Here is a 56,517-nt window from a genome sequence, read left to right as displayed (position 1 = left end):
GCTTACCGCGCCGCCGCAGAACAGTACGCCCAGCTGATGTGGGACACGAACCGCGACCCGGCGACCGGACTGTTCCACTTCCAGCCGTCGGGCGGCGGCGACTACGACCCGACCCGACCCGCAGCGACACTCGACCAGTCCGGCATGATCCAGATCTTCGCGATCCTCGCCTGGGACCGCGGCGACCTCGGGAACGTCAGCTAAGCGCGCCCAGGGTGGGCACCGGGGCGAGGCGTTGCGCGGCGGAACCGCGTTTCGTCTCGCTCCGCTCGTTCGACGACCCCGGCGGGCGACATCGCTCGCTCGACGACCCGGGTGGTCGCGCCGCTCAGCGCGCGGTCGGCGGCACCGCCGAGATGAGGCCGAGGGCCACGCTGATCCGGTCGGCGGATTCCACGACGTCCTCCTGCAGCCGATCGAGTCCGTAGTCGCGCATCATCGTGAGGCGGCCGGACAGCGAGATCGCGCCGACAGCCTGTCCGGTCGCGTCGCGGATGGGCGCGGCGACGCACAGCCGCCCCAGTGCCAGCTCCTGGTCCTCGGTCGCGTACCCGTCGCGGCTGACCCTGTCGAGCTCGGCGTCGAGCGCGTCATGATCGCCGATCGTGTTCACCGTGTACTTCGGCAGATCATCGCCGAGCAGGTCGCGACGCTCCTGCGCGGTGAGGCCGAGCAACAGGCACTTGCCCAGCGCGGAGGCATGCAGGGGCTGCCCGAGTCCGACCATGGTGTGCGACTTGCGCGCGAGCTCTCCCTCGGCGTGCGAGAGATACACGGCCCTGTCGCCGACGCGCACGGCGACGTTCGCGCTGAACCCCGTGCGCTGGGCGAGCTCCTGCACGGGGGTGCGGCTCTCGCGGTGGATCGGGTACTGGTTGAGTCCGCGGCTCGCGAGCGACATGACCTCGGCGCCGATCGCGTAGCCGTTGTCGACCTTCGACACGTAGCCGAGCTCTTCGAGGGTCGTCAGCATGCGGGCGATCGTCGACGCGCCGAGACCGGTCGCACGCGAGATGTCGGAGGCGCGGGGAGGCCCGCCGGTCGCACTCGCGATCGCCTCGAGCACCGCCGCCGCCCGACCGACTCCCTGCTGCACCTCTGCCGCCATGCCCCCAGTCTCCCCTACGACCGCGCCTCACCAGGGCAGTGCGACATCGCGCCCGCTCGGCTCGCCGTACACGCGCACGCTGCTCAGCGTCACGTACGCGTAGCCGTTCGTACGGCTCACGCGCACCCGCACGGCCTCGATCTCGTGCCGCGCGAAGTCGTGGATGCGGTGCCGGTGCCTGTTGTCGGTCACCGCGGCGACCGTGAGCCACGCGCCGTCGACCTGCACCTGCACCTCGTAGTCGGCGACGAGCTCGGGGATCACGGTGAACGCGGTGCGGTGGTGGTGCAGGTTGATGAGGTCCTCGTCCACGTCGTCGTTCCACACGAGACGGACGGATGCCGCGGCGACCGGCTCCGGCCAGCGCAGCTCGATCCACTCCGGCGCGGCGGCGAGCGCCTCGGCATCCACCCGCTCCGACGACCACATGCGCGGCCCACCGTAGGGCCGGTTGCTGCCGTCGACGACCTTGTCCGCCGACCACGCGCGGGTCTCGCCGAGCGCGCGGAGCGAGACGCTGCGGCGGCGCAGCATGCGGGCGTTCCAGTCGGTGACGAGCTGGTGGTCGGCGTCGGGGATGTGGTCGTCGAACGCGGCGTCGTCGGCGCGCTTCGCGCCCATCGCCAGCACGCCGTAGGGTCGCTCGTCCGTGAGCACGAGGGAGACGTGCGGGTCGGCGCGCACGACGACGACCGCGTTGGCCGGCGTCTGCGGGTTCCAGGCGAGAGGGGCGGTGACGGAGTCCGCACCCGCGGCGACCGGAACCTCGACCTGGGCGATCTGCTCGACGGGCACGGCGTTCTGCGGCTTGCCCGTGGTCCAGAGTTCGATGCGGAGCGTGGTGTCGGACCCGACGACGACGTCGAGCTCGACGCCCTCGATCCGCGGGTCGACCGGGATCATCACGGCGATGTCGCGATCGAGCGGCAGCGTGTCGGCCGTGCGGTGCGCGCGGGTCGACACCTCGGCGAGCGCGCTCGACGCCGTGACCGTCGCCGCCGACGCGAGGTCGTCGGCGTCGGTCGCGGAGACGCCGAACACCGGCGCATCCTCGCGGAGGAGCGCCGCCTGCAGCGCACCCCGGTGCGACCCGGCGAGGTCGCGGGGTGTGAGCCCGTCGCGGGCGAGCAGTGCGGCGGCCGTGCCGACGGCCTGCCCCTGCGTGGCGCAGGTGGCCATGACGCGGGTGGAGCCGAACGCGATGTGCGACGCCGAGATGTTGCGGCCGGCGAAGAGGAGGTTGGAGACGTCGCGCGAGTAGAGGCTGCGGAACGGGATCTGGTAGATGCCGTCGCTGTACCGCTGCAGCGCCCCCGCCTTCTCGGCGTACACGCCCTCGACGGGGTGGAGGTCGATCGACCAGCCGCCGAACGCGACGGCGTCGTCGAACGACGTCTGCTCCAGCACGTCGTGCTGCGTCATCGTGTAGTCGCCGATGAACCGCCGGTACTCGCGCTTGCCGGGGATCGCTCCGACCCACTCCAGGGTGAGCCGGTCGGCGTCGAACTCGCCGGAGTTCTTGATGTAGTCCCAGATGCCGTAGACGATCGACCACAGCTCGTCGCGGATCTGCTCGTTCGATGAGACGGTGTCGAGGTGCCCTCCCCACTCGATCCACCAGTAGTCGCAGCCGTTGTCGCCGGTGCGGATGATGCGGTTGCGCACGATGGGCGTCTCGCGGATGTCCTTGGCGATCAGCGGGGGCACGAAGCGCTCGGGCCTGCCGGCATCCTTCGTGTAGAAGAAGAGGGAGCTGCCGAGCAGCTCGCTGTCTGCGTGGTCGGGTGCCCAGGGCTCGTCGAACTCGGCCTTCGACTCGCGGCCCACGCGGTAGCCGGCACCGGCGAGGTGGCCGATCAACCCGTCGCCAGAGCAGTCGAGGAAGACGGGGGCCTCGAACACCGTCTCGATCTCGCTGCCCATGGTCCAGCCGACCACGGCGGCGATGCGCGGCGCCTCGTCGGGCGACGTCTCGTGCATCCGCACCTCGCGGACGTCGGTGTTGAGGTGCAGCGAGATGTTCGGCTCCGACCGCACGGCGTCGAGCAGCACCTGGTCCCAGTAGTAGGGGTTGCCCTCGGGGTTGCGGTACTGGTTCTCGAGCACGAGCTCGCCGACGATCCCCGTCTCGCGGGCGAATCGCTGCGTGCCGTGGGCCGTGGCGCCGACGACCCACACCCGCACCTCGCTCGAGGAGTTGCCTCCGAGCACCGGCCGGTTCTGGATGAGCGCGACGCGCGAACCCATCCGCGCTGCGGCGATGGCCGCGCACGTCCCGGCGAGCCCCCCGCCGACGACCACCACGTCCACCTGGCTCTCCGCCTTGATCATCGGACCTCCTCGTCGCTGTCCAGACTACCTGGATTACCGTTCAGAGGTTGCAGATTACCACTCAGCGGTAGTAGCTTCTCATCAGACGCTACGATTGTGGTGTCCCCACCACCTCTACTCAAGGACGCGTAATGGGTATCACTGACACCGCCGACGGCGTCGGCACCGCGGTTCTCACCGACGACGAGCGCCGCCGGCGCATGCGCAAGGTCATCACGGCCGCCGGCGTCGGCCACTTCGTCGAATGGTTCGACTTCGGCCTCTACGGCACCCTCGCCACGGTCATCGCGCTGCACTTCTTCCAGACCGGTGACCCGCAGGCGGCGCTGCTGTCGTCATTCGGGGTCTTCGCCGCCGGATTCATCATGCGGCCCATCGGCGGCCTGTTCTTCGGCTCCATGGGCGACCGCATCGGCCGCCGCACCACGCTCGGCCTCGTGATCATGGTCACCTCCGGGGCGACGTTCGTCATGGGCATCCTGCCCACCTACGACGCGATCGGTCTCGTCGCGCCCCTCCTGCTCGTGATCGTGCGTCTCGTGCAGGGTTTCGCCGCCGGTGGCGAGAGCAGCGGCGCGACCACCCTGCTCGCCGAGTACGCACCGAGCAACCGCCGCGGCTTCGTGTCGAGCTTCGTCGACGTCTTCGGCTTCGCGGCCTTCGTCGCGGGATCCGGTCTCGTGCTCCTCTTCACCGCCACTCTCGGCTCCGACGCCCTGAACGGCTGGGGCTGGCGGGCCATGTTCGCCCTCGCACTGCCGCTCGGCGCGGCCGGGCTCTACCTGCGCCTCAAGCTCGAGGACACCCCGGAGTTCCAGAAGATCAAGGAGAAGGGCGAGGTCACCGCCAAGCCGCTGCGCACCTCGATCTCGCGCTGGTGGAAGGCCCTGCTCTTCTGCGTCGGCTTCGTCGTGCTCAAGGCCGTCGGCCACTGGATCCTGCAGACCTTCATGCCCTCGTACCTGCAGACCGACCTCAAGTTCGACCAGCAGACGGCCTACGCCGTGACGACCATCGGCCTCGCGGCCATCATGATCCTCGTGCCGCTGTTCGGCCTGCTCAGCGACCGCATCGGCCGCAAGCCCGTCATGATCATCGGCGCGTCCGGCTTCATCGTCCTCACCTACCCCACGCTCATGCTCATGGGTTCGGGGGCGTTCTTCGCCGCCGTGGTCGCGATGATCATTCTCGGCGTCTTCATGGCCGCGTACGACGGGGCGATGAGCGCCGCGATGGCCGAGCTGTTCCCCACGAACATCCGCTACGGCTCGATGGCGATCGCGTACAACATCTCGGTCGCCGCGTTCGGCGGCATCACGCCGTGGTTCTCGCAGAGCCTCATCTCGTGGACGGGCAACACCTACGCCCCCGCGTTCTACGTGATGGGCGCCGCGGTCATCACGCTCGTCGTCGTGATCGGGGCCCGCGAGACCGCGAAGAGCCCGCTGATCGAGAAGGGCTGAGCGCATGCGCATCGTCGTCACCGGAGCCTCCGGACGCGTCGGATCGACCGTGGCCGCGCAGCTCGTCTCGCGCGGCCACGAGGTGATCGGCCTCGACCGGGTCGCCCCGGTCGAGCCGATCCCCGGCGTGGAGCACATCGTGACCGACCTCACGGCGCTCGCACCCCGCGATCCACGACTGACGGATGCCGAGGCCGTGGCGCACCTCGGAGCCTTCATGTCGTGGAACGACGCCGACGCCGAGGCCGTCTACGAGGCCAACGTCACCGGAACGGTCGCGCTCGTGCGTGCGCTGACCGGGTCGTCGGTGCGGCGCTTCGTGCTCGCGAGCACCGGCGAGGTGTACCCCGAGAACGCGCCGCAGTACCAGCCCGTCGACGAGCAGCATCCGCGTCTCCCCCGCACCTGGTACGGACTCAGCAAGGTGCTGGCGGAGGAGACGGTCGCGTTCGCCGGCCGCACCCTGGACTGGGACACGGTGGTGCTGCGGTTCTCGCACACGCAGCATCCTGCCGAGCTGCTCGACCCGACGTCGTTCTTCTCCGGTCCGCGCTTCTTCGCGAAGGCGCGGTTCGCGAAAGAGGATGCCGCGGGCAACGCATTCGTCGCCGACCAGCTCCGCGGGTTCGCCGACGACGACGCCGACACCGTGATCGTCGCTCGGCGGGCGGACGGCAGCCCGACCACCATGGGGATCATGGCCGCGCCCGACCTCGCGCGCGGGGTGGTGCTGGCGCTCGAAGGCGACACCTCCGGCCACGAGGTCATCGGGCTCGGCCCCGACTCCTCGACCGACCTCGGCTCGTTCGCCACCCGTCTGGCAGAGGCCGCCGGGTTGCCGACGACGCCGCTGACTCTGCCCGACACGGCGCCGTCGTACACGACCAGCAACGGCAGGGCCAGGGAGCTGCTCGGGTTCCGGCCCGAGTACGACGAGGCGCGCATGATCGACGCCGCCGTGCAGGCGCGACGCGAGCGGGCGGACGCGTCCCGGCGGTAGGCCTTCTGCGGAGGGGACCACGTGTCGTCTCACTCCGCTCGCTCAACGACCCGACAGTCGCTCCGCTCGCTCCGCGAGCCGGCGCGGCGGGTCAGCGCGGTGCGCGGACGGCATCCCCCATCGCGGCGAGCGCCTCGGCGAGGATCGACCGCGGCGTCGCGAACACCACGCGCACGAAGCGCTCGTACCCGTGACCAAGCAGCGCGCCGTCGGTGAGCACGACGCCGGCCTGTTCGCGGAAGAACCGGGCCGGCGAGCCCGGGATGCCGAGCGCGCCCGTGTCGATCCAGCCGATGTAGGTGGCCTCGGGCTCGCGGTAGACCGCGCCGGGCAGATGCTCGGCGACGAGCTCGCCGAGCGTGCGCCGCGAGTCGGAGAGGTAGGCGAGCACTCCGTCGAGCCACGGCCGCCCCGCCCGGTACGCCGCGGTCGACGCCACGACTCCGAGCGTCGACGCCCCGTGCTGCACGGAGAACCCGAACCGGCGGTACTGCTCCTGGTCGATGTCGTTCGAGAGCACGAGCTGGGCGGCCTTGAGTCCGGGGATGTTCCACGCCTTCGACGCGCTCGTGCCGGTCACGGTGTGCGCGGCCGTCGCCTCAGACAGCGACGCGTACGGGGTGAACGGGCGCGCGTCGAAGCGGAGCGGCGCGTGGATCTCGTCGGCGAACACCCGGCCGCCGTGCCGCTCGACGATCTCGGCGATCGCCTCGAGCTCGGCACGGTCGACGACGGTGCCGGTCGGGTTGTGCGGGTTGCACAGCACGAGCGTGCGCGCGCCGGCGGCGAAGGCCTCGTCGATGCGGTCGAGGTCGTGGTGCCAGCGCCCGTCGACCTCGACGCCCGGCACCTCGATCACGGAGTGCCCGATCGACGGCAGGTAGGTGAGGAACGGCATATACGCGGGAGTCGGCACGATCACCGGCGACCCGGCGGGCGCGTACTCCTCCACGGCGACGCGGAGCGCGGCCATGACGTCGGACACCGGATGCACGCGCTCGGGGTCGACGGTCCAGCCGTACTCGGTGCGCATCCAGTCGGCGGTGGCCGACCCGAGGTCGGCGGCGAGCGGCGGCGACAGGTATCCGAGGGTCTCCTCGTCGATCGCCTGGTGCAGCGCCGCGGCGATCTCGGGGGCGATGCCGAAGTCCATCTCCGCGACCCAGGCGCCGATGCTGCCCGGATGCAGACTCCACTTGCGGCTCTCAGGACGGTCGAGGTCGAACCGGGTCCTGGTGTCGAAGGGATGCGGGGCGCTGCGCCCGGAGTCGGTCATGTCGTTCGGCTCTCAGCCCACCGGCCGACATCGCCGGGCGGCGCTCGCGATGCGGATGACGGACACGGGGACTCCTTCGACGGGAGCCTCCAGCCTACGGACGCACTCGATCGGCATGCACATCATGTGTCGACACGTGACGGCATCCTCGCGTCAGCTCGCCGACACGACGCCCATCGCCGCACGCACGAGGGCGGCGTTGTCGAAGGCGGGGCGACCGTCGGGGAGGACGAGCGTGTCCTCGAGTCCGATGCGGGTGTCGAGTCCGAGCTCGACGGCGAGCGCGAGCGCCGGCCAGGCCGACCTCTCCTCGCCGTGCAGCAGGATCGGGACTTCGGCGTCCTCCGCGCGCACGTGCGCGATGAGCCCTTCCGCGTGCGAGCGCACGACGTCGGCGGCCTCGTCGGGCAGCTCGATCAGCGCGCGCAGACATTCCCCGCGAACGGGAGAGTCGCGCCAGGCCTCGAATCCGGCGCCGTCCCAGATGTCGGCCTCGACGCCGACGCCTCGACGCCGCAGAGCCACGGCGACCTCGTCGGCTCCGGCCTCGTGCCAGTTCACCGAGGCGTGGTCGGGCAGCTCGGTCCACGCCTCGATCGCCGCGAGGCGGCGTTCGACGTCGGGCTCGGTCCACGCGCCGGTGGTCACACCGATCGGGACGCCCGGGCACGCCGCGCGCAACGCGCGCACCCATTCCGCGACATGGTCGGGAGCCACGGAGTCGTGGCCGGCGCCATCCTTCGGGTGCACGTGGACGTCACGCGCGCCGGCCGCGACGGCCCGCGCCGCATCCGCGGCGGCGAGCGTCGCGTCAGCCGTCAGACGCGGGTGCTGGGCGAGCTCGCGTGCGCCGTTGAGGCACGCCTGCACCAGCATCCGTCGCGCGTCGACGGACCCCGTGTCGCCCGGCGCGGCCATCAGTTCATGAGCTCCCTCGGGTGGAACTGGTGCAGCCCGCCGGTGTCGGACGGCCCCTCCTCGGTGCGGATGTTGTGCGCGACCTGCCGTGCCGTCGCTGCTCCTCGGCCGACCCGCACGGCCTCCTCCTGGGTCTCGAAGCTGTTCCCCAGGGTGCGTGACTCTCCCTCGATCCGGTTGAACCAGATGCCGTCGCGCTGGAACGTCTCGATGTCTCCTGCAGCCATGGGGGATGTCCTCTCCGTCCCCTCTTTTCTACGCGAGGGCTCGGACACGGCAGGAGGGGCTTGACAGGATCGGCGCTCCTCGGCGATGGGACGGATGTGGTCGCATACAGACATCCCGCGCCGCGTCAAGGGCGGTGACGGCCTTTTCTCCACGCCGTACGGTCATGTCATGCCCGACCCGAACACCGCTGCGCGGAGCGCCCGATGAGCCTCGAGGTGATGTCGCCCACCGAGGCGCTGCTCGACGGCCGCTACGTGCTCAAGGAGCGGGTCGGTCGCGGCGGCATGGCGACCGTCTACCGGGCCGAGGACACGCACCTCGAGCGCATCGTGGCGATCAAGATGATCCACGAGGACGACGGCGCTGCCTCGTCCGCCGAGCGGGCCCACAACGAGAAGGCGCTGCTCGCCGCGGTCGACCACCGCGCCCTGGTGACGCTCTACGACGCGCAGCTGATCCCCGGTCGGCCGCGCTACCTCGTGATGGAGTTCGTCGAGGGACCCACCCTCGCCCGCCGCATGAGCACCGGGCCGATGCGTCCGCGCCAGGTCGCCCGCGTCGCACGCGACGTCGCCGAAGCACTGTCGATCGTGCACGGAGCGGGAATCGTGCACCGCGACGTCAAACCGTCGAACGTCCTGCTCGCCCGCGATCCGGGCGGCGGTCCCTGGACCGCGAAGCTCGCCGACTTCGGCATCGCCTGCACGGTCGGCAGCCCCCGCCTGACCTCGCCCGGCATCGTGCTCGGCACCCTCACCTACATGGCGCCGGAGCAGTTGCGCGACGCCGAACCAGGCACGGCGGTCGACGTGTTCTCGCTGGGCCTCATGCTCATCGAAGCCCTCACCGGCGAGCCCGCCTACCCCGCCATGAGCACCGGACGCGGAGCGGCCGTCGCCCGGCTCATGAACTCGCCCACGATCCCGGACAGCGTGCCCGAGGAGTGGCGCGGACTGCTCGAGCAGATGACACGCCTCGAACCGTCCGAACGCCCCACCGCGCGCGAGGTCGCCCGCGCGGCGCGCGCGCTCATGCGCGGCGAGACTCCGACCGCCATCGCGCCGGCGGGTGCCGCCGAGACCGCCTCGGGCGCGGATGCCGCGGGGTCGGATGCCGCGGCATCCCCGGATGCCGCCGGTGCAGGCGCCGCCGCCGCTCCTGCGGACCCCGGTGCCGGCGCCTCCGCCGAACCGTCGACCGACCGCACCGCGGTGCTCGACGCGGCACCGGCCGCGCGCCGCCGCCGCAACCCGCGTGCCGTCGCCGGCATCGCCGCAGCCGCCGCGGTCGTCGTCGCGGGCGCGCTCGCCACCGGATTCGTCGCCGGAAACCCTCCGGCCGCAGAGAGCGGTCGGCTTGCGGCATCCTTCGCGGAGCGCACCGTCATCGCACCGGAGGACTCCGGGCAGGCCCCCGTCGAGGTGGTCGTGAGCGAGCCGACCGACCAGGACCCGATCCTCAACCAGCCGGCGGTCGATCAGCCGGCTCAGAACGAGAACAAGGGCCCGGGCAACAACAACGGCAACGAGAACAAGGGCCCGGGCAACAACAACGGCGGCAAGGGCGACAAGGGCGACAGAGGCGATAAGGGCGACGACCGCTGAGCCGTCGGCGCTCCCGTCATGGCGGCTCCGTGCCGCGGACCACTCGTCGCCGCGTCCCGCATCCCTTCTGGCCCGCCCGCCTGGAACCTGACCCACCCGCGCTGCCGCTCGCGTGGCACCTCCTGCGGGGATCCGCGCGGAATTCCCACAGGAGGTGCCACGCGAGGGCGAGGGGATCAGGCCGCGCGCACGTCGAGCACCCACGTCACGCCGAACCGGTCGGTCAGCATCCCGAATCCGGCCGACCAGGCCGACGCGGCGAGCGGCTCGACGATGTCGGCGCCGTCTGCGAGTGCGTCCCAGTAGCCCCGCAGCTCGTCGAGCGATCCGGCCTGCAGCGACTGGAAGAACGTCCGGTCGGTGAGCGTGACGCCGTTCTCGCGACGGGTGGTCCCGGCGACGGAATCGGCGTCGTCGGCGCCCGGCACGTCGTAGGCCAGCAGGCGGAAGCCCTCGGCGTTCACGACCTGCCCGAACACGAGGCGATCGGACCCGGGCGCCTCGGCCGGCATGCCGAAGTCGGCGTAGGTCGCGATCGAGACGTCGGCGGCGAACACCGTGCCGTAGAACTCCAGCGCCTGACGGGCGGTGCCACGGAAGTTGAGGTGGGTGGTGGTGGTGACGGTCATGAGGTTCTCCTGTCGATGAGGCGGCGGATGCCGCGAGAAACACGATCACAGCAGTAGAGGTCAGATCCGGTCCGCTTCTCGCACGACAATGGAGGCATGTCCAGTTCCTCGTCGCGGATGCTGTCGCTGCTGTCCCTCCTGCAGGCGCGGCGCGACTGGCCGGGCCCCGTGCTCGCCGAGCGCCTCGACGTCAGCGCGCGCACCGTCCGCCGTGACGTCGACCGACTGCGCGAGCTCGGCTATCGCATCACCGCGATCAAGGGACCAGACGGCGGCTACCGACTGGATGCCGGATCGGAGCTGCCCCCGCTCCTCTTCGACGACGCGCAGGCGGTCGCGATCGCGGTCGCCCTGCAGGGCATGCCCGCGAGCGGCATCGACGTCGACGACGCAGCGGCGCGCGCCCTCGCGACCGTGCGCCAGGTGATGCCGTCGCGACTGCGGCACCGGATCGACGGCATCCGGTTCTCGGGTGTCGAGAACGAGACGCGCGTGGATCCGGGTGTGCTCGAGGCGGCGAGCGCCGCCGCGCGCGATCGGCTCGTGCTGCGCTTCGACTACGGTCCGGCCGACCGTCCGCCCCGCCGCACCGAGCCGCACGCGGTCGTGGCCAGAGAGGGGCGGTGGTATCTGCTCGCCTGGGACCTCGACGCCGACGACTGGCGCACCTTCCGACTCGACCGGATGACCCCGCGCATCCCGACCGGCCCCTCCTTCACCCCGCGCCCGCTGCCGGCCGCGGATGCGCAGACCTACCTCGCGGCCCGGGCCAAGGGGTCGGATGCCGAGGACCGCTGGCCCTGCGTCGGCGAGGTCGTGTTCGAGCTCCCGGAGCACGAGGTCGCTCCCTGGATCGGTTCCGACGGCTCGGTCACCCCCGTCGACGATCGGTCGTGCCGCGTCACGGTCGGGTCGTGGTCGTGGGTCGGAGTGCTCGCCGCCGTGACCCGCTTCGACGCTCCGTTCACGGTCGCGGGTCCCGCGCCTCTGGCCGAGGCGGCGCGCACCCTCTCGGCGCGCTTCGCCGCGGCATCCTCTCGCTGATCCCGCCCGCCCCGACGCACGGGCGAGAGCACGATCCGCCCCCGGTAGACTGAAATCGCCCCGCCGGCCCCTTCCCTAGGAGTGCGCGTGACCACCGCCCCTGCACCTGCCCACAAGCACGTCCCCGACTCCGTCGAGAACGCGATCGCGACTCCCGAGAAGGAGCAGCCCTACGCGGCGCTGGGCCTCAAGGACGACGAGTACGCCCGCATCAAGGAGATCCTGGGCCGCCGCCCGACCTCCGGCGAGCTGGCGATGTACTCGGTCATGTGGTCGGAGCACTGCTCATACAAGTCGTCGAAGAACTACCTGCGCCGCTTCGGCCAGAAGGTGTCCGACGAGATGAAGGAACGCCTCATGGTCGGTATGGGGCAGAACGCCGGCGTCATCGACGTGGGCGAGGGCTGGGCCGTCACCTTCAAGGCCGAGTCGCACAACCACCCCTCGTTCATCGAGCCGTTCCAGGGGGCGGCGACCGGCGTCGGCGGCATCGTCCGCGACATCATCTCGATGGGCGCCCGCCCCGTCGCGGTCATGGACGCCCTCCGCTTCGGCGCGATCGACCACCCCGACACCGCCCGCGTCGTGCACGGCGTGACGAGCGGCATCAGCTTCTACGGCAACTGCCTCGGCCTGCCGAACATCGGCGGCGAGACGGTCTTCGACTCCGTCTACCAGGCCAACCCGCTCGTCAACGCGCTCGCGGTGGGGGTCCTCCGTCACGAGGACCTCAAGCTCGCGAACGCCACCGGCGTCGGCAACAAGGTCGTGCTCTTCGGCGCGCGCACCGGTGGCGACGGCATCGGGGGCGCCAGCATCCTCGCATCCGACACCTTCGCCGACGGCGGGCCGACCAAGCGCCCCGCGGTGCAGGTCGGCGACCCGTTCGCCGAGAAGGTGCTCATCGAGTGCTGCCTCGAGCTGTACCGCGGTGAGCTCGTCGAGGCCATCCAGGACCTCGGCGCGGCCGGGATCTCCTGCGCGACCTCCGAGCTCGCGGCCAACGGCAACAGCGGCATGAAGGTGTCGCTCGACAACGTGCTGCTGCGCGACCCCTCGCTCACGGCCGAGGAGATCCTCATGTCGGAGTCGCAGGAGCGCATGATGGCGATCGTCGCGCCCGAGAAGCTCGACGCGTTCCTCGAGGTCGTCGGCAAGTGGGAGGTCGAGACCTCCGTGCTCGGGGAGGTCACCGGCGACGGACGCCTCGTCATCGACTGGCAGGGTGAGCGCATCGTCGACGTCGACCCCTCGACCGTCGCGGTCGACGGCCCCGTCTACGACCGCCCGGTCGCCTACCCGACGTGGATCGACGCACTCCAGGCGGATGCCGCGGAGAACCTCCCTCGCTCGAACGACCCGGCCGAGCTGCGCGAGCAGTTCCTCGCGCTCGTCGCGAGCCCGAACCTCGCCGACACCCGCTGGATCACCAACCAGTACGACTATTACGTCCTCGGCAACACCGCCCTCGCGTTCCCCGACGACGCCGGCATGATCCGGGTCGACGAGGAGTCGGGTCTCGGCTTCGCGATCTCGACCGACGCCAACGGCCGCTACTGCCAGCTCGACCCGTACGCGGGCGCGCAGCTCGCGCTCGCCGAGGCGTACCGCAACGTCGCCGTCACCGGTGCCGTGCCGACCGCGATCACCGACTGCCTGAACTTCGGCTCCCCCGAGAACCCCGAGGTCATGTGGCAGTTCGGCCAGACCGTCGACGGCCTCGCCGACGGATGCTACGAGCTCGGCACCCCGGTGACCGGCGGCAACGTCTCGTTCTACAACCAGACGGGCGACGTGCCGATCCACCCGACGCCGCTCGTCGGCGTGCTCGGCATCATCGACGACGTGTCCCGCCGCATCCCGTCCGGCTGGCAGGACGAGGGCCAGAACATCTACCTGCTCGGCACGACCTCGACGGAGCTCTCGGGTTCGGCGTGGGCCGAGACCGTGCACCAGCACCTCGGCGGGCTGCCCCCGAAGGTCGACCTCGCGGGCGAGAAGCGCCTGGCAGGTCTGCTGTCGGCGGCGCGCGACGAGTGGCTGATCTCGTCGGCGCACGACGTGTCGGAGGGTGGCCTCGCGCAGGCGCTCGCCGAGGGCGTCTCGCGCTTCGGCGTCGGCGCGCGCGTCTGGCTCAACGAGATCATCGAGCGCGACGGAGTGGATGCCGCATCCGCGCTGTTCTCGGAGTCGACCGGCCGTGTGATCGTGACCGTGCCGCGCGAGGACGACGTGAAGTTCCGCGGGCTGTGCGAGGGCCGTGGCTACCCGGTCGCCCGCATCGGCGTGACCGACAGCGAACCGCAGCTCGAGGTGCAGGACGTGTTCACGATCCCCGTCACCGAGATCCGCGAGCGCTCTCAGGCCACCCTTCCCGCGGCCTTCGGCCCGACGGTCGCGGAGCCGGTCGGCGCATGAGCGAGATCAGCCGCCCCGACGACGACTACGGCGACCTCGGCGAACGCCGCAACCGCCGCATCCGCGTGGTCGCGTGGGTGGTGATCGTGGCGCTGCTGCTCGGCGGCGGCGGCGCGACCGTGATCACGCTGATCCTGGGCTGACGCGAAGACGCCCTCCCGCGCGAACGGGCGGCGACAAGGACGCGAGTGAGGGGTGGTCGCGCACACGACCACCCCTTTCCGGCCGTCGGGGGAGGTCCCGTGGCCGGATGGGCTCGGCCCCAGTCGAGCCCCTCGCCGTCGTCGTCCTCCGGGAGACGACGCGACGCTGGTCATCGACGATCGAATCCGATGACCAGCGAGGAGGGTTCCCGCGCTCACCCGGCGCGGGTACCCCGTCTCGGTCTGCCGCGTTCAGTCGGCGGAGCGCAGCGGGTCGGGGCTGTCGATGATGCGAGCGTTGTGTCGCTCACACCCGCCGCCACGAGGTCGATCGCCGCTGTCGTGCGCGATGAACCCTTGAACATTCGTCCCCCTCACATCGGGCGGCGCATCACGCCGCCGCTGTGTGCCCGACTGCGAGCACCGACCTGCAGTCGATAGTGCTCCCCGTCGAGCAGAATGCCAATCTTCAGCACCGCGCCCCGCACCGCCGCCGGGGCATCGGCGACGCCGTGACCACGCGTTCCCGTCCGAGCGGGACGAATCTTGGACTCCGTTCACATAATCTCCCGCCGGTCGTGAACGTCGCTTCAGTACCGTGCCGATCACGGACGACGAGAAGGGGATCGGTCGCATGGAGTTCGCGCGGACCCTGCGGGAGGCGGTGCAGCGTCGTGGGTTGTCCCTGCATACCCTCCGTGCACGCCTGCGCGACCGCGGCCATGACGTGAGCGTGGCGACCCTCTCGATGTGGCAGTCAGGGGTGCGGCATCCAGGCCGGGCCACCTCCTTCGACGTCCTTCGTGAACTCGAGGGGCTGATCGGCCTCGCCGACGGAGACCTCACAGCGACACTGGGACCCCCGCGACGCGTCCGCGCAGCCGAGCGCCGGACTTTCGCCGCACTCGCGCACCTGCCCCGTACGCCGTTCACCGAGGAGATGGAGCCGGAGCTCTGGGAGCGGTCCGGCTCCATCGGGGCCTACCTCGCCGCCGACGGCCGCATCGCCCGCACCGTGCATCGCACCCTCTGGCAGGCGTGCCGCGACGACGCGAGGCGGGCGACCGTCTTCTTCGGCGCCGACGATCGATCCGACCCACCCGAGGTCTCGGGCATCCTCGGTTGCTCGCTGGTCGACGTGGAGTTCGACCGCGAGCTCGCTCTCGTTCGCAGCACGCTGCGCCTGGACACACCCCTCGGGCAGGGGAGTCTCGCCCTGACCGAGCGGCAATCCGTGCGGCCCGTCGGCTACCCGCAGGAGCGCGAGCTGGTCCTGGTCGCTCCGCGCCGTCAGGCGGAGCTCACGATCTATGCCGTCTTCGACCCCGCCCTGATGCCCACCGAATGCCGGGTGACGGTCGACTCCGAGAAGGGTGAACGCTCTCACCGTCTGCCTCTCAACGGGAACTGCGTCGCGCACGCCGAGTTCGGATTCGGGCCAGGCGTCATCACTCTCGACTGGGTCTTCTGACTACCTCGAGAAGAGGAAGCGGGTGAGCTGCACCACCGAGGCGGTGTCGTGTGCCTCTCGGGCGAGTGCCTCCACGACGATCGCACCGAGGATCGCGCGCCCGATCTGCTCGACCGGAGCGTCGGCGGCGAGCTGCCCGTCGCGGATGCCGCCGCGCAGCCGCTCCGCGAGGTACTTCTCCACGCCGAGGCTCTCGCCCAGGTGGGCGCCGACACCGGCATCCTCCGTCGCTGCCGCGACCAGCGATCGCAGCAGCGCACCGCCCTCAGGGGCGTCGAGGATCGACAGCACGCTCCGCAGCCACGTCTCGACGTCGGCCGCGAGCTCACCGGTGTCCGGCACGACGAAGTCGACGGGGATCAACCGCCCCTCGGCGAGGCATTCGCCGATGAGCGCACCGCGCGAGGGCCACCAGCGGTAGATCGTCTGCTTGCCGACGCCGGCTTCCTTCGCGATGCCTTCGATCGTGAGCCGGTCGTAGCCCCTGTTGTGGAACAGCCGGGCGGTCGCGTCGAGGATCGCCTCGCGGGCAGCCGTGCTGCGCACGGGCCCGCTCCGATGCTCGTTCACCACGTGTTCAGGATAACCACAGAACGCTAGACGATACGCACCGTATGATCTAAGCGACTGAAGGAGATCGCGTTGGCTTCACTGCTGTTCCGTCTGGGTTCGTTCGCCGCACGCCGCGCCTGGGCGGTGGTGATCTCCTGGCTCGTGATCCTCGGCATCGGGGTGGGCGCGTTCCTCGGTCTGGGTGGCACGCTCAGCAACAGCTTCGACATCCCCGGCACCGCCTCCGGCGCGGTGACCGACCAGCTCGCCGAGAAGCTCCCGGACACCGCGGGAGGCACCGGCACGGTCGTCTATCGCACGTCCGACGGCTCCGCCTTCACCGACGAGCAGAAGAAGGCGATCTCCGAGCTCGCGGCGAGCGCGGAGGACCTCGACGGGGTCGCCTCGGTCATCGATCCGTTCGATGCCCAGCAGCAGCAGGCCGATCAGGCCGCACAGCTCAAGGACGGCGAGAAGCAGATCACCGACGGTCGCGCGCAGCTCGACGCCGCGCAGACGCAGCTCGACGAAGGCCGAGCCCAGCTCGACGCCGGCCTGCAACAGCTCACCGCCGCCCGCGCTCAGGCCGAGGCAGCCGGCGCCCCGTCCGCACAACTCGCCGCTCTCGACGCACAGCTCGCCGGACTCAACGCCCAGCTCGCCGAGGTCGAGGCTCAGGCGAAGACGCTCGACGAATCGCGCACCACGCTCGAGGCCAACGAGAAGCAGGTCGCGCTCGGCGCGACCCTCCTCGACCTCGCCGACGGGATCGGCGTCGTGTCGGAGGACGGCTCGACCGCGATCGTCAACGTCTCGTTCGAAGACCCCCGACTCGAACTCTCCGAGGAGATCAAGCAGGGCACGATCGAGCACTTCGAGTCGTCCCCGATCGACGGAGTCGAGGTCGACTTCGGCACCGACATCGCCCAGGGCGTCCCCGAGATCTTCGGCATCGGCGAGGCGGTCGGCCTCGCGATCGCAGCCATCGTGCTCATCGTCATGCTCGGGTCGCTGCTCGCGGCATCCTTCCCGATCATCACGGCGATCATCGGCGTGGGCGTCGGCGTCACGGCGTCCCTCGCCTTCTCCGGCGTCGTCGACATGGCGTCGGTGACCCCGGTGCTCGGGGTCATGCTCGGACTCGCGGTCGGCATCGACTACTCGCTGTTCATCGTCAACCGGCACCGCAAGCAGCTGCTCGCAGGGTCGCCGGTGCAGGAGTCGATCGGCCTCGCGACCGGCACCTCCGGCACGGCTGTCGTGTTCGCCGGCTCGACCGTCATCGTCGCGCTGCTCGCGCTCAACGTCACCGGCGTGCCGTTCCTCGGCCTCATGGGAACCGTCGGCGCCGTCTGCGTGGCGGTCGCCGTGCTCGTCGCCATCACGCTCACCCCCGCGCTGCTCGGCCTCGCCGGCATGCGCCTGCTCGGGCGCAAAGCCCGCGCCACGATCGGTCAGCCGCATGCCGCGGGCAAGCCGGTGACGCGCATGTCGACGCTGCGCGCCATCGTCACAGTGCTCGTCAGCGTGATCGCGCTGCTCGTGGTCGCGATCCCCTCGATGTCGATGCGCCTCGGGCTGCCCGACGGATCGAGCGAACCCGCCGACTCCACGAGCTACCGCGCGTTCCAGGCCGTCGACGAGCAGTTCGGCGAGGGCGCGAACGGACCGCTGCTCGTCACGGCGACCCTCGACGAGGCGGTCAGCGACGACGATCTGCTCGCCACCCAGGTCGAGGTCGCGCAGAAGATCGCCGACCAGGACGACGTGACGGCGGTCGCGCCCGTCGCGGCATCCGACGACAACACCCTGCTCGCGTTCCAGGTGCTGCCCGCCGAAGGCCCCAACAGCAGCTCCACCGAGAAGCTGGTGCAGGACATCCGCGCCCTGCCCGCGAGCGACGGCATCACGCTCGGCGTCGCAGGACAGGCGGCGATCAACATCGACATCTCCGAGGCGCTGGCCGGCGTGCTGCCGATCTACCTCGTGGTCGTCGTCGGACTCTCGCTGCTCATCATGATCGTCGTGTTCCGGTCGCTGCTCGTGCCGCTCATCGCCACCGGCGGATTCGTGCTGTCGCTGTTCGCGACGTACGGCCTCATCGTCGCGGTGTTCCAGTTCGGCTGGGGGGCCGAACTCATCGGGCTGCACAGTACGGGGCCGATCCTCAGCTTCCTGCCGGTGATCCTCGTGGGCATCCTGTTCGGGCTCGCGATGGACTACCAGCTGTTCCTCGCCTCCGGCATGCGGGAGGCGTACGTGCACGGGGCCAGCGCCCGGGACGCCGTCGCCCAGGGCTTCCGCGCCGGCCGCTCGGTCGTCATCGCCGCCGCGCTCATCATGGTCTCGGTGTTCGGCGGATTCATCTTCTCGGAGTCGACCATCATCCGCTCGATCGGATTCGGCCTCGCGTTCGGCGTGCTGCTCGACGCCTTCGTCGTGCGGATGCTGCTCATGCCCGCGCTCATGCACCTGCTCGGGCGATCGGCATGGTGGCTGCCGCGGTGGCTCGACCGCATCGTGCCCAACGTCGACATGGAGGGCGCCGCGCTCGAGCGCGACCACCCCTCGGTGCACACCGACACGGTGTCCGTCGCGGAGCCCGAGGCAGAAGCGGCTCCCGGGACTCGGCGCGCGCGGCGCGAACGGCGCTGACGCCCCGCGCGGTTGCGAAGGAGATCTCCCGCGACGAAGGAGCCCACCCCGGATCGCTCCTTCGGAACGGGAGATCTCCTTCGCTGCGTGCGGGCGGGGCGAGGGTCGGCGCGGCCGGAGTAGTCGGGCGGGAAGGATGCCGCGGCGGCATCCGTGTCGGTGCGGCGGCGTCCGTGTCGGTGCGGCGGCGTAGGGTGTGCGGATGACCGATACCCGTGATGCACTCGACCGGCTGCGCGCCGACGCGCTCGCTCGGGTGGCAACGACGCGGGCGACGCTCGACCAGCTCACGCACGACCGCGAGGGGTCGAACGACGACGACGAGCACGATCCGGAAGGCGTCACACTGTCGTCGGAGTGGTCGAGGCTGACCGGACTCGCCGAGGCCGCGGCATCCGAGCTCCGTCAGGTCGACGAAGCGCTCGAACGACTGGATGCCGGGACGTACGGCATCTGCGCGAACTGCGGCCGCCCCATACCCGCCGGACGGCTAGAGGTGCGCCCCTTCGCCACGCACTGCGTCGCCTGCGCCGAGAAGCTCGGCGGCTGAAGGGTTCTGCAGAGGTGGCCGCGTGTCGTCTCGTTCGGCCGCTCAACGACCGGAAGCGACGGCGTCGGCGATCGCCCGGCCGAGGTCGACCGTCGTGGCGGTGCCGCCGAGGTCGGGGGTGAAGGGCGCAGCATCCGCTCCGCGAGCGAGGACCTCCTCGATGCCGGCGAGCACGGCGGCGCCGGCATCCGCGTGGCCGAGGTGTTCGAGCATCATGGCACCGCACCAGATCTGACCGATCGGGTTGGCGATGCCGCGTCCGGCGATGTCGGGCGCGGATCCGTGCACGGGCTCGAACAGGCTCGGGAACACCCCCTCGGGGTTGATGTTCGCGCTCGGTGCGATGCCGATCGTGCCGGTGCAGGCGGGGCCGAGGTCGGACAGGATGTCGCCGAACAGGTTGCTCGCCACGACCACGTCGAACCAGTCGGGGTGCAGCACGAAGTTCGCGGTGAGGATGTCGATGTGGAACTGGTCGCGGGTCACGTCGGGGTAGTCGGCGCCGACCGCGGCGACCCGCTCGTCCCAGTACGGCATCGAGATCGAGATGCCGTTGCTCTTGGTCGCCGACGTGAGGTGCCCGCTCCGGCGCGCGGCGAGGTCATAGGCGTAGCGCAGCACCCGGTCGACGCCGGTGCGGGTCATGACCGTTTCCTGCAGCACGAATTCCCGCTCGGTGCCCTCGAACATGCGGCCGCCGATCGACGAGTACTCGCCCTCGGTGTTCTCGCGCACCACGTAGAAGTCGATGTCGCCGGGCTCGCGACCGGCGAGCGGCGAGACGACGCCGGGCATGAGCCGGCACGGCCGCAGATTGACGTACTGGTCGAACGCTCGACGGAACTGGATGAGGCTCCCCCACAGGCTCACGTGGTCGGGCACGACCTCGGGCCAGCCGACGGCTCCGAAGTAGATGGCGTCGAATCCGCGGAGCGTCTCGAACCAGTCCTCGGGCAGCATCGCGCCGTGCTGCTGCCAGTACCCGGCGCTCGCGAAGTCGAACTCCTCGAACTCCAGGGCGATGTCGAAGCGGGATGCCGCGGCCCGCAGAACGCGCAGCCCCTCGGGCATCACCTCGGTGCCGATGCCGTCGCCGGCGATCACGGCGATGCGGTGCGTGGTGGTCATGGGTGTCCTTCCGGGAGGGTGGCGGCTTTCGAATCGCTTGACGTGCAGAATCCCGAGGTGGAAAGTCGCACATCAGGCGATTCGAAAGCTCGGGCAGGTCAGAGCACGTCGCGCTCGGCAGGGTGGTGGCACGCGACGCGGTGCGTGCCACCCGGCGTGACGAGCTCGGGTTCGGCGAGCTCGGGCACGACCTCGGCGCAGATCTCGGTGGCCTTCCAGCAGCGAGTGCGGAACCGGCATCCGCTCGGCGGGGCCACCGGGCTCGGCACGTCGCCCGTGAGCACGATGCGCTCGCGGGCCCGCTCCGCCCGCGGGTCGGGAACGGGGATCGCCGACAGCAGCGCCTGCGTGTACGGGTGCAGCGGACGCTCGTAGAGCTCGTCCACCGGGGCCTCCTCGACGAGCTTGCCGAGGTACATGACGCCCACGCGGTCGCTGAGATGCCGCACGACCGACAGGTCATGGGCGATGAACAGGTAGGTGAGGCCCAGGTCGCGCTGCAGGTCGTCGAGCAGGTTGAGGACGCCGGCCTGCACGCTGACGTCGAGCGCGCTGACCGGCTCATCGAGCACGATGACCTCCGGCTCGACGGCGAGCGCCCTGGCGATGCCGATGCGCTGCCGTTGGCCGCCGGAGAACTCGTGCGGGAAGCGGTCGGCGTGGGCGGGGTTCAGCCCGACCTGCGCGAGCAGCTCCTCGACGCGGCGATCGCGGTCGCCGCGGTGCAGCCCGTGGATGATGAGCGGCTCGGTGAGCGTCGCCCGCACCGACTTGCGCGGGTTGAGCGAGGCGTACGGATCCTGGAACACGAACTGCACTCGCCGTCGCAGCAGGCGCAGGCGCTCCCCCGACACGGCGGTGATGTCGTCGTCGCCGAGCCGGATCGAACCGGCGTCGCTGGGCTGCAGGCGCGCGACGCTGCGTCCGAGCGACGACTTGCCGCATCCCGACTCGCCCACGAGCCCGAAGGTCTGCCCGGCCTCGATCGACAGGCTCACGTCCGACACCGCCTGCACGACGTCGCGGCCTCGGCCGAACAGGCCGCCGCCGACGCGGTACTCCTTGACGAGTCCGTCGACCGTGAGACCGGTGCTGCCGGTGCGTTCCCCCACCTGCGACGCGCTCATGACACCGCCTCCTTCTGCCATTCGTCGACCCGCACACACGCAGCGGTGTGCCCGACCCCGACCTCGACCGGCGGCGGCACCACCGCGTCGCAGAGTCCCGCGACGGCGTGGGCGCAGCGCGGTGCGAAGCGGCATCCCCGCGGCCATTCCGTCGCGACCGGCGGCTGTCCGGCGATCTGGTACAGACGCTCATCGCGTGACGAGCGCCTGTCGAGCCGCGGCAGCGAGGCGAGCAGCCCGGCGGTGTACGGATGCGCGGTCTCGTAGAAGAGCGGGTCGACGTCGGCGGTCTCGACGAGTCCCCCCGCGTACATGACCAGCACGCGGTCGGCGGTGCCCGCGACGACGCCGAGGTCGTGCGTGATGAGCAGCACTGTCGTGCCGGTGCGGCGCTGCACCTCGCGCAGCACCTCGAGCACCTGCGCCTGCACGGTCACGTCGAGGGCGGTGGTCGGCTCATCGGCGATCAGGAGGTCCGGTTCGTTCGCGATGCTCATGGCGATCATCACGCGTTGGCGCATGCCGCCGGAGAACTCGTGCGGGTAGCGGTCGACGCGCAGTTCGGGAGAGGGGATGCCGACGAGGTCGAGCAGTTCGACGGCCCTGGCCCTCCGCTCGGCGGCCGTGCTCTCGGGGCGGTGCACGCGCACGGCCTCGATCAGCTGCTCGCCCACGCGCATCACCGGGTTCAGTGCGGTCAGAGCATCCTGGAACACGATCGCGACGTCCTTGCCGCGGATCTCACGAAGCTCGTCGTCGGTCAGCCCGACGAGCTCGCGGCCACGCAGCCTGATCGACCCGGTGACGACGGCCTTCTTCGGCAGCAGTCCCATGATCGCCATCGCGGTCATCGACTTGCCCGATCCGGACTCTCCGACGATGCCGACGGTCTCGCCTGTGCGCAGGGTGAACGAGACCCCTTCGACGGCGCGAGCGAGCCCGTGGTCGGTGGGGAAGCTGATCGCGACGTCCTCGACCTGGAGCAGGATCTCGCCGCGTCCGCCGACAGAGGGGCTGGTCATAGGTTCTTCCCCTGCGGGTCGAGGGCGTCGCGGAGACCGTCTCCGATGAAGTTGACGCAGAGCACGGTGACGAGGATGAACAGGCCGGGGAAGTACAGCAGGTACACCTGCGGCGTGCCGACGTATCCCGCGGCCTGGCTGAGCATCGATCCCCAGCTCGTCTGTGGCGGCTGCACGCCGAACCCGAGGAAGCTCAGGGTCGACTCCGCGATGATCGACGAGGCCACCGCGAGGCTCATCGCGACCGCGATCACCCCGGCGAGATTCGGCAGCAGATGCGACACGACGATGCGGAACCCGGATGCGCCGATGCCGCGCGCCGCGTCGATGAAGTCCTTCTCGCGCAGCGACAGCACCTGCGCCCGCACGACCCGGGCGATGTACGTCCAGCCGAGCGCGGTGAGGGCGAACACGATCGTCGTGGGCGACGATCCGAGCCCCTGCAGGATGACGGCGAGCAGTGCGATCGCCGGGACGATGAGGAACAGGTCGGTGATGCGCATGATGAGCTCGCCGATCCATCCGCCGAGGTAGCCCGCGATCGCACCCAGCGCTGTCCCGACGACGGTGGCGAGGAGGGCGACGGCGAGACCGATCGCAAGGGAGATCTGGCCGGCGAACAGGATCTCGCTGAGGTAGTCGCGCCCCAGCTCGTCTGTGCCGAGCCAGTGCGCGCCCGACGGCGGCGTGGGTCCGGTCAGGAGGTCCTGCTGTCCCTGCGGGTACGGCGCGATCCACGCAGCGCCGAAGCAGACCACGAGCAGGATGACGAGGACGACGAGACTCACGACACCGAGCCGGTGCCGCAGGAACCCCTTCAGCAGCTGACGGGTCGGCGCCTTCTGCGGATCCTGCTCGGCGAGCAGCTCCTCCCGGCCGGCGATGCCTGCACCGCTCATGACAGCCTCACTCTCGGATCGAGCACCGCGTACGCGATGTCGGCGATCAGGTTGCAGACAACGACCGCGACGGCGACCACGATCATCCAGGGCAGCAGCACGTACACGTCACCCGCGACGAGCGACTGCAGGAACAGGCGACCCATGCCGGGGATCGCGAAGATCTGCTCGGTCACGACGAGTCCGCCGATGAGGATCGCCGCATCGAGGGCCACGACCGTCACGAAGGGGGCGAGGGAGTTGCGCACCGCGTGCCGCCAGATGACCTGGCGGCGCGGCACGCCCTTCGCCCTCGCGGTGCGGACGTAGTCGCTGGACAGCGCGTCGAGCATGGCCGCGCGCCCGAACCGGCTCCACGACGCGACGAGCGCGATCATCAGCGCCGCCACCGGGAGGACGAGGTGACGGACGTAGTCGAGCGGATCGCTCTGCCCCGGAGAGTTGAGCCCGATGAAGAACAGCGGCGGCTCGCTGAGGCCGAACTGCTCCTTGGGCCACACCGCGAAGGTCTGGATGAGGATGAGGCCGAACCAGAACGCGGGCATGGCGATGCCGATGTACGAGGCGCCCGTCAGCAGGTTGTCGCCCAGCGAGTACTGCCGAACGGCCGAGTACACGCTCACTGCGCCGGCGATCAGCACGGCGACCAGGAGTCCCCAGAACGCGAGCTGCAGCGTCGGCCACAGCGCCTCGCCGATGAGCGGCAGCACCGGGGTGCCGGTGCGGGTGCTGAGACCCCAGTCGCCGACGACCATCGATCGCAGCCACAGGACGTACTGCTCGGGGATGCTGCGGTCGAGGCCGAGCCGCTCGATCTCGCGTGCGATCACCGAGGGGTCGTGCGCCAGACGGAGCTTCGCCAGCGGATCGAACGTCGAGCGCACGGCCCAGAAGAGGATGAACGAGGCGACGACGATCACCGGGACCGAGTAGAGAACCCGTCGGGTGATGAATGTGAGCACGTCGTCGCCTCGTTCCTGTCCTGCTGTGCCGGAGCGCAGCTCAGCCGGCCAGGCCCCACTCGGCGAGGTTCCAGAACGGGCCCTCGATCGGGTTGATCTGCAGCGGGCCGCCGACCTTCTCGCTCCACAGGAGCACGTTCGGCACGACGTCGAGCGGCAGCGATGGCACGTTCTCGGCGATGAGCGCGTCGGCTTCCTGCGACGCCGCGACCCGGGCATCCTGATCCACCTCGGTGTCGACCTGCGCGAGCAGGTCGTCCAGCCCCTCGATGTCGGTGCGGTAGAAGTTGATGCCCGAGAAGCCGTTCGCGTCGCCGGGGATGTTCACCGACGAGAAGGTCGACGACAGCGTGGGGTCGGGGAACGTGTCGACCAGCGCCCAGATGCCGGCCTGGAAGTCGCCCTCGGGCGCGATCGTGCCGAACAGGTCGGCGGGGGTGACCTGGTCGATGGTCATCTCGAATCCGGCATCCGCCAGCTGCGACTGCAGCACCTGCACCGTGAGGTCGCGGCGCTTGTTGCCGGCGAGCGTCTTGATCGAGAAGGTCGCGGTCTCGCCGCCCTTGGCCCAGACGCCGTCGCCGTTCTTCGACCAGCCGTCACCCTGCATGAGCTCGTCGACCTTGTCGAGGTCGAGCGAGTACTGCGAGAAGTCGTCGGCGGCGAACGGCGCGACCATGGGCGAATTGAAGCTCTGCTGCGCCTCGTCGATGCCGAGGCTGCCGAACAGTCGCTTGACGATCGCGTCACGGTCGATCGAGTACGCGAGAGCCTGACGCACCGCGACCGAGTCGAACGGCGCGACGGCGTTGTTCAGCCAGATCGCCTCGAGGTTGCCGCTGCGCGGATCGACCTGCGAGCGGATGCCGGGCAGCCCCGCCTCGATCTGGTTCAGCGCGTCGAGCTGCGGGGTCGGAGCGAGGACGCTGACCTGGCCGCTCTTGAGCGCCTGGAACGCCGCGGTCGTGTCGGGCAGGAAGAGGAACGTGACCTTGTCGAGGTGCGGCTTCTCACCCCAGTAGTTCTCGTTCGGGACGAGCGTGACCGAGGTGCCGCGCGTCCACTTCTCGATCTTCCACGGGCCGCCGCTGAAGTCGTACCCGTCGGCCATGATGGCTGCGCGGTCCTGCCCCTCGAGCAGGTGGGAGGGCATCACGCCGTAGACGCTGAAGAGAGTGCGCCACCCGGCGTAGGCGGAGCTCAGAGTCACCACCGCGGTCGCCGGGTCGGACGAGTCGACCGCGGTGATGCGGTCGTAGCCCGTCTTGTCGAAGATGTCGTCGCCGTCGCGGATCTGCAGCGCGGTGTACGCGAAGTCGGCCGAGGTGATCGGCTCTCCGTCCGACCACACGGCGTCGGGGTTGATCGAGTACGTGATGGTCTGGGTGCCGTCGTCGCCGACGACCACCTCGGGCTCGCCCGTGACGAGGTCGGACGGGGTGGGCTGCCACTCGTCGTCGACGAGCCGGGTCTGGAACACGCTCGGCATGGTCGGGATCTGCATCACGTACGTGCCCCAGATCGAGCCGCCGCAGGTCGCGATCCAGTCGGCGCAGTCGGGCTCCTGCTCGGCGCCGATGACGATCTCTCCGCCGTCGACGACGGCGACGTCGCTCGGCTCGGGCCTCGTCGACGACGAGGTGCAGGCGGCGAGCGCGCCGACGAGGGCGGCGGCGGTCAGGGCCGCGATGACAGCGCGGCGCGAAGCGGGTACAGCGGTGCGGAGGCGTGATTTCGACATTGCCGGATCTCCAGTGATCGTGCGACTGAGGGACGGTGCGAACGTGCTGTCGTGCGGGTAGTGGTCTGACTCTAAGGCGGTCGAGGCGAGATAGCAAGCACTTTAGTCAATGTTCGTGACTATGCGACAGACAAGCACCCTGTTCGCCGCAGCGACGGGTCGGAGAGTCGCCCGGGATCAGGCGTCCGGCGCGGCTGCGTCAGGCCGCCGCCCACCGAGACGCAACCCGGCGAGGAAGGCGAGGGCGACGAACCCCAGCGTCAGCAGGACGAACCCGATCGCTGTCGTGCGCGACACGAAGAAGCCGCTGCCGTCTCCCACGAACCGCCAGCCCCGCGATCACGAGCAGAGGCGCGGCAGTCCAGGCGATTCGCCCACGCCCCTTCCGCGAGGACCCGCCGACCCCCAATCCCCACCGAGAAGAGGAGTATCGCGCGGCTCTGTCGCAGTTCCCGTACGCATTGCCCATGGGCGCCTCGTTTCCCACAACGGTCCCCTCACATCCTCGGCGACCATGAGGCGCGACCAGCGGGGCGCGCCGCGTCGGGTCAGCCGTCCCAGCGCTCTCCCGCACGGGTGCGGCGGGCGAGCTCGTGCATCCGGCGCTGGTCGACTGCCGCGCCATCCAGGCCGGTGGGCTCGTGCCCGCCCTCGAAGACGTCCAGTACGACGTCGCCGCCGCGCGCGCTCAGTTCGTCGACGTACCGCTGCACGCCGACGATCGGAGTGCGGGTGTCGACGTCGCCCTGGTTGATCCACACGGAGGCCGTCACGTCGTCGAGGTAGGTGATGGCCGAGAAGGGCTCGACCATCTCCGGCGGCACCCACGAGCTCCACACGCTGCGCACCGCGGGGTTCATCGCGTCGATCGCCGCCGACCACTCCGCCACCGCGACGTGCGCGAGGCCGCCCGCGAACAGATCGGGCAGCCGTCCGACGCTCAGCAGGGTCATGTGGCCCCCGTAAGACGCCCCCGTGATGAACGTCGTCGCGGGATCGGCGAGGCCCTGCTCGCGCAGGAATCCGATCGCCGCCGCGACGTCTTCAATCTCCCGATCGCCGCCGACGCCCCAGAAGCCCTCCCGGAACGCGCGGCCGAAGGTGACCGACCCGCGGTAGTTGAGCGAGGCGACGGCGAACCCGGCATCCAGCCAGGCCTGCGCCGAGGGGTCGTAGCTGTCGACCGTCACGAGGTTCGGCCCGCCGTGGATGGTCAGCACCGTGCCGAGCGGCTCATCACCCTCCGGCCTCCCCCACCAGAGCTGCACTCGGGTGCCGTCGGCGCTCGGCACCATGGCGGACGCGAGCGGACGCCCCGGCGGCACCGGCGCGGGCTCGACCAGCGTCACCGCGGTGCCGTGGGCGGCGATCTCCTCGACATGCAGCGGCACGTCCCAGGTCGAGCGCACGGCACGCACCGCGCCGGTCGGTGCGAAGTACGACGCCCATTGGAACGGATGCAGATCGGCGACGTCGGGGTCGAAGACGCTGCCGCCCTCCGCCACCACACGCGCGTCGCCGGAGGCCTCGTCGATCTCGACCAGGCGGTGGATGCCGTCGTCGACGTGCACGGCGAGGATCCGGCCGCTCGGGGAGTGCCAGTCGACCGGGACGACCTCACCGGCGAGATCGGGCAGGTCGAAGTCGGCGCGCTCCCCCGTGCGCACGCTCCAGATCGCGGGGCGCGAGAACCCGCTGCGCTCGGTGTTCAGCAGGAGACGGTCGTCACCGGCATCCGACGCGAAGCGCACTCCGCGCACGGGTCCGGCGGGGAGGTCGTCGAGAGTCGCGACGACCTCGCCGGTACGACCGTCGACGACCGTGAGCAGCGGACGCCGGATGCCGGGATTGTGCGCCGTCGTGTCGACGGAGACGAGCGCGCCGTCAGGCGAGATCTGCCCGTACCAGGCCTCCACGGGGTTCGAGTAGACGACCCGGGGCTCGCCCCACGGAGCTGCGGGGATCACGAGCACGTGGAAGCCGTCCTCGTCGACCACCGTCGCGACGACCGAGCGGCCGTCGAACGACGACTCGAGGCCGCGCAGGACGTACGGGGCGCGGCCGGACGTGAGCTCGACGCGCTCGGAGCCGTCGACCGCGAACGCGACGAGGCCGCCGACCTCCGACCCGCCGCCGTCGTCGAGGTCGACCACCCAGCGGGCATCCGCCGTGAGGATCGCGCCGACGCCGACCGGGAACGGAAGGAGGTCGCTCGGCGCAGCGGGCGCACGCCAGATGCGACCGCGTGCGCCGCCGGGGTGGTTCTCGACGAGGAGGGCGAGGTCGTCCGGGCCGGGCACGGGCCGCACCGTCAGCAGATACGGCACCGCGAAGCGCGCATCGAGCGCCTCGTCGGACGAGACTGCAGGGACCTCGAGCATCCTTGCTCCTTCGTGTCGTGCTCCCTTCGCATCCGGGAGCTTGCCAATGGCGTTGACTATAACAGTGGCTAACGACCGGAGGCTAGACTTCGACCATTGTCGACGGCACTGACAGCACGGCTGACAGGCATGGGGTACCGTGAATCCGCGCGGGCCCCGACGGCCGCGATCTGCGAACGGAGTACTCGATGGCGACACGGAAGGCCGCGGATCCGGCGAAGAAGCCGGCAGCGACATCCGCCGCGAAGGCGACCACGGCGACCGGTCGCCCGCGCCGAGCCCGCGACTCGCTCAGCCGCGAGATCATCGTCGCCGCCGCCGACCGCGTCGTCGAGCGCGAGGGCCTCGACCGTCTCACATTCCAATCGATCGGCGAAGAGCTCGGCGCACATCCCACATCGATCTACCGGCACTTCCGCGACAAGGACGAACTGCTGCTCGCGCTCATCGACACGCTGCGAGCCCGCTCCTACAGCGGCGGCATGGTCGCGACCGACGACTGGCTCGCCGACCTGCGCGCCCAAGCGCACCTCATCCACGACCACTACATGCGCTACCCCGAGTTCGCGCTGCAGATGGCGCTGCGCCGGCCCACCGACTTCTCCTCCATGGAGTTCTCCATCGGAGCGCTGCGCCGCGGCGGCTACGACCGCGAGCAGGCCGCGCTGTATGCGCGCGCGCTCGGGCAGCTGATCCGCTCGGCGTCGAGCATCCAGGCGGCGCTCACCGCGATCCCCGCCGAGGTGCAGGATGCCGATGAGCTGACATGGCAGATGGACCGCCGCCGCCTCGACCCGGAGGAGTATCCGGAGATCGCCTGGGCGGGCGAGGCCCTGCCCGGCATCCGCGACCCCCGCGCCTGGGAGACAGCGCTCGACCTACTTCTGGAGAGCATCGAACGTCACGCCCCCGGGGTCTGACTCGGGGAGACCCTTCGCGGGGTCGCGTGGACCGAACCGCCCCTCACCGACCAGCGCGTGACGGCGCGGAGGCGGCGTCGAGGTCGTCGATCATGCCGGCGAGCAGGTCGATCCGCTCGTGCAGCGACGCGACCGACACCCACTCATGGTCGGCGTGGGCACCGGATCCGCGCGGGCCGAGCCCGTCGAGGGTCCTCGCGCCGACCGCGGCGGTAAAGTTGCCGTCCGACGCTCCTCCCGCCGATACCGCCTCGACGTCGGCGTGCCCCAGCCGTTCGGCGACACGGCGCGCACACGCGAGCAGCTCCTCCGACACGGACTGCTCCATGGGCGGACGGTTGATCCCGCCGTGCACGTCGACCCGCACATCGGGCGTGTGAGCGCCGAGCGACTGCATCCGACCGTCGACCCGATCGAGCTCGTCGAGCGTCCACGCGCGCACGTCGATGCGCAGCTCGGCGTGCTCGGGGATGACATTGGTGACGGTGCCCGCCTGCGCGACAGTCGGGCTCACGGTCGTGCCGCGATCGTCGTCGGCGAGGTGCGGCAGCGCCAGCACGTGGTGGGCGAGCTCGGCGAGCGCACTGCGCCCCTTCGCCGGTTCCAGTCCGGCGTGCGCGGCGCGTCCGGTGAAGGCGAGACGGTAGATGCTGCCGCCGCGCCGCGCGATCTTGAGCGCGCCGTCGAGGCTCGGCTCGAGCACGAGCACCGTGCCAACCCGGGCGGCCTCGCGTTCGATCAGCGCACGGGACGTGATCGAGCCGACCTCTTCGTCGCTCGTGAGCAGGATCGCGACGCGTTCGGGGCGAGCGATCCGTTCGAGGGCGGCGGCCATGATGACGATGCCCGCCTTCATGTCGAAGACGCCTGGTCCGGTGGCGCGGTCGCCCTCGACCCGGAACGGGCGCTCGGCGATCGTGCCGGTCGGGAAGACCGTGTCGACGTGGCCGATCAGCAGCACGCTCGCATCCTCGCCGCCCGACCACCGCAGATGCGTGACGCCGTCGACGGTCTCGAGCTCGCCGTCGTCGCCCACGACGGGGCTGATCCACGAGCGGATGAGCTGTTGCGCGGCGGCCAAGCCCGCGGCATCCCCCGTCGGCGTCTCGATCGTCACCAGCTCGGCGAGCCGGTCGACCTCGCGCGCGGTCATGCGCCCACCTCCGCGAGGAAGGAGCGGAGTGCGGATGCCGTGGGCTCCGGCGCCTCCTCGGCGAGGTAGTGGTCGGCGTCGATCGCTCGTCCCGCGATTCCGGGGGCGTACGACTCCCAGGTCGACAGCACGTCGAAGTTGCGGCCGACGTAGCTGTGCGCGCCCCAGAGGGCGAGGGTCGGCGCGGTGACGACTCGCTCCGCCGAGCGGTCGACGCGGTCGTGGTCGAGATCGACCGATGCCGCGGCGCGGTAGTCCGCTCCGGAGGCGTACACGGTGTCGAGGTCGAAGCAGCGCAGATACTCATCGAACGCATCGGGCAGGGCATCGCCGTCGTGGCGTCGACCGGTGAAGCGGCTGCGGAGCCACGTCTCGCGGTCCGCGCCGATCAGCGCCTCGGGCATCCCGTCTGCGCGCGCGAGGAAGAACCAGTGGAAGTACGCGGTGGCCATCGCACGGTCGACGTTCTCGAACATGTGCAGCGTCGGCACGATGTCGAGCACGGCGAGCGCCGTCACGGCCTCCGGGTGGTCGAGCGCCAGGCGATGCCCGACACGACCGCCGCGGTCGTGGCCGATGACGGCGAAACGCTCGTGACCGAGACCGCGCATGAGCGCGACCTGGTCGCGCGCCATGTCGCGCTTCGCGTACGACGCGTCACGCGGCTTGCCGGAGTCGCCGTAGCCGCGCAGGTCGGCGGCGACGACCGTATGGTCCGCGGCGAGCGCGCCTGCGACGGCATCCCACATCGCCTTGGTCTCGGGGTAGCCGTGCAGCAGCAGGACGGCGGGTCCGGAACCGCGCTTCTGCGCCGCGATCCGGATGCCGTCGCACTCCGCCGCGATCGACACGGGAGCGGGAGGTGTGGTCATCGTCGTCCAACCGTCGGAACTGCAAGTCAATAGCGTTGACTATATCAATGACGACGAGATCCGCCAGCCCCTGTTCTCCGGCGATGACCAACGTTCGGTCTCGGCCCCGACGAAGTCCCGCTCGTTCGAGGACCACGGGCGCGCACCGGAGCAGCGCCGGAAGTAGGCTGAGGGCATCATGGACGAGTTCATCCGCGGTTTCTGGGCCTTCGCCGGCAACTACTGGTGGCTCATCTTCCCCGTCATGGGCATGGCCGGCGGCGCCGCGAAGGCCTGGGAGCGCAGCGCGAAGCGCCGGCATGAGCGACGTCTGGAGACGCTGCGGGTCAAAGCCGAGCTGAAGACGGCCCAGCTCGAAGCCCGCGGCGCGAAGCGGATCGGACCGTCGGTCGTCGACACCACGGCACCGCCCGTCGCATCGAACACCCTTCTCGAGCGGCTCTTCTCCGAGCATGACGAGATCACCGCGCGATGGCTCGACTACGAGCTCGACGTCGCGAAACTCATCGCCTTCCCCGCGATGAGCGACGGCCGCCAGCCTCTCGTCGCCGCGTTCCTGCGGGCGAAGCGCACGGCTGACGCGCTGCGACCGGCATCCGCCGACGCCTCGGTGACCGAGCAGCAGGTGTCGGAGTACCTCGATGCGGTCGGCGCGTACGCCGTGGCGTTCGAGGTGGCCGAGAAGGATGCCAGACGGCTGCGCGACTCGACGTTCACCGAAGCGGAGCGCAAGCGCCTCGACCGCGCGCAGCAGCTGCTCAAGGTCGCGGTCGACGAGTCGGCGACGCAGGCCGAGCGGAACATCGCCTACAAGAGGGTGCGCGACGAGCTCGACGGTCTGATCCTGCTCAGCGACGAGGCCGTGCAGGTGCTCGAGAAGCAGGTCGCGAGAGAGCTCCCCGCGCAGCCGGCCGCGGCTCCGCAGACCCCGGAAGCATCCGCGCCACCCGAAGGGACGCCCGAGCCGGAGCGGATGCCGCTGCGCCGCGACGACGCCTCATGACGCCCGAGAACCTCACCGGTCCCGTGTGCGTGCACGCCGAGGCCCCCGTGTGGTCGCCGTCGTGGGGCGGTGTGAGGTGGGTCGACGGCGAGGCCGCCGACCTCGTGACGCTGCGGGACGACGGCATCCATCGCCTGCACCTCGACGACGACTACGCGGCCTTCGTGCGCCCGCGCGCGAGCGGTGGCTTCGCGGCGTTCGGCGCCCGCACGCTGCACCTGTCCGACTCGGCCGACGGCCCCGCTTCCCCGGCGCTCCGATTCGACCTGGGCAGCGCCCGGTTCAACGACGGCACGGTCGACCCGCACGGGCGCCTGCTCGCCGGGTCGATGGCGACAGACGACGCCGGAGCGGTCGGCCGCGTCATCCGCCTCACCGCCGAGCTCGAGCAGCGCGAGGTGCTCTCGGGCGTCGAGGTCTCGAACGGGATCGGCTTCGCCCCCGACGGCGACCTGGCCTATCACGTCGACACGGCGACGGGCGGCGTCGACATGTTCGACGTGATCGACGGCGAGCTGACCGGACGACGCCGCTTCGTCGGCATCCCGGACGACCAGGGGATGCCGGACGGCCTCACCGTCGCGGCGGACGGCTCGGTGTGGGTCGCACTGTGGAGCGGCTGGGCCGTGCACGGGTACTCGCCCGAGGGCGCCCTGATCGCCCGCATCCCGCTGCCGGTCCCGCAGGTCAGCGCGTGCGCGTTCGGCGGCGACGATCTCGGCACGCTGTTCATCACCACGTCGGCGCAGGGACTCGACCGCGACCACGGCACGGAAGCCGGATCGCTGTTCGCGGTGCGCCCCGGCGTGCGCGGTCTGCCGGTCGTCCCCTTCGCCGGCTGAACCGGGCACCGTCGGGCGGTGGCGGGGGTCCCGACGCCCTCCGCCCGCGACACGGCTGCACTCAGCCGGATGAACCGTGTCGCGGGCGCAAGGCGCCGGGTCCGCGAGATCAGCGCACCCGGGCGCGCTCCACCCGCTGCCACTGGCGACCGAGTCCCTCGATCTCGATCACCATCTCGTCGCCCTCCGCGAGATACGGGAACCGCCCCGACAGCGCCACACCCTCCGGTGTTCCGGTGTTCACCACGTCGCCGGGCTCCAGCACCATGTACTGGCTGAGGTCGCGGACGAGCTCGAGCACCGGGAACACCATGTCGGCTGTCGACGAGTCCTGTCGGGCAGCGCCGTTCACCGACGACCGGAGGCGCAGTGCCTGCGGGTCGACCTCGTCGGCAGGCACCAGCGCAGGCCCGAGCGGATTGAAGGTCTCGGCGCACTTGCCCTTCGACCACTGGCCCCCCGACACCTCGATCTGGAAGGCGCGCTCGGACACGTCGTTCGACACCGCGTACCCGGCGATCACGTCGCGCGCAGCTTCGGCCGAGGGGAGGTAGCGCGCGGTGCGACCGATCACGACGGCGAGCTCCACCTCCCAGTCGACCTTCTCGGCCTCCGGCGGCAGCAGCACCACGTCGTCGGGCCCGACGACGGTGTTCGGATGCTTGAAGAAGACCACCGGATGCTCGGGAGGCAGCGACCCCGATTCGGCGGCGTGCGCGGCGTAATTCATGCCGATGCAGATCACGGCTCCGGGGCGCGCGACCGGGGCGCCGATGCGCAGACCGCTGATGTCGGCCGCCGGCAGCGCGCCTGCGGCGAGCGCCGCCCGGACGCGGGTGATGCCGCCATCCGCGAGGAACGCCCCGTCGATGTCGGGCGTGAGCGAGGACAGATCGTAGACGGCACCGTCGTGTCGCACGAAGGGCTTCTCCGAGCCGAGCGATCCGAGACGCAGCAGTTCCATGGTCGGTTCGGGATCAGCCGGCGTGGGCGGGGGCAGGAGTGACGAGCGGGACGGACTCGCCGGCGAGGAAGCGGATGACGTTGTCCGCCGCGTGCACGGGCAGGTCGTCGAGCGCCTCCCGCGAGAACCACGCGGCGTGCGGGGTGAGCAGGACGTCGTCGAGATCGCGCAGCGGGGAGTCCGCCGCGAGCGGTTCGCCGTCGAAGACATCCAGCGCCGCACCGCCGAGATGCCCGGATCGGAGGGATGCGGCAAGCGCCCCCTCGTCCACCAGCGGCCCGCGGCACGTGTTCACCACGACCGCTCCCCGCTTCATCGTCGCCAGGGCGTCGGCGTCGATCAGGTGCCGGGTCTCATCGGTGAGCGGCACGTGCAGGGTGAGGATGTCGGCGGTGGCGATCGCCTCGTCGATCGCCACCGGCTCGCAGCCGGCCGCCCGCACGGAGTCGGCGGCGGCGAACGGATCGGCGACGAGAACACGGAACCCGAGCGCACGGCATCCGCACGCGACGACGCGTCCGATGCGCCCGAAACCGAGCACCGAAACCGTGGTGCGCGAGGGGCGCACGGCGAGGGGACGCGCCTCGACGGCCTTCCACGTGCCGGCGCGCACCGCGCGGTCGTACGCGAGGAGGCCGCGCGCCTGAGCCATGATCATGGCGACCGTGTGCGCGGCGACCTCTTCGATGCAGTAGCTCGGGGTGTTGGCGACCGCGATCCCGCGCTCGGCAGCGGCGTCCACGTCGATCATGTCGTAGCCGATGCCGACGCGGCTGATGATGCGGAGATTCGGCAGGCGGTCGAGGACGTCCGCGGTGATCGGCATCCACTGCACGACGAGACCGTCGGCATCGGCGGCGCCGGCGGCGAGGAGGTCGTCGACCGTGGCGGAGGCGGCCCGCTCGGCCCGCAGACCGGCGGCGCGGAGGGTGTCTTCGATGACGGACCCCGGCAGGTCGCAGTCGGTCACGATGATGAGGGGCTCGGTCATGGATGCGATGCTATAGCATCTAGCATTGACATCGCGAGATTGTTTCGGGGGATCGCACATTTGCTATAGCGTTCAGGTATGACACAGCGACGAGCGCTCACCACCGGCGCGAGCTCGGGCATCGGAACCGCAGCCGCCCGCGAACTCGCCACCGAGGGCTATGCCCTCTGGATCACCTACACCGGGCGCGAGGCCGAAGCCGCCCGCGTCGCCGACGAGTGCCGCGCCGCCGGCTCTCCCGACGTGCGCGTCTCACGGCTCGACCTGCGCGATCAGGCGTCGATCGACGCACTGCTCGCGGAGATCACCGCCGAGTGGGGATCGCTGCACGTGCTGATCAACAACGGCGGCGTCTGCCCCTACACCCCGTACGACGACATCGACATCGAGGAGTGGGACTTCGTGCTCGAGACGAACGTGCGCGGCATGTTCTTCCTCACCCGCGGCGCGCTCCCCCTGCTGCGCGCCGCCGACGGCGACCGCTCCGTCGTCAACCTGTCGTCGATCGCCGGCCAGGTCGGCGCGCTGCAGACCGGACTCCACTACTCCGCGAGCAAGGGAGCGATCCTCGCACTCACCCGCAGCTTCGCGCGCCACCTCGCCCCCGAGGGCATCCGGGTGAACGCCGTCAGTCCAGGGCCCGTCGCGAGCGCCATCACCGATCGACTGCAGGGCGACGGACGCGACCGGCTCGCGGCATCCATCCCCCTCGGCGCCTTCGGACAGCCGGCCGACGTCGCGTGGATCATCGCCTCCCTCGCCTCCGAGCGGGCGGGCTTCATCACCGGCGCCACGTACGACGTCAACGGAGGAGTGCGCATTGACTGACAGCATCCGCTCGGCCGCGCTCACCGTGCAGGCACAGCTCGACGCGTTCAACGCCCACGACCTCGACGCGTTCGTCGCGACCTACGCGGCGGATGCCGTGATCACCGGCGTCGCGCCGGAGCCGATCATCGGGGCGACGGCGATCCGCGCGTTCTACGAACCCCGGCTGCAGAACCCCGAGCTGTCGTGCGTGATCGAGCACACCGTGCTGTTCGGATCGCGATGGGTCGTGGCCCAGGAGCAGGTGGTGAACGCGGGCGTCGCCACCGAGACCATCGCGACGTTCGACGTGCTCGACGGTCTCATCGCCCGCGCCTCGATGCTCAAGGCCTGACTCGACCGTCGAAGCGGGCGCGGAGCGCCGGGTCGACGACGACCTCGCCGAAGGAGGCCGTCCACGCGCCGTCGACCGCGATCGACTGCCCCGACAGATACGGCGCCTCGTCAGAGAGCAGGAACGCCGCGACAGCCGCGACCTCCTCGGCGCGGGCGATCCGGCCCATGGGCGGCCCCTCCGCGAGCGCGCGCTCTGCAGCCGCCGGGTCGGAGGATGCCGCGATCTGCGCCTCGAGGTGCGGCGTGCGCACGCCACCCGGCGCGACCGTGTTCGCGCGTATGCCGAGTCCGCTATATGTCACGGCCACACTGCGGCTGAGCGCGTCGATGCCCCCCTTCGTGAACTCGTACGCCGCGTGGTCGACGAAGCTGGAGCGGCCGTGGATCGAGCCGATGTTGACGATCGCTCCCGCGACGCCCTGGTCGAGGAACGACGAGACCGCCGCCGAGCATCCCCAGACGTAGCCGAGGCCATTGATGTCGAGGATCTCGCGCACCACCGTCTCGTCGAGCTCGTGCAGGGGTGTGCGCTTGGTGATGCCCGCGTTGTTGACCCAGCCGCGCAGGGGCGCGTAGGCGAGGGCGGCGTCGGCGGCACGCTCGTGGGCGCTGCGGTCCGCAGCATCCCCCGCCACGACCTCGGCGACGATCCCCTGCTCGACGGTGCCCGACCCGGCGGACCGCTCGAGCCCCACCACCGTCCACCCGTCGGCGGTCAGCCGTTCGGCGATCGCCCGGCCGATGCCCTTGCCGCTGCCGGTCACGACGGCGCTCCTCGGCGCGGATGTCATGGTCGCTCCTCTCGGTCGAAGGTGAAGACGGCCGGGTCGAGGCCGAAGCCGAGTCCCGGACCGCCGGCGGGGCGGACGTCGCCCACGAACGTCGGCCCGCCCGTCACGAAGCTCGGCGCGGGGTCGTACGGATTCACTCCGCGCGCGAACGTCTCCACCTCGATCCCGAGGTGGGCGGTGACCTCCGGATACACGTGCCCGGACACCCGGATGCCGCGCTCCGCCGCCCACGACACGATCTCGCGCGCGGGAGTGATGCCGCCGATCGCGACGACGTCGAGGCGCAGCACATCGATCCCGCCCTGCTCGACGAGTGCACGCAGCACGGCGGGGTCGGTGACCTCGTCGCCGACCGACAGCGGCAGCCCGCTCTCGGCGCGGATCCGTGCGCATCCCGCTGCATCCTCGGGCAGGAGCGGATCCTCGAGCCAGGCCAGGTCGGGCGCTCCCCACTGCGCGATCTCGGAGAGGGCCTCGTCGGCGTCGCGCCATCCGAATCCCACGTCGACCACGAGGCCCGTCTCCCGCGGCAGCTCCGCACCGAGGATCACGAACAGCTCGCGCATGTATGCCGGATCGGGAATGCGCGACACCTTGACCTGCGCCCATCCCGCGGCCTGGCGCAGAACCTCGTCGGCGACGTCGCGGGGAGTGCGTTCCCGCGACGGGTACGCCGCGACGAGCATGGCGCGACGAGGGGCGTCGCCGGTCCCGAGGAGCCGCCACAGCGGCACTCCCGCCCGGCGAGCGGCGATGTCCCACAAGGCGATGTCGACGAGGCCGATCGCGCGCCGTACGAGGCCCACGCGTCCGACGATCGCGCTGCCCCGCAGCATCCGATCCCACGCGGCCGACGGATCGTCGGCATCCGCCCCGATCGCGTGCGGAGCGATCAGGCGGTCGACGATCTCGGCCATCGGCGCCTCCCGCGACAGGCAGTACGCGACCCCGGTCGTGCCGTCGGCGTCGGTCACGCGCACGGCGCTGTACTCGCGACGGGTCACCGTCATGGCACCGAGGTGCAGTGGAGCAGGAAGCGGCAGCACCGCCGTGGCGGTGTGGACCCGTGCGACCGCCGTCATTCGGGCCTCTTCGCGAGCGGCACGCCGTAGTCGACCAGAAACCCGCCGTCCACGTAGAGCGTCTGGCCGTTCATATAGCGCGACTGATCCGACACGAGGAAGCTCACGGCATCCGCGATCTCACTCGCCTCCGCCAGACGACCCGCCGGGATGCGCGACAGGATCGTGTCGAGGCTCAGCGTTCCCTGCTCGACACCCTGGCGGAAGACGCCCGTGTCGACATAACCGGGTGCGACCGCGTTCACGCGCACCCCGCGGGCCGCCCACTCCGCCCCCGCGGTCGACGTGAGACCGATCACCGCGGCCTTCGTCGTCGCGTACGGCGCACGACCGGCGGAGCCTCGCGACGAGATCGACGAGATGTTCACGATCCGGCCGGCGCCGCGCGACAGCATCCGTCGTCCGGCTGCCTGCAGCGCCGAGAACACGCCGTGCAGGTTCACGTCGACCACGGCCGACCACTCGCCCCAGGAGAGGTCTTCGATCGCGCGATGGCGCTGGATGCCGGCGTTGTTCACCAGCACCTCGATCGGACCCAGCTCCGCCTCGATGGCCCCGAAGACCCGGTCGGTCGCGTCGTGGTCGGTGACGTCGAGCTCGCGCCACAGCACGCTAGCGCCCGCATCGGATGCCGTGAGGCCCGGCACCCGGTCGGCGGCGACGACGCGATAGCCGTCTGCCACGAGGCGGCGTCCGATCTCCCAGCCGATGCCGGCGGATCCTCCCGTGACGATGGCGACGGGCGCATGGTCTGTCATTTCTCTCCTCTGGTCGGGGCGGATGCGGGTGGCGAGGGAGCGGGCGACGCGGGCGCGAGGAGGGCCGCGACGACCTCGCAGGCGTGCTCCTCGAGAAGCTCGAGGCAGCCCGCGGCGAGGGGCGTCTGCCAGGCCTGATACGCGCCGCGCTCGTAGGCCTCCCGAGTCGGCATATACACGAAGCCCGGGCCGTTCGTGAGGTTCATCACCACGATCGGGATGCCGGGGAACCGGGCGCGCAGCGTCGTCTGCAGCCGCGAGTACGCCTCGCCGGGATGACCGACGACGACGGCGTCCCCGAGGCGCCAGGCCCACACGGGGTGCGCGACGGTGGGCCCGTCGATGTACCCCTCGCGCAGGTTGCGGGCACGGCCGAGCCGCTCGTCGCGCGAGCGCGGATCGATGTCCTTCCACTCCTCGGCGAGCTGATCGAGCGTGGGCAGGTCGCGGAGCGGCAGGTCGACCGTCGTCGTCGAGCCCGCGGCATCCTCCCCTCCGTCCCCCGGGCGTCCCTCCCAGATCGCGAGCGGTGCGCCGGACTCGACGACCCCGCCGAGGGTCAGCTCGTCTCCGGGCAGCGGCAGGCCGTCGAGGGCCGAGAGCACCGCGTGTCCGAGCGATCGTCCGTGTCGGTCGGCCACGGCGACATCGCCGGTGTACTGCTCGCGCGGCGCGAGCTCGCCCGACGCTCCCTGCACGAACAGGCACGGCGCTCCGGTCGCCGTCTCGACGATCTCGCGCATCGCGCCGACATAGTCGGGGGACACCTCGCGGTTCTGCCACGCGAGCGTGGTGGGGTGGCACGCGTAGTTCACGATCGTCGCGCGCACCTCCCCGCCGACGCTCACCCGTCCGATCGTCACGGTGTCGTCGGCGGCGACTCCCGGGTTCCAGCCCACGAGGGCCCGGCCGTCCAGGTCGAGCTCGCGATCGGCGGCGAGGTCGCAGCGCCCGGTCGTCCACTCGACGAGGCCGGATCGGGCGGAGTCGAGTGCTTCGCGACCGGCCGCGATGCCCTGCTCGGCGAGGGTCTCGAGGTATCCGGGGATCAGCTCGCCGCCCTCGAGATGCGCGTCGGCCGCGCACAGCACCGCGCCGGCGTGCGTGTGCGAGAGCGACAGCATGAGCTGATCAGCGTCGAGGCCGAGCTCGTCGAGGATGGCCCCTCGCACTCCGATCTCGTCGGCCACCCGTCGCCACCATGTGCCGTCGACCGCGAGCAGCACACGCGCGCGCCCGTCGCCACCGGTCACCGCGAGCGCGGTCAGTTCGAAGGGCCGGTGGGCGCCCTCCGCCCGCTCCCAGTCGGCGGGTCCCCAGTTCTTCGCGCGGATGCCGACCGGCGGCGTCACATCGCGCCTGGCCACGCCGACGAGCGCCGACGTGCGCGGGACGCGGATGCTGTCGCCGATCGCGAGCGGGGCGGTGGTCATGCGGACTCCTTCGGGTGTGCAGGGGGAGGGAATGCCATAGCATCGAGCGGAGCGCCCCGGCATCCGCTGACGGCGTCGCGCATCGAGGAGGGCATACGAGTGCGCAGCGTGTCTGACCAGAACATCGCCGAACAGGTCGCCGACGAACTGCGCTCCGCGATCCATTCCGGGGAACTCGCCCCCGGCGAGAGACTCGTCGAGCGCAAGCTGGCGGAACGGCTCGGCGTGAGCCACATCCCCGTGCGCGAAGCGCTCACGAGGCTCGCCCAGGAACGCCTCGTCGTGCACGAACCGCGCCGCGGAGCCCGCGTGGCCGCGCTCACCGCCCGTGACCTGGAGGAGATCTCGAGCCTGCGGATCGTGCTCGAGCAGTTCATGGCCATCCGCGTGCAGGAGCGGTGGGACGAGGAGGCGGCCGGGCGCCTCGGCTCCGTGGTCGAGGCGATGGCGGCGGTACCCGAGGGCGACATCGCCGAGCTGCTGCGGCAGGACCGGCTGTTCCACGAGACGCTGTCGGAGCTCGCCGACCACCGCTTCCTCGACGAGGTCACCTCGCACCTGCGCGGCCGCGTCGCCGGGTTCCTGCACGCGGCGAACTCCGCTCTCGACCCCGCCGAACAGGAGGAGCACGTGCGCAGCCACCGGCAAATCGTGGATGCCATCGCCGGCCGCGACCCCGAGACCGCTCGCGCCGTGATCGCCGAGCACGTGACCAGAGCAGCCCAGCGCATCACCCCGACCGACGCAGAGGCATGACTCCCGTGACGAAGACCATCGTGATCACCGGAGCGTCCGACGGCATCGGCGCCGCCGCCGCTCGACAGCTCGCGGATTCCGGACACCGGCTGCTGCTCGTCGGTCGATCGTCCGAGAAGACCCGCGCGGTCGCCGACGCCACCGGCGGTGAGGCGCTGACCGCCGACTTCGCGCGACTCGACGACGTGCGGGCGCTGGCCGGTCGGATCGACGACCTCCTCGGTGACGACGGCCTCGACGTGCTCGCCAACAACGCCGGCGGCATCTTCGGCGACCGCACCCCCACCGTCGACGGCCACGAGAAGACCATCCAGGTCAACCATCTCGCACCGTTCCTGCTGACGAACCTGCTCCTGCCCCGACTGCTGCGCAGCCGAGGGGCCGTCATCAACACGTCGAGCGTCGGGCACCGCCTGTTCGGCGACCTCGACGTCGACGACCTCGACAACGAGCGGCGCTTCAGCGCGAACAAGGCCTACGGCGACGCCAAGCTCGCGAACGTCCTCTTCGCGAAGAGCCTGCACACGCGGTTCCATGCCGACGGGCTGAGCGCGGTCGCCTTCCACCCCGGCACCGTGCGCACGAACTTCGCGGCCGACTCGTCGAGCCTCATGCGCCTCGTCTACCGCAGCTTCCTCGGCCGGCTCATACTCACGGGCGTCGAGGAGGGCGGCAGCATCCTGCGCTGGTTCATCGAGGGCACGCCAGACGAGACCTGGTTCTCGGGCGCCTACTACGACGAACGCACCCTCTCGAACCGCGTCAATCCGCAGGTCGACGACCCCGCCCTCGCCGAGGCGCTGTGGCAGAAGAGCGCCGAGCTCGTCGGCATCCCGGCATCCTGACCTCGCGCGCCCGCGCGGCTGCGAAGGAGATCCCTCATAACGAAGGAGCGGATGGGGCGTCAGCTCCTTCGTTACGCGAGATCTCCTGCACAGCACGGGGCGACCAGGATGCTCAGACCGCGAGGTTCGCGGCGTCGACGACGCGGTCGCCCTCGGCGGGGAACGCCGTGCGGGTGACGCCTGATTCGACATTGCCGGTGTGCAGGAGGGTCGACTCGGAGCCGAAGGCGCCGTCGGCGAGCTCGATCGCGCCGCCCTCGAAACGGTTGCCGACCGCGCGGTAGTGCGTGGCGCCGGTTTTCAGCGAGACGTGCGTCGCCGACCCCTCCGCGCGCAGGGTGCTGTCGGTCACGGTCAGGTGCAGCGGCCCGGCACCGGTCCGCGTCACCCCGGTACCACCCTTCAGCAGGACGTCCGACCCGGCGATCTCGACGGCCTGCCGCTCTCCGCGGGCGGCAGCGATGCGGGCGTTGCGCAGCGTGGACCCCTCGAAGCGCAGGTGCTCGGACGCCGAGGTGATCGGCGCCGCGTCGTCGGCCGCGGTGAGCGTCGACCCGCGGAACGTGACGGCTCCCGGGCCGGTGATCTTCATACCGCCGACGCCGCTGAGCACGGTGTCGACGAAGGTCACGGGCGTGGTGACCGCCGCACTCGTGAGCTCGCCGGGGGCGACGAACGTGAAGTGCGAGTCGGCGATCACGTTCGGCCGAGCCGACGCATCCGACTGCTGCGTGATGATCAGGGTGTCGGATGCCGTGCAGCCGCGCAGCTGCGCCCCGTCGGCGTTGATCCACAGCATCCCTGAGCCGGAGAGCGAGGGCTTGCCGATCACCTGCACGTCTTCCAGGGTGAGATCGGTGATGCGCACCCGAGCGACGAACCACGAGCAGACGTGCTTGCGCACCGTGATGCGCTTGGCCGCCGAGCCCCAGGCCGCGCCCGAGTTCGCGAACGTCATGAGGCCCGAATTCCCGGTGTAGGTGAGGTCGTGCTCGTACTGGCCGTGCGTCACGAACGGTCCCTGATCGTCGCCGTCGCCGTGGCAGTTCTCGACGAGGCAGTAGGCGCTGGCGGTGAAGTCGTTGAGGTGCCGGGCGTTCGAGGTGTGGCAGTTCGCGACGTAGCCGTACAGGCAGTAGATCTGCTGCGTCAGGTACCCGGCGCCGCCCCATGTGACCGACGTCGGGTTCGAGAGGTTGCAGCTCTCGGTCGTGAAGTACGTGTTCCAGCGGCGCTGGATGAGCGGCCAGAACGTCGCTGTCCCGTCGATGTGGTCGACGTCGCAGCGCACCGCGTACTCGAAGGCGAGCGGGTGCGAGCCGGTGTACTCGTCGGCCCCGCCGCCCAGGAAGCGCAGGTTCGACACCGTCACGTCGTGCACGGGCTTCACGAGCCGCCACGTGATGGTGCGGTCCTTGCCGAGCGGCCAGCCGTTCTTGTAGTTGACGCGGATGTGGGTGCCGTCGACGATCTGGGTCACCTGCACGAGCCGCTGCAGCTCGCGCTCCCACCGACCGGCGAGGCCGTTCACCTCGGCGGCGTACCAGCTGCCCACGGCGAAGAACGACGAGTCCGCGACGGGGAAGACGTCGGCCAGGTCGGGCACGTTCTCTCCGAGCTTCGCCTCCTGCACGGCATCCGTCACCTCGCCGCGGAAGAACATGACCGCGGCGAACGGGTCGTCCTTCGGGGCGTTCTCGATGCCGACGGTGGTCATGAGGTTGTTGCCGAAGTCGAAGGCCAGGTTCGAGCGGGTGAAGCGGTGCCGTCGCACGAAGTTCAGGTCGGTGTGCGCCTCGATGCGGTGGATCGAGAGGTCTCCGACCATCGCGTCGAGGGCGTCGTCGGCGGGCGCGGAGGCGTCGAACAGCCCGAACTGCCGGAACTCCACGACGCCGGAGTGCACGAGCAGCCACGCTCCCTCCTTCTTCGCGGCGAGCACGGTGCCTCCGTTCACGGCCGGTGCGTCCTTCTTCACGAAGCGATAGAGCCCGTGCCCGCCGTCGCCCGGTGCCGCGTACCCGGACGTGCGCACGAGATCACCGTCCTTGCCCTTGAGTCCGGCGAGGTCGGCGGCGGTCTCGGCGGTGCCGACGGCCTTCGACGTCGCTGCGCTCAGCGGAGCCACCGGGCCAGCGGCCTGCGCGGGCGCGTGGCTCGCGACCGCCGCCACCCCGCCCAGCGCTGCGGCACCGAAGCCGGCGAGCAGCATCCGCCGGCTGCGGAACGCGGCGGTCTCGGTCCTGTCCTCGTTCGTGATCGTCATGCTGTCGTCCCTTCGTGCGGCGGCATCGCCGCTGTCGGGCGTGCGACCGGCCGGTCGGCACGCGGCATCCGGTACCTCTCCTGCGTCACCACGAGTCCCCGCCGTCACCGGAGCGCGCGAGCTGCGCTGCGCGCACGGTGTTCTCGACGACGACCTGCGCCGAACGCCACGGGGCGACGACGCGTCGATCAGCACTCGCATCGAGCAGGGCGCCGATCAGTCCCTCGAAGCCGAGGGCAGCATGGGGGTTCTCGACATCGAGCACGCACGAGCGGAGCCCGTCGGTCGTGACGACGTCGATCGCATAGGCATCCGGGCCGGGGATCCCCGACAGCGATACCTGCGCGGGCAGCTCGCGCCCGCCGACGGAGACGCGGACATCGAGGCCCGCGGCATCCTCCGAGTACGGCGATCCCGCGGCCCGGCGCGTCCAGCCGGTGCCCGAGGTCAGCCGTGCGCCGGGCACCACGACGTCGACCATCTCCCAGGCGTGCACGCCCACGGACGCCAGGATCCCGCCTCCGAGATCCGGCGCGTCCTGCCAGTCGCGCTCCGGCGTACGGAACCCGGCCGCGTCGTGCTGCGCCCGCACTCGCACTGCGAGCACCTCCGCGTGCTCGACTTCGGCGCGGAGCGCGGCGAGAGCGGGCGCGAAGCGCAGCACCGAGCTCGTTCCGACGAGCGCGGGGTCTGCGGCATCCGACCACTCGTGGAGCTGCGCCGCGGTGGCGGCCACGACCTTGTTCACGAACACCGGTGTCACGCCGTCCTGCAGCACCCGGATCAGCGCCGCCGCCTCGTGCGTCCGCGGCGTGGCGATCACGAGATCCGGACCGAGCGCGAGCAGGTCGGCCGGTGAGCCGACGGATGCCGTGCCGTGCCGCCCCGCGAAAGCCGCCGCCGCGAGGTGGTCGTCGTCGTACACGCCCACGACCTCGCCGCCGAGTGCGCGGAGGTGGGTCGCATCGGTGTCGGGATGGGAGTGCGCGAGACCGGCGAAGGCCACGCGCTGCGGCGACGTCGTCATGCCATCGACGCCAGCTGGGCTCGATCGACGGCTTCGACCAGCGGCCGGCCCTCCGCGAAGGCGGTGATCTCGTCGGCCACGATGCGGCCCTGGCGCAGACGACCCTCGACCGTGCCGGCGGCGCGGTGCGGGGTGAGCAGCACGTGCGGGAGTCCGCGGAAGGGGCTGGTGGCCGGCAGCGGCTCCTCGTCGAACACGTCGATCGCCGCACTCAGGCGTCCGCTGCGCACCTCGTCGAGCAGCGCCCCCTCGTCGACCAGCCAGGATCGGGCGGTGTTCACGAGTCCGGCGCCGTCCGGCATGAGTGCGAGCTCGCGTCGCCCGATGAGGTGGTGGGTCTCGGGCAGGGTGGGCGCGTGCACCGCGACGATGCGGGCTCGGCGCAGCGCCTCGTCGAGGGGCAGCAGCTCGGCGCCGAGAGCGGCGGCCTGCGCGGCGCCGAGGGTCGGATCCACGAGCAGGGGCTCCGCCCCGAGCAGCCGCACGAGCTCCAGGTACGCACGACCCGTGCGCGAGGCGCCGATCACGGCGATCGGCGCACCGAGGATCTCGTGCTGCGCGCCGCCGGGGCCGGCGTCGTCCCAGCCCGCCGCGTTGCGCAGGGCGTTGTGCATGCTCGGGATGCGGTGCAGCAGCGCCAGCGTGAACGCCAGCGACACCTCGGCCACCGGTCGCGCCATCGCCGCACCGGCCTGCGTCACGACCACGCCGCGGTCGAAGAGCGCGTCGGTCGCGAAGGCCTTCACCGATGCGCCGATGTGCGCGACGACCTGCAGCTTCGGGAGCCGCGCGAGCAGCGCCTCGTCGAACGGCGGAGCACCCCAGCTGGTCAGCACCACGCGGGCGCCGTCGAGTCGGGCGTCGTCGAGTCGGGCGCCGTCGAGTCGGGCGTCGTCGAGTGCGGCGTCGTCGAGTGCGTCGACCCGCGCGAAGGCGCCGCCGAGCGCGCGTGCAGCGGCGTGCAGGCGCTGCTCGTCGTCGCGCGAGAACAGCTCGGCGAACAGCGGTGCCGGCACAGCGGCGACGACGACGACCGGTGCGGCGCTCATGCCAGCCAGACCTCGAGGTTCTCGGCGATGAAGGCGTCGTCGTTCAGGTCGGGGTAGGCCAGGCGCACGCGCCGGATCTCCTCGGCCTGCCCGGGCGAGAGCCCTTCGGCGGGATCGAGGCACCAGGTGCCCTCGAGCAGGCCCTGCTGACGCAGCAGCTCGTGCACCCCGGCGATCACGCCGTGGAAGTCGTTGCCCGGGTCGAACACGGCCTGGTTCACATCGACCATGTCGGACGCGACGAGCCCCAGTTCGCGGTAGGCGACGGCATCCCCCTCCATGGCCGTCCTGGCCCGGGCGAGCAGGTCGACCGCGGCCTTCGTGCCCACGGCCCACTGCCCCAGCAGCCCGCCGACGAAGCGCAGCGTGCGCGGCCCGTCCGGCGACTCGACGTGGAACTCCGACAGCAGGTCGGCGACGATCGCGTCGTCGTTGCCCGTGTACAGGGCGATCTCGTCGGCGCGCCCGGAAGCGGCGACGCCGCGCACCAGCTCCAGCGTGCGGTACCGGTCGAACGGCGCGGCCTTGACCGCCACGACCGCGGGGATCGTGGCGAACTCGCGCCAGAACTCCCGATCGAGCACGGGACCGCCGATCGCGGTCTGCAGGTAGAAGCCGACGATCGGCAGCACCTCGCCCACCGCGCGCGCCCGGTCGAGCAGAGCCCGATCGTCGGCGCCGGCGACCCGCGGACTCACCAGCACCGCGTCGTAGCCGAGAGAGCGCGCGAGCTCGGCCTCGGCGACGGCCTGCGCGGTGTCGCCGGCCACGCCGGCGATACGCACGACAGCGGCGTCGGCCCGTGCGTCCATCTCCTCCGCCGCGAGCGCGAGCACCGGCTCGAACAGAGCATGCTCGGGGTCGCGGATCTCGAACTGGGTCGTGTGCACGCCCACCGCGAGGCCGCCGGCTCCCGCATCCAGGTAGTACCGGGTCAGTGCGCGCTGGCGGCGCTCGTCGAGCGTGCGATCGGCGGTCAGGGCGAGCGGATGCGCCGGGATCACGGCCCCCTGCGCGAGGGTCGCGGCGGCCTCCGCGCGGAGCACCGGCACGGTCGAGGTGTGCGCAGCGTACCCGCGCATCAGAACCTGCCGTCCCGCACGGCCCACTTCGTGGGCTTGGCGATCATCGGAAGTCCGGCGGTGATCCACTCGGCCTGCAGACCGATCAGCGTCTCCGCGGCGACGGAGGGGTAGCCGAACAGCGCCATGCAGCGGCGGGCGTCGCTGAGGAGCGCGGTCGGCTGCGGCTCGTCGACGAGCGTCACCTCGCGCTCGAACAGCTCGCCGAAGCGCCGGGCGATCGACTCGACGCTCAGCAGCTCGGGGCCGGTCAGGTTGATGGTGAACGGGTCGGTCGAGGCGTGCACGAGGCTGCGCAGCACGACCTCGTTCGCATACCCCTGCCACACCACGTTGACGTTCGCCGTCGCGAGAGACACGGGCTGACCCGCATGCACGGCGCTGCCGATGTCGGCGAGCACCCCGTAGCGCAGGTCGATCGCGTAGTTGAGTCGGATGATCGCCACGCGGGTGCCGCGCTCCTGCGCGCCGAACTCGAAGACGCGTTCGCGCCCGAGACACGACTGCGCGTACTCGCCGATCGGCGCCGGCGTCAGCTGCTCGGAGGCACCGCCGGATGCGGCGGGCACGAACGGGTACACGTTGCCGGTCGAGAGCACCGAGATGGCGCTGTCGCGGTAGCGCCGGGCGACGCGGTCGGGCAGAGCGGCGTTGACCTCCCACGCCCACGACGCATTGGTCGCCGCGCCGAACTTAGCCCCCACCATGAACACGACGTTCGGGGCGTCGGGAAGACCGCTGAAGTCGTCGTTGTCGATGAGGTCGAACGGCACGACGGTGACGCCGGCAGCGTCGAGGCGCTCGCGGATCTCGGCGTCGCCGAACCGCGACACCGCGTAGACGGCATCCTTCTCCCGCCCCGCGGCGTCCATGCCCCGACGCGCGAGCATCGCGAGGGTCGGGCCCATCTTGCCGCCTGCGCCGAGGATGACGAGGTCGCCCGAGCCCTGGGCCAGATCGGCGATGAGCGCGTCGGAGGGTGTCGAGAGTACCTCCTCGAGGTGCGCCTCCGAGGTGAATGCGTGCTGAGTCACGTGGTGATTCCCTTTCTTCTCAGCCCTTGATGCCCGTGCCGGTGACGCCCTCCTGCACGTACCTCTGGGCGATGAGGTAAGCGAGGAAGATGGGCAGCAGCGCGACGACGGATCCGGCGAGCATGGTGCTCAGCGGCACGTTCTGCTGCTGCAGAGACGAGATGCCGACGGTGAGCGTGAACATCGAGTTGGACTTCGCGATGATGAGCGGCCACAGGAAGTCGTTCCAGTGCCAGAGGAACACGAAGATGCCGAGGGTCGCGAGGATCGGCTTGCACAACGGCAGCACGATGCGCAGGAAGATCCGGAACTCGCCCGCGCCGTCGATGCGGGCGGCCTCGAAGAGCTCGTCGGGCAGCCCCTGGATGAACTGCCGCATGAGGAACACGGCCTGCGCATTGGCGAGCGTCGGCAGGATGAGGCCCCAGTAGGTGTCGATGCCGCCCAGGTTCGCCATGAGGATGAAGGTCGGGATGAGGGTGACGTGGAACGGCACCATCACCATCGCGAGGAACGACCAGAACATCACCTCCTTGCCGGCGAACCGCTTCTTGGCGAAGGCGTATCCGGCCATCGCCGAGAGGAACAGCACGGCCACGACCGACACGAGGGAGTAGACGACCGTGTTCCACAGCCAGCCGAGGATGTTCTGGCCGCCGAGCACCTGCTCGTACGACTCGAACGAGATGTCGGTCCACGGCAGCAGCGAGCCCGGGAGCTCGACGACCAGCCCCGGCTTGAGGCTCAGCACGACCATCGCGTAGAAGGGGAAGAAGCTCAGGATGCCGGCGATGCTCAGCCAGATCCACCGTACGACCACACCCATGCGGGTCGGTTCGAGGGCACGGAACGACCGGTGGCGGCGCGGGGCGGCCGGCTTCTTCGGAGGCGCCGAGACCGGCGTCTGCGTGGGCGGCTGGATCAGGGCGGTCATTTCTGCTTTCCGATCACGAGGCGCTGGATGAGGGCGACCGCGAGGGTCATGATGAACAGGGCGACGCCGACCGCGGCCGCATAGCCGTAGTCGAAGTACCGGAAGCCCTGGTCGTACAGCAGGTAGACGAGCGAGTAGCTGGCGTTCGCCGGACCGCCCTGGGTCATGACGTAGATGACGTCGAAGACCTGGAAGGCCGCGGTCGTCTCGATCACCGCGAGGAAGAAGAAGGTGGGGCGCAGGTACGGGAACACGATGTACCGGAAGCGGTTCCACGCGTTCGCGCCGTCGACCAGCGCGGCCTCCTCGAGTTCCCGGGGCACGTCCTGCAGCGCGGCGATGACGATCATCATGCCGTAGCCGAACCGCGACCAGACGCCCACGACGACGATCGCGGGGATGACGAGCACGGTGCTGCCGAGCCACGAACCGCCGAGTCCCAGCGGAGCCATGAGCTGCGACCAGGGGCCGTTGCTCGAGAAGATCCAGACGAAGATGCTCCCGGCGAGCACGAGCGAGGTGATGACCGGCAGGAAGAAGATCGAGCGGAAGAACCGTGCGCCGCGGAACGCGCGCCGCACGCCGAGCGCCATGATCGTCGACAGCGCCAACGAGATCGGCACGGCGAACACCGTGTAGATGAGAGTGGTGCCCATCGCCCGCCAGAACAGCGGATCGGCGACGAGACGCTGGAAGTGATCGAGACCCCGCCACGCCACCTCGCCGGAGATGTCGTAGTCGAAGAAGCTCAACGCGACGCCGGCGATGCTCGGGCCGAACCGGAACGCGATGAAGAGCAGGAACGCGGGCAGCACGAACAGGAACGCCACGCGCGCCTCGCGCCTGGCCAGGACCCGCGCCACCCGACCCGGTGGTCGCTTCGCGATGGTTGCCGTCGTCATCAGGAGACCTCACCTCGGTGATCGAAGGGGGACGGAGGTGCACGGCGATCGCCGCGCACCCCCGATGGGGGCTACTTGATGAGCGGGGCGGCCGCGCTCGCGGCATCCTTCAGCGCATCGGCCGGCGACTTCTGGCCGAGCAGCGCCGCCTGGATCTCGGGCGCGAGCACGCCCATCAGCGCGCGGGAGCTGGCGTTCAGCTCGCCGACCGTCGTGTCGGGGACGTACTTCTCGACCTCGCCGAGCAGCGGGTCGTCGGCGTACAGCGGCTCCGTGATGCTGAGAGCCGAGAAGTAGCCGGCCGCCGTCAGGTACGGCTCGACGACCTCGGCGCTCGTCGCGTACTCGGCGAAGGCCGCCGCGGCATCCTGCGCCTTGGAGCCCTTGAGCACCGAGAGCGAGCCGACCGTTCCGTACGCCACCGACTCCTCGTCGCTGAGCGGTGCGAGCACCTTGACGTTCTCCTCGCCCCAGAACGGTGCGACCTCGGTCACGCCGTTGTTCCAGGTGCAGGCGACCTTGCCCTGGGCGATCGCGGTCTGCTCGAGCGGGACGTTGGTGGTGAGCGCCTCGGGGTCGAGCGCCCCGGCCTCGGCGAGGTCGGTGATGAAGGTCAGTGCCTCCTCGCCCGCCGTGCTGTCGAACCCGACCTCGCCCTCGTCGGTGTAGACCGCGCCGCCCGCCTGCCACAGCAGCGGGTAGAAGGTGAGGTTGAGGGTGTTCTCGGCCGAGGCGGGGTAGTTCAGCACGTACATGTCGGCCGCCGTGAACTTCGGGGCGATGTCGACGATGTCGTCCCACGTCTCCGGGTACTCGGTGACGCCGGCCGCCTCGAACGCGGCGGCGTTGCAGATGAGCGGCTGCGCGCTCGTGAGGATGGGAGCGCCGAGGATGTCGCCGTCGATCGTGACGGAGTCCTTGACGTTCGGGAGCAGATCGTCCTGGCGCTGTTCGCTGAGCAGATCGTTCAGCGGTGCGATCGACTTCTGGTACGCGGCCAGCTGGTCGGGGATCAGGTAGACGACGTCCGGACCCTTGCCCGCGGCGATGGCCGTCTGCAGCGCCTCGTCGCGGTTCGCCCACGGGAAGATCTCGTAGGAGACGTTGATCCCCTCGTTCTCCTTCTCGAAGTCGGCGATCGTGGAGTCCCAGAACTCCTTGTGAGCCGCCTCGTCGGCGATGACCGGGTACAGCCAGACAGTGATGTCCTGCTCGCCCTCTGCGGTGGCGCCTCCGCCGGCCGAACATCCGGCCAACAGGGTGGCGGCCGCGATGCCCGCGGCGACGCCGGTGAACTTGCTGACGCGCATGGTGCTCCTTTGCTCATACCGTGCTGAGTACGGTTTATTATGACATCGGGTTGGGATAATTAGTCAAGTACAACTTCTCAAGCTGTTGTTACAGCCGTGTTTCCGGGAGGAAAACGACTGACCTTGATTTGAGAATGGGGTGTGCTATTTTGATCGCACCCCGCGACGACGAGAAGGAGGCCGCACATGGTCGTGCCGACCCCGCTGTCGATCGTCGCCCGCTCGGCGCAGCACCTGCGAGACGCGGGCGCCGCCACGGTGAACGAGATCGCACGCTCGCTCGAGGTCTCCCGCACCTCCGTCGAGAACGCGGTCGCCACCCTCAGCGAGTCGGGACTCATCGTCGAGGGCTCGGCCGCACCGTCGGCCGGTGCCGGACGCCCCGCGCGCCACTACTCCTTCCACGCGGCAGCCGGCACGGTCGTCGGCATCGACATCGGCGTGGCCAGCGTGCGCGTCATCCTCGCCGACCTCACCGGCCGCGTGATCGCCCAGCAGGCCTTCGCCGGGGTCGCCGCGCAGAGCGACGGCGCCGCCAAGCTCGCCGCCGTGATCGACGACGTCCGCCGGACGCTCGCCGCTGCCTCCGTGCCGGCATCGCGAGTGCGCGCGATCGGAGTCTCGCTCCCCGGTCTCGTCGACGACGCGGGCCGCGTCGTGATGTCGGTCGTGATCCCCGAGTGGTCGGGCGTCGACATCGGCGCGCAGCTGCACCAGGCCTTCGGCTGCCCCGTATCCGTCGACAACGGCGTGCGTCTCGCCGCGGTCGCCGAACACCACCTCGGCGTCGCCCAGCTCGTCGACGACGTCGTCTACCTGTCGGTGGGCAACCGCATCTCGATGGGGCTCATCCTGGGCGGTCGGCCGCGTCGCGGCATCCACAACGCCGCCGGCGACATCGGGCGCCTCGCGTTCCGCGGGCTGAACACCGAGACGGGTCAGATCACGTGGCGCACCGCGCGATCCGCTGCCGAGGTCTTCGCCCTCGCCCGCTCGGGCGACGCCGATGCGCAGCACGAGCTGGACGCCTTCATCGATGAGCTCGCCCACGGCATCGCGACCCTCATCATGACCGTCGATCCGGCCATGATCGTGATCGGCGGCGGACTGTCGGCCGCGCACGAGCAGCTGCTCGACCCGTTGCGGGCCGCCCTGCCCGGCCATCTCGGACTCCCGTTCCAAGTGCCCCTGGCCGAGGCGCGGCTGGGCGCCGAGGCCGCCGCTCACGGTGCGGTCGTGCACGCGTTCCGCCGTCACGCCGCGAGCATCTACGGCATCGACGACATGCCGGTGCCGCCCATCACCCCGCTGGCCCCCGAGTCGGCGACCCACCCCGCAGAGGAGAAGCAGTGAGCACGCTGACGGTCGGACTCATCGGCGCCGGAGGCATCTCGCGCGTCCACGCCGACGCCTGGCGGGCCCTCGGCGCCCGCGGATACGTGACCTCGCTCGACGGGGCGGAGGAGATCGCCGCCGAATACGGCTTCGAGGTCATCGCCGACGTCGACGCGCTCATCGACCTGGTCGACCTGGTCGACATCGTCACGCCCAGCAGCACGCACGCCGACTTCGCACTGCGCGCGATCGCCAGAGGACGCGACGTGATCTGCGAGAAGCCGCTCGCTGCGACGGCCGAGGCCGCCGCGCAGGTCGCAGCCGCCGCCGAAGAGGCGGGCGTGCGGCTCTTCCCCGCCCACGTCGTGCGGTACATGGCCCAGTACGCGGCGATCAAGGATGCCGTCGACGCCGGCCGCATCGGCCAGATCGCCGTGCAGAGGTTCAGCCGCACCGGGTCCGCACCCCCGTCGCCCTGGTTCTTCTCGGAGCGGGCGGGCGGAGGCGTCATCCGCGACCTCATGATCCACGACCTCGACCAGGCGCTGTGGTTCGCCGGCCCCGTCGACACCGTCTACGCGGTGCAGAACCCGCCGACGGTCGACGACCGGGTGCCGGTGCCCGTGTCGTCGCACGTCGTGCTCACGCACCGCAGCGGTGTGATCAGCCACGTGCACGCGAGCTGGGGGCTCCCCGGCATGCCGTTCCGCACGAGCGTCGAGGTCGCCGGGTCCGACGGGCGCCTGCGGTACGACAGCGCCGAGGACCGCACCCAGCGCACGGATGCCGTGCTCGACGACACCGCGACCGACTACCTGCCGCCGATGTCGCCGCAGGAGAGCCCGTACTACGCCGAGATCGCCGACTTCGTCGCCGCCGTGCGCGAGCACAGGGACGCGCGGGTGGACCCCGCCGACGGCATCCGCGCGGTGGCCGTGGCGGAGGCGGCGATGGCGTCGATCGCGTCCGGCGCCCCGGTCGCCGTCGTCTCGTCCGAGGAGGTCGTCCGATGACCGCTCCGCTGCGCATCGCCGTGCTCTCGTTCGCCCACACGCACGCCCTCAGCTACGTGCACGCGCTGCAGGCGATGCCCGGGATCGAGCTCATCGCCACCGATCCCGACGGCGCCGCGGCCCCCGACGATGCGCTGCGCGGCGCCGACCTCGCCACCGAGCTCGGTGTCTCCTACGTCGACGACTACGACGCCGCATTCGCGTGGAAGCCGGATGCCGTCGTGATCGCGGTCGAGAACTCGCGGCACCGTGAACTCGTCGAACGGGCGGCGAGCGCCGGTGCGCACGTGCTGTGCGAGAAGCCGCTCGCCACGACCGTCGACGACGCGGTCGCGATGCAGCGCGCGTGCGACGAGGCGGGTGTGATGCTCATGGTCGCGTACCCCGTGCGGTTCTCCCCCGTCGTGCGCGACGCCCTCGCCGAGCTGCGCGCGGGACGACTGGGCCGCATCCTCTCCGTCACCGGCGTCAACAACGGCAAGCTGCCGGGAGACCGCGCCTGGTTCACCGATCCGGACCTCGCGGGCGGCGGCGCGCTCGTCGATCACGTCGTGCACTGCGCCGACCTGCTCGACGAGCTGCTCGGCGAGCGGGCGTCGTCGGTCAGGGCCGTGTCGAACGGCATCCTGCACGCGCAGCGCGACCTCGCCGTCGAGACGGGCGGGCTGGTGACGATCGGCTACCCGAGCGGTGTGATCGCGACGATCGACTGCTCGTGGAGCTGGCCGATGAGCTCGCCGACCTGGGGCGGAGTGACGCTGCAGGTCGTCGCCGAGCGCGGCACCGTCACGGTGAGCCCGTTCGCGAAGGGCGTCGCCGGGCACGATGCGAGCGGCGAGACGTGGACGCCGGTGGGCGCCGATCTCGACGCGCTGCTGCTCGACGAGTTCGTCGCCGCCGTGCGCGAGGGGCGGCAGCCGCAGCCCGACGCCGGCGTCGGCATCCGCACCGTCGAGATCGTGACGGCCGCGCAGGCGTCCGCCGCCTCGGGTGGGCAGGTCGTCGCCCTGGGCTGATCGGCCCTGCTGGGGCCGGGCCCCGCGGCCCGGCTCCCGCGGCCCAGCCCCCGCGGCCCGGCCCCCGCGGCCCGGCTCGTCGGGAAGGTGGAGTAACATGGCTCGCCGGACGCGCTCGCGTCCGACCCCCGAGGAGTCCGAAAGGCGGTGATGGCGATGTCCGGTGATAGTTACGACGCCGCCACCGCTGCGTCGCGACTCCCTGCGCTCGCGCGTTGAGCATCCGCTCCGCGCCCGCGCACGTCCTCCGCAGCGTCGGCGGCGTCATCCGCCCCTGACGATTCCTGCGCACGCCGCCGACCCTTCGCGGCGAGCGCCTGCGAGAACGGAGGCCGCATCATGGCCCTCATCGACAACGGCGTGTACGTCCACGGACGTCGCGTGGAGACCCTGCACAACCTCGACGACACGTCGCGCACCCTCGGCGCGCTCGGCGGCATCGCCTGGATCGGGCTGTACCGCCCGAGCCCGCAGGAGGTCGAATCGGTCGCGCGCGAGTTCGACCTGCATCCGCTCGCCGTCGAGGATGCGCTCTCCGGGCACCAGCGCTCGAAGGTCGAGCGCTACGGCGACACCCTGTTCGCCGTGCTGCGTCCGGCGCGATACCGCGACAAGGAGGAGTCGATCGAGTTCGGCGAACTGCACCTGTTCATCGGACCCGACTTCGTCGTGACCATCCGGCACGCCGAGTCGCCGAACCTCGCCGCCGTGCGGCGGCGCATGGAGGCGAACCCCGAGCTGCTCGCGATGGGGCCCGAGGCGGTGCTGTACGCGATCCTCGACGAGGTCGTCGACGAGTACGAGCCGATCGTCGCCGGACTCGAGAACGACATCGACGAGATCGAGGACCAGCTGTTCGGCGACAGCGACGACGACGCCCTCTCCCGCCGCATCTACGAGTTGTCGCGCGAGGTCATCGGGTTCCAGCGCGCCGTGCACCCGCTGGCCGGGATGCTGCAGTGGCTGCGTCGAGGATCGGACAAGTACCGCATCGACGAGGAGTTGCAGCGGTCGCTGCGCGACGTGCTCGACCACGTCATCCGCGTGCAGGAGAAGATCGACTCGTTCCGGGCGATCCTCGAGAACGCGCTCACCGTGCAGTCGGCGCTCGTCGCGCGACGGCAGTCGGAGGCCGGGCTCGCGCAGAACGACGAGATCAAGAAGATCTCGTCGTGGGCGGCGATCATCTTCGCCCCGACCCTCGTCGGCACCGTCTACGGGATGAACTTCGAGGGGATGCCGGAACTGCAGTGGACCTTCGGGTACCCGATGGCGATCGGCGCGATGGCGGCCTTCGCGGTCGGGCTGTACGGGGTCTTCAAGTA

Annotated in this window: 52 protein-coding genes (1 of these 52 only partly in view); 21 read left to right on the top strand and 31 right to left on the bottom strand. The window is 70.8% G+C overall.

The window, feature by feature from the left end:
* On the top strand, positions 1–204 hold the end of the coding sequence (locus RAC69_RS14790) for a glycoside hydrolase family 76 protein (protein ID WP_375087493.1). 1,011 nt of this gene lie to the left of the window's left edge; only the last 204 of its 1,215 coding nucleotides appear in the window; its start codon lies beyond the left edge, outside the window; its stop codon occupies positions 202–204.
* A 124-nt stretch (positions 205–328) separates the two neighbouring features.
* Here the strand turns inward: RAC69_RS14790 and RAC69_RS14785 are convergent, their stop codons facing one another.
* Positions 329–1,108 carry an IclR family transcriptional regulator gene (locus RAC69_RS14785; RefSeq protein WP_375087492.1) on the bottom strand — a complete coding sequence of 260 codons (780 nt, stop codon included), beginning with the start codon at positions 1,106–1,108 and terminating at the stop codon, positions 329–331.
* Positions 1,109–1,135: 27 nt separating this feature from the next.
* Positions 1,136–3,439: an FAD-dependent oxidoreductase gene (locus RAC69_RS14780; RefSeq protein ID WP_375087491.1), complete on the bottom strand. Its 2,304-nt coding sequence runs from the start codon at positions 3,437–3,439 to the stop codon at positions 1,136–1,138.
* 131 nt (positions 3,440–3,570) lie between these two features.
* On the opposite strand from RAC69_RS14780, the gene RAC69_RS14775 reads away from it, so the two are divergent.
* Entirely contained in the window at positions 3,571–4,902 is a 1,332-nt protein-coding gene (locus tag RAC69_RS14775) for an MFS transporter (protein ID WP_375087490.1), read from the top strand.
* A 4-nt stretch (positions 4,903–4,906) separates the two neighbouring features.
* Complete coding sequence (locus RAC69_RS14770) at positions 4,907–5,902, top strand: NAD-dependent epimerase/dehydratase family protein (protein ID WP_375087489.1); 996 nt, start codon at positions 4,907–4,909, stop codon at positions 5,900–5,902.
* Between the two features lie 91 nt (positions 5,903–5,993).
* Here the strand turns inward: RAC69_RS14770 and RAC69_RS14765 are convergent, their stop codons facing one another.
* The 3 genes from RAC69_RS14765 to RAC69_RS14755 form a co-directional block, all read right to left on the bottom strand.
* Positions 5,994–7,178, bottom strand: coding sequence for a MalY/PatB family protein (locus tag RAC69_RS14765; RefSeq protein WP_375087488.1), 1,185 nt, complete (start codon positions 7,176–7,178; stop codon positions 5,994–5,996).
* Between the two features lie 153 nt (positions 7,179–7,331).
* Positions 7,332–8,096, bottom strand: coding sequence for a 3-keto-5-aminohexanoate cleavage protein (locus RAC69_RS14760; RefSeq protein WP_375087487.1), 765 nt, complete (start codon positions 8,094–8,096; stop codon positions 7,332–7,334).
* Complete coding sequence (locus tag RAC69_RS14755) at positions 8,096–8,323, bottom strand: DUF2188 domain-containing protein (protein WP_096713984.1); 228 nt, start codon at positions 8,321–8,323, stop codon at positions 8,096–8,098. Before RAC69_RS14755 ends, RAC69_RS14760 begins: the two co-directional genes overlap by 1 nt.
* 204 nt (positions 8,324–8,527) lie before the next feature.
* Between RAC69_RS14755 and RAC69_RS14750 the strand changes: the two genes are divergently transcribed.
* Positions 8,528–9,928 carry a serine/threonine-protein kinase gene (locus RAC69_RS14750; protein WP_375087486.1) on the top strand — a complete coding sequence of 467 codons (1,401 nt, stop codon included), beginning with the start codon at positions 8,528–8,530 and terminating at the stop codon, positions 9,926–9,928.
* A 176-nt stretch (positions 9,929–10,104) separates the two neighbouring features.
* Here RAC69_RS14750 and RAC69_RS14745 read toward each other — a convergent pair whose 3' ends face one another.
* Positions 10,105–10,557 carry a VOC family protein gene (locus tag RAC69_RS14745; RefSeq protein WP_375087485.1) on the bottom strand — a complete coding sequence of 151 codons (453 nt, stop codon included), beginning with the start codon at positions 10,555–10,557 and terminating at the stop codon, positions 10,105–10,107.
* Between the two features lie 96 nt (positions 10,558–10,653).
* Between RAC69_RS14745 and RAC69_RS14740 the strand changes: the two genes are divergently transcribed.
* The 4 genes from RAC69_RS14740 to RAC69_RS14725 all read left to right on the top strand — a co-directional run bounded on the left by RAC69_RS14740 (position 10,654) and on the right by RAC69_RS14725 (position 15,633).
* Complete coding sequence (locus RAC69_RS14740) at positions 10,654–11,601, top strand: helix-turn-helix transcriptional regulator (protein ID WP_375087484.1); 948 nt, start codon at positions 10,654–10,656, stop codon at positions 11,599–11,601.
* 87 nt (positions 11,602–11,688) lie between these two features.
* Positions 11,689–14,019, top strand: coding sequence for a phosphoribosylformylglycinamidine synthase subunit PurL (purL, locus tag RAC69_RS14735; RefSeq protein ID WP_375087483.1), 2,331 nt, complete (start codon positions 11,689–11,691; stop codon positions 14,017–14,019).
* Positions 14,016–14,162 carry a hypothetical protein gene (locus tag RAC69_RS14730; RefSeq protein ID WP_341935941.1) on the top strand — a complete coding sequence of 49 codons (147 nt, stop codon included), beginning with the start codon at positions 14,016–14,018 and terminating at the stop codon, positions 14,160–14,162. Before purL ends, RAC69_RS14730 begins: the two co-directional genes overlap by 4 nt.
* A 598-nt stretch (positions 14,163–14,760) precedes the next feature.
* The gene (locus RAC69_RS14725) at positions 14,761–15,633 is read left to right on the top strand and encodes a hypothetical protein (protein WP_375087482.1); all 873 of its coding nucleotides are present in this window, start codon (positions 14,761–14,763) and stop codon (positions 15,631–15,633) included.
* On the opposite strand, the gene RAC69_RS14720 is transcribed toward RAC69_RS14725, so the two are convergent.
* Positions 15,634–16,206 (bottom strand): TetR/AcrR family transcriptional regulator, encoded by a 573-nt coding sequence (locus RAC69_RS14720; RefSeq protein ID WP_375087481.1) that lies wholly within the window; start codon positions 16,204–16,206, stop codon positions 15,634–15,636. It lies immediately after the preceding gene.
* Between the two features lie 69 nt (positions 16,207–16,275).
* On the opposite strand from RAC69_RS14720, the gene RAC69_RS14715 reads away from it, so the two are divergent.
* Together RAC69_RS14715 and RAC69_RS14710 are read left to right on the top strand one after the other, a co-directional pair.
* Positions 16,276–18,840, top strand: coding sequence for an MMPL family transporter (locus RAC69_RS14715; protein WP_375087480.1), 2,565 nt, complete (start codon positions 16,276–16,278; stop codon positions 18,838–18,840).
* 202 nt (positions 18,841–19,042) lie between these two features.
* Entirely contained in the window at positions 19,043–19,390 is a 348-nt protein-coding gene (locus tag RAC69_RS14710; RefSeq protein WP_375087479.1) for a TraR/DksA family transcriptional regulator, read from the top strand.
* 42 nt (positions 19,391–19,432) lie between these two features.
* Here RAC69_RS14710 and RAC69_RS14705 read toward each other — a convergent pair whose 3' ends face one another.
* The 8 genes from RAC69_RS14705 to RAC69_RS14670 form a co-directional block, all read right to left on the bottom strand.
* The gene (locus tag RAC69_RS14705; RefSeq protein WP_375087478.1) at positions 19,433–20,518 is read right to left on the bottom strand and encodes a tartrate dehydrogenase; all 1,086 of its coding nucleotides are present in this window, start codon (positions 20,516–20,518) and stop codon (positions 19,433–19,435) included.
* Between the two features lie 98 nt (positions 20,519–20,616).
* Positions 20,617–21,645, bottom strand: a complete 1,029-nt coding sequence (locus RAC69_RS14700) for an ABC transporter ATP-binding protein (protein ID WP_375087477.1) — start codon at positions 21,643–21,645, stop codon at positions 20,617–20,619.
* A complete protein-coding gene (locus tag RAC69_RS14695; RefSeq protein ID WP_375087476.1) occupies positions 21,642–22,667 on the bottom strand; it encodes an ABC transporter ATP-binding protein in 1,026 nt (341 codons plus the stop codon). Before RAC69_RS14695 ends, RAC69_RS14700 begins: the two co-directional genes overlap by 4 nt.
* The gene (locus RAC69_RS14690; protein ID WP_341935950.1) at positions 22,664–23,566 is read right to left on the bottom strand and encodes an ABC transporter permease; all 903 of its coding nucleotides are present in this window, start codon (positions 23,564–23,566) and stop codon (positions 22,664–22,666) included. The genes RAC69_RS14695 and RAC69_RS14690 overlap by 4 nt, the downstream gene beginning before the upstream one ends.
* On the bottom strand, positions 23,563–24,528 hold the full coding sequence (locus tag RAC69_RS14685; RefSeq protein WP_375087475.1) for an ABC transporter permease: 966 nt from the start codon (positions 24,526–24,528) through the stop codon (positions 23,563–23,565). Before RAC69_RS14685 ends, RAC69_RS14690 begins: the two co-directional genes overlap by 4 nt.
* A gap of 40 nt (positions 24,529–24,568) precedes the next feature.
* Positions 24,569–26,269, bottom strand: coding sequence for an ABC transporter substrate-binding protein (locus RAC69_RS14680; RefSeq protein ID WP_375087474.1), 1,701 nt, complete (start codon positions 26,267–26,269; stop codon positions 24,569–24,571).
* A 177-nt stretch (positions 26,270–26,446) separates the two neighbouring features.
* Complete coding sequence (locus tag RAC69_RS14675; RefSeq protein ID WP_375087473.1) at positions 26,447–26,590, bottom strand: hypothetical protein; 144 nt, start codon at positions 26,588–26,590, stop codon at positions 26,447–26,449.
* Positions 26,591–26,817: 227 nt separating this feature from the next.
* Positions 26,818–28,650, bottom strand: a complete 1,833-nt coding sequence (locus tag RAC69_RS14670; protein WP_375087472.1) for an alpha/beta hydrolase family protein — start codon at positions 28,648–28,650, stop codon at positions 26,818–26,820.
* Positions 28,651–28,838: 188 nt separating this feature from the next.
* On the opposite strand from RAC69_RS14670, the gene RAC69_RS14665 reads away from it, so the two are divergent.
* Entirely contained in the window at positions 28,839–29,570 is a 732-nt protein-coding gene (locus RAC69_RS14665; protein WP_375087471.1) for a TetR/AcrR family transcriptional regulator, read from the top strand.
* 43 nt (positions 29,571–29,613) lie between these two features.
* Here RAC69_RS14665 and RAC69_RS14660 read toward each other — a convergent pair whose 3' ends face one another.
* A complete protein-coding gene (locus tag RAC69_RS14660; protein WP_375087470.1) occupies positions 29,614–30,723 on the bottom strand; it encodes a M20 family metallopeptidase in 1,110 nt (369 codons plus the stop codon).
* Positions 30,720–31,595, bottom strand: coding sequence for an alpha/beta fold hydrolase (locus RAC69_RS14655; protein WP_375087469.1), 876 nt, complete (start codon positions 31,593–31,595; stop codon positions 30,720–30,722). The genes RAC69_RS14660 and RAC69_RS14655 overlap by 4 nt, the downstream gene beginning before the upstream one ends.
* Before the next feature lie 178 nt (positions 31,596–31,773).
* On the opposite strand from RAC69_RS14655, the gene RAC69_RS14650 reads away from it, so the two are divergent.
* Entirely contained in the window at positions 31,774–32,598 is an 825-nt protein-coding gene (locus RAC69_RS14650; RefSeq protein WP_375087468.1) for a hypothetical protein, read from the top strand.
* On the top strand, positions 32,595–33,440 hold the full coding sequence (locus tag RAC69_RS14645) for an SMP-30/gluconolactonase/LRE family protein (protein WP_375087467.1): 846 nt from the start codon (positions 32,595–32,597) through the stop codon (positions 33,438–33,440). Before RAC69_RS14650 ends, RAC69_RS14645 begins: the two co-directional genes overlap by 4 nt.
* A 109-nt stretch (positions 33,441–33,549) precedes the next feature.
* On the opposite strand, the gene RAC69_RS14640 is transcribed toward RAC69_RS14645, so the two are convergent.
* Both RAC69_RS14640 and RAC69_RS14635 read right to left on the bottom strand, forming a co-directional pair.
* Positions 33,550–34,404 (bottom strand): fumarylacetoacetate hydrolase family protein, encoded by an 855-nt coding sequence (locus RAC69_RS14640; RefSeq protein WP_375087466.1) that lies wholly within the window; start codon positions 34,402–34,404, stop codon positions 33,550–33,552.
* A gap of 13 nt (positions 34,405–34,417) precedes the next feature.
* On the bottom strand, positions 34,418–35,395 hold the full coding sequence (locus RAC69_RS14635) for a C-terminal binding protein (RefSeq protein ID WP_375087465.1): 978 nt from the start codon (positions 35,393–35,395) through the stop codon (positions 34,418–34,420).
* A gap of 78 nt (positions 35,396–35,473) precedes the next feature.
* On the opposite strand from RAC69_RS14635, the gene RAC69_RS14630 reads away from it, so the two are divergent.
* Entirely contained in the window at positions 35,474–36,223 is a 750-nt protein-coding gene (locus tag RAC69_RS14630) for an SDR family NAD(P)-dependent oxidoreductase (RefSeq protein ID WP_375087464.1), read from the top strand.
* Positions 36,216–36,557 (top strand): nuclear transport factor 2 family protein, encoded by a 342-nt coding sequence (locus RAC69_RS14625; protein ID WP_375087463.1) that lies wholly within the window; start codon positions 36,216–36,218, stop codon positions 36,555–36,557. Before RAC69_RS14630 ends, RAC69_RS14625 begins: the two co-directional genes overlap by 8 nt.
* Here RAC69_RS14625 and RAC69_RS14620 read toward each other — a convergent pair.
* From RAC69_RS14620 to RAC69_RS14605, 4 genes are read right to left on the bottom strand one after another with little or no spacing between them, the layout of a single operon-like run.
* On the bottom strand, positions 36,547–37,350 hold the full coding sequence (locus RAC69_RS14620) for an SDR family NAD(P)-dependent oxidoreductase (RefSeq protein ID WP_375087462.1): 804 nt from the start codon (positions 37,348–37,350) through the stop codon (positions 36,547–36,549). The genes RAC69_RS14625 and RAC69_RS14620 overlap by 11 nt on opposite strands.
* Positions 37,347–38,432: an enolase C-terminal domain-like protein gene (locus RAC69_RS14615; RefSeq protein ID WP_375087461.1), complete on the bottom strand. Its 1,086-nt coding sequence runs from the start codon at positions 38,430–38,432 to the stop codon at positions 37,347–37,349. The genes RAC69_RS14620 and RAC69_RS14615 overlap by 4 nt, the downstream gene beginning before the upstream one ends.
* Positions 38,429–39,190 carry an SDR family NAD(P)-dependent oxidoreductase gene (locus tag RAC69_RS14610; protein ID WP_375087460.1) on the bottom strand — a complete coding sequence of 254 codons (762 nt, stop codon included), beginning with the start codon at positions 39,188–39,190 and terminating at the stop codon, positions 38,429–38,431. Before RAC69_RS14610 ends, RAC69_RS14615 begins: the two co-directional genes overlap by 4 nt.
* Positions 39,187–40,623, bottom strand: coding sequence for a hypothetical protein (locus RAC69_RS14605; RefSeq protein WP_375087459.1), 1,437 nt, complete (start codon positions 40,621–40,623; stop codon positions 39,187–39,189). Before RAC69_RS14605 ends, RAC69_RS14610 begins: the two co-directional genes overlap by 4 nt.
* A gap of 108 nt (positions 40,624–40,731) precedes the next feature.
* On the opposite strand from RAC69_RS14605, the gene RAC69_RS14600 reads away from it, so the two are divergent.
* Together RAC69_RS14600 and RAC69_RS14595 are read left to right on the top strand one after the other, a co-directional pair.
* Positions 40,732–41,379: a GntR family transcriptional regulator gene (locus RAC69_RS14600; protein WP_375087458.1), complete on the top strand. Its 648-nt coding sequence runs from the start codon at positions 40,732–40,734 to the stop codon at positions 41,377–41,379.
* A complete protein-coding gene (locus RAC69_RS14595; RefSeq protein ID WP_375087457.1) occupies positions 41,376–42,224 on the top strand; it encodes an SDR family NAD(P)-dependent oxidoreductase in 849 nt (282 codons plus the stop codon). The genes RAC69_RS14600 and RAC69_RS14595 overlap by 4 nt, the downstream gene beginning before the upstream one ends.
* Before the next feature lie 112 nt (positions 42,225–42,336).
* Here the strand turns inward: RAC69_RS14595 and RAC69_RS14590 are convergent, their stop codons facing one another.
* The 8 genes from RAC69_RS14590 to RAC69_RS14555 form a co-directional block, all read right to left on the bottom strand.
* Positions 42,337–44,490, bottom strand: a complete 2,154-nt coding sequence (locus RAC69_RS14590; RefSeq protein ID WP_375087456.1) for a peptidase C14 — start codon at positions 44,488–44,490, stop codon at positions 42,337–42,339.
* 85 nt (positions 44,491–44,575) lie between these two features.
* Entirely contained in the window at positions 44,576–45,517 is a 942-nt protein-coding gene (locus RAC69_RS14585; protein WP_375087455.1) for a hypothetical protein, read from the bottom strand.
* On the bottom strand, positions 45,514–46,566 hold the full coding sequence (locus RAC69_RS14580; RefSeq protein WP_375087454.1) for a hydroxyacid dehydrogenase: 1,053 nt from the start codon (positions 46,564–46,566) through the stop codon (positions 45,514–45,516). Before RAC69_RS14580 ends, RAC69_RS14585 begins: the two co-directional genes overlap by 4 nt.
* Positions 46,563–47,648, bottom strand: a complete 1,086-nt coding sequence (locus tag RAC69_RS14575) for a dihydrodipicolinate synthase family protein (RefSeq protein ID WP_375087453.1) — start codon at positions 47,646–47,648, stop codon at positions 46,563–46,565. Before RAC69_RS14575 ends, RAC69_RS14580 begins: the two co-directional genes overlap by 4 nt.
* Positions 47,648–48,682, bottom strand: a complete 1,035-nt coding sequence (locus RAC69_RS14570; RefSeq protein WP_375087452.1) for an NAD-dependent epimerase/dehydratase family protein — start codon at positions 48,680–48,682, stop codon at positions 47,648–47,650. Before RAC69_RS14570 ends, RAC69_RS14575 begins: the two co-directional genes overlap by 1 nt.
* A gap of 19 nt (positions 48,683–48,701) precedes the next feature.
* Positions 48,702–49,616 (bottom strand): carbohydrate ABC transporter permease, encoded by a 915-nt coding sequence (locus RAC69_RS14565; protein WP_341935986.1) that lies wholly within the window; start codon positions 49,614–49,616, stop codon positions 48,702–48,704.
* A complete protein-coding gene (locus RAC69_RS14560; protein WP_341935987.1) occupies positions 49,613–50,518 on the bottom strand; it encodes a sugar ABC transporter permease in 906 nt (301 codons plus the stop codon). Before RAC69_RS14560 ends, RAC69_RS14565 begins: the two co-directional genes overlap by 4 nt.
* A gap of 71 nt (positions 50,519–50,589) precedes the next feature.
* Positions 50,590–51,828 (bottom strand): ABC transporter substrate-binding protein, encoded by a 1,239-nt coding sequence (locus tag RAC69_RS14555; RefSeq protein WP_375087451.1) that lies wholly within the window; start codon positions 51,826–51,828, stop codon positions 50,590–50,592.
* A 186-nt stretch (positions 51,829–52,014) separates the two neighbouring features.
* On the opposite strand from RAC69_RS14555, the gene RAC69_RS14550 reads away from it, so the two are divergent.
* The 4 genes from RAC69_RS14550 to RAC69_RS14535 form a co-directional block, all read left to right on the top strand.
* Entirely contained in the window at positions 52,015–53,181 is a 1,167-nt protein-coding gene (locus RAC69_RS14550; protein WP_375087450.1) for an ROK family protein, read from the top strand.
* Positions 53,178–54,176, top strand: a complete 999-nt coding sequence (locus tag RAC69_RS14545) for a Gfo/Idh/MocA family protein (protein WP_375087449.1) — start codon at positions 53,178–53,180, stop codon at positions 54,174–54,176. Before RAC69_RS14550 ends, RAC69_RS14545 begins: the two co-directional genes overlap by 4 nt.
* A complete protein-coding gene (locus RAC69_RS14540) occupies positions 54,173–55,192 on the top strand; it encodes a Gfo/Idh/MocA family protein (RefSeq protein ID WP_375087448.1) in 1,020 nt (339 codons plus the stop codon). The genes RAC69_RS14545 and RAC69_RS14540 overlap by 4 nt, the downstream gene beginning before the upstream one ends.
* Positions 55,193–55,531: 339 nt before the next feature.
* A partial coding sequence (locus tag RAC69_RS14535) for a magnesium and cobalt transport protein CorA (RefSeq protein ID WP_375087447.1) occupies positions 55,532–56,517 on the top strand: 986 nt, incomplete at its 3' end.

The organism is Microbacterium sp. LS_15, assembly GCF_041954735.1.
Taxonomy (GTDB): Bacteria; Actinomycetota; Actinomycetes; order Actinomycetales; family Microbacteriaceae; genus Microbacterium.
Note: the sequence above shows the minus strand (reverse complement) of the source record. Positions and strands in the feature narration are given on the sequence as shown.

Excerpts from the sequence above, each read along its gene's own strand:
- RAC69_RS14755 (WP_096713984.1), bottom strand. The coding sequence starts at position 8,323 with ATGGCTGCAGGAGACATCGAGACGTTCCAGCGCGACGGCATCTGGTTC.
- RAC69_RS14610 (WP_375087460.1), bottom strand. The coding sequence starts at position 39,190 with ATGACAGACCATGCGCCCGTCGCCATCGTCACGGGAGGATCCGCCGGC.
- RAC69_RS14640 (WP_375087466.1), bottom strand. The coding sequence starts at position 34,404 with ATGGAACTGCTGCGTCTCGGATCGCTCGGCTCGGAGAAGCCCTTCGTG.
- RAC69_RS14780 (WP_375087491.1), bottom strand. The coding sequence starts at position 3,439 with ATGATCAAGGCGGAGAGCCAGGTGGACGTGGTGGTCGTCGGCGGGGGG.
- RAC69_RS14740 (WP_375087484.1), top strand. The coding sequence starts at position 10,654 with ATGTCCAGTTCCTCGTCGCGGATGCTGTCGCTGCTGTCCCTCCTGCAG.
- RAC69_RS14680 (WP_375087474.1), bottom strand. The coding sequence starts at position 26,269 with ATGTCGAAATCACGCCTCCGCACCGCTGTACCCGCTTCGCGCCGCGCT.
- RAC69_RS14540 (WP_375087448.1), top strand. The coding sequence starts at position 54,173 with ATGACCGCTCCGCTGCGCATCGCCGTGCTCTCGTTCGCCCACACGCAC.
- RAC69_RS14785 (WP_375087492.1), bottom strand. The coding sequence starts at position 1,108 with ATGGCGGCAGAGGTGCAGCAGGGAGTCGGTCGGGCGGCGGCGGTGCTC.
- RAC69_RS14620 (WP_375087462.1), bottom strand. The coding sequence starts at position 37,350 with ATGACATCCGCGCCGAGGAGCGCCGTCGTGACCGGCAGCGGCAAGGGC.
- RAC69_RS14615 (WP_375087461.1), bottom strand. The coding sequence starts at position 38,432 with ATGACGGCGGTCGCACGGGTCCACACCGCCACGGCGGTGCTGCCGCTT.
- RAC69_RS14635 (WP_375087465.1), bottom strand. The coding sequence starts at position 35,395 with ATGACCGAGCCCCTCATCATCGTGACCGACTGCGACCTGCCGGGGTCC.
- RAC69_RS14765 (WP_375087488.1), bottom strand. The coding sequence starts at position 7,178 with ATGACCGACTCCGGGCGCAGCGCCCCGCATCCCTTCGACACCAGGACC.
- RAC69_RS14555 (WP_375087451.1), bottom strand. The coding sequence starts at position 51,828 with ATGCGCGTCAGCAAGTTCACCGGCGTCGCCGCGGGCATCGCGGCCGCC.
- RAC69_RS14645 (WP_375087467.1), top strand. The coding sequence starts at position 32,595 with ATGACGCCCGAGAACCTCACCGGTCCCGTGTGCGTGCACGCCGAGGCC.
- RAC69_RS14665 (WP_375087471.1), top strand. The coding sequence starts at position 28,839 with ATGGCGACACGGAAGGCCGCGGATCCGGCGAAGAAGCCGGCAGCGACA.
- RAC69_RS14660 (WP_375087470.1), bottom strand. The coding sequence starts at position 30,723 with ATGACCGCGCGCGAGGTCGACCGGCTCGCCGAGCTGGTGACGATCGAG.
- RAC69_RS14550 (WP_375087450.1), top strand. The coding sequence starts at position 52,015 with ATGGTCGTGCCGACCCCGCTGTCGATCGTCGCCCGCTCGGCGCAGCAC.
- RAC69_RS14730 (WP_341935941.1), top strand. The coding sequence starts at position 14,016 with ATGAGCGAGATCAGCCGCCCCGACGACGACTACGGCGACCTCGGCGAA.
- RAC69_RS14775 (WP_375087490.1), top strand. The coding sequence starts at position 3,571 with ATGGGTATCACTGACACCGCCGACGGCGTCGGCACCGCGGTTCTCACC.
- RAC69_RS14655 (WP_375087469.1), bottom strand. The coding sequence starts at position 31,595 with ATGACCACACCTCCCGCTCCCGTGTCGATCGCGGCGGAGTGCGACGGC.
- RAC69_RS14670 (WP_375087472.1), bottom strand. The coding sequence starts at position 28,650 with ATGCTCGAGGTCCCTGCAGTCTCGTCCGACGAGGCGCTCGATGCGCGC.
- RAC69_RS14695 (WP_375087476.1), bottom strand. The coding sequence starts at position 22,667 with ATGACCAGCCCCTCTGTCGGCGGACGCGGCGAGATCCTGCTCCAGGTC.
- RAC69_RS14590 (WP_375087456.1), bottom strand. The coding sequence starts at position 44,490 with ATGACGATCACGAACGAGGACAGGACCGAGACCGCCGCGTTCCGCAGC.
- RAC69_RS14745 (WP_375087485.1), bottom strand. The coding sequence starts at position 10,557 with ATGACCGTCACCACCACCACCCACCTCAACTTCCGTGGCACCGCCCGT.
- RAC69_RS14630 (WP_375087464.1), top strand. The coding sequence starts at position 35,474 with ATGACACAGCGACGAGCGCTCACCACCGGCGCGAGCTCGGGCATCGGA.
- RAC69_RS14690 (WP_341935950.1), bottom strand. The coding sequence starts at position 23,566 with ATGAGCGGTGCAGGCATCGCCGGCCGGGAGGAGCTGCTCGCCGAGCAG.
- RAC69_RS14560 (WP_341935987.1), bottom strand. The coding sequence starts at position 50,518 with ATGACGACGGCAACCATCGCGAAGCGACCACCGGGTCGGGTGGCGCGG.
- RAC69_RS14710 (WP_375087479.1), top strand. The coding sequence starts at position 19,043 with ATGACCGATACCCGTGATGCACTCGACCGGCTGCGCGCCGACGCGCTC.
- RAC69_RS14760 (WP_375087487.1), bottom strand. The coding sequence starts at position 8,096 with ATGGCCGCGCCGGGCGACACGGGGTCCGTCGACGCGCGACGGATGCTG.
- RAC69_RS14650 (WP_375087468.1), top strand. The coding sequence starts at position 31,774 with ATGGACGAGTTCATCCGCGGTTTCTGGGCCTTCGCCGGCAACTACTGG.
- RAC69_RS14580 (WP_375087454.1), bottom strand. The coding sequence starts at position 46,566 with ATGAGCGCCGCACCGGTCGTCGTCGTCGCCGCTGTGCCGGCACCGCTG.
- RAC69_RS14575 (WP_375087453.1), bottom strand. The coding sequence starts at position 47,648 with ATGCGCGGGTACGCTGCGCACACCTCGACCGTGCCGGTGCTCCGCGCG.
- RAC69_RS14565 (WP_341935986.1), bottom strand. The coding sequence starts at position 49,616 with ATGACCGCCCTGATCCAGCCGCCCACGCAGACGCCGGTCTCGGCGCCT.
- RAC69_RS14770 (WP_375087489.1), top strand. The coding sequence starts at position 4,907 with ATGCGCATCGTCGTCACCGGAGCCTCCGGACGCGTCGGATCGACCGTG.
- RAC69_RS14585 (WP_375087455.1), bottom strand. The coding sequence starts at position 45,517 with ATGACGACGTCGCCGCAGCGCGTGGCCTTCGCCGGTCTCGCGCACTCC.
- RAC69_RS14700 (WP_375087477.1), bottom strand. The coding sequence starts at position 21,645 with ATGAGCGCGTCGCAGGTGGGGGAACGCACCGGCAGCACCGGTCTCACG.
- RAC69_RS14595 (WP_375087457.1), top strand. The coding sequence starts at position 41,376 with ATGACTCCCGTGACGAAGACCATCGTGATCACCGGAGCGTCCGACGGC.
- RAC69_RS14705 (WP_375087478.1), bottom strand. The coding sequence starts at position 20,518 with ATGACCACCACGCACCGCATCGCCGTGATCGCCGGCGACGGCATCGGC.
- RAC69_RS14605 (WP_375087459.1), bottom strand. The coding sequence starts at position 40,623 with ATGACCACCGCCCCGCTCGCGATCGGCGACAGCATCCGCGTCCCGCGC.
- RAC69_RS14750 (WP_375087486.1), top strand. The coding sequence starts at position 8,528 with ATGAGCCTCGAGGTGATGTCGCCCACCGAGGCGCTGCTCGACGGCCGC.